This is a genomic window from Intestinimonas massiliensis (ex Afouda et al. 2020), assembly GCF_900626285.1.
GTDB classification, from domain to species: Bacteria; Bacillota; Clostridia; order Oscillospirales; family Oscillospiraceae; genus Flavonifractor; species Flavonifractor massiliensis_A.
Genome location: NZ_LR131147.1, coordinates 2,867,898 through 2,925,301 on the forward strand (window position 1 = coordinate 2,867,898; position 57,404 = coordinate 2,925,301).

The window sequence follows — 57,404 nt, forward strand, 5'->3', positions numbered from 1 at the left end:
CTCAACCAGCGCCACCGACACCAGCGTACGATGTGCATAAGACACAGACACCGCCCACCACGCCGACTGCCACGCAGACGCCGACACCTACTCCGGCGGCCACACCTACGCCGTCGGGGTGGGGGTAGCCGCCGGCGTAGGTGTGGCCGCCGGAGTAGGTGTCGGCGTCGGCGTGACAGTCGGCGTGGTGGTCGGTGTCGGCGAGGGCGTGGTGGTCACCGGCGTCTCGGTCATCAGGCCGGTGGAGGTATTGATGCCCAGCCGGGCGGCGTCCGCCGGGTTGTAGTAGTACACCGCGTCGGAGGATTTATAGGTGTTGCGGTACAGGAAGATGGTGTCCACGGTCTTGCCGTTCTTGTCCACCAGCTTCTGGTACACATCCACCGTCACGCCGTTGTAGCGGGGGAAGTTGGTGTCCCGCTGGGGGGCGCTGCCCACGGGGATGCTGTCCTTGGGCTGGTAGGTGTTCTTGTAGGGCACGGTGGACACGGTGACGCTGTACGGCTCTCCGTGGATGCCGGTGGTGTCGGTGCCGTAGATGGTCACATGGAGGTAGTGGCTCTTGTCCTGATAGGTCTCGATCTTGATGGGGTAATCGGTATTGTTCTTGAACCGGAAGTCCAGCTGATCGCTCCACACGGTGGCGTCGGTGCCGATGACCGGCATGTAGCCGCCGTTGAAGGCGTGCTTGTTCCGCTCCACGATCTCCAGATTGGCCTTCAGGGTCACCCAGTAGATGGTGGAGGACAGCTGGCAGATGCCGCCGGCGGTGGCGTCGATGCTCTGGCCGTTCTGGTAGGTGCCCGCCTTCTTGTAGCCGCTGGACACGGTGTAGGGCCCGCAGTGGTCGTTGTAGGAGAACACCTCGCCGGGCATGAGGATGGTGCCGTTGACCCGGCTGGCGGCCAGGTCGATGTTGTACCACCGCTCGGAGGGGCTGGAGCACTTGGTGGAGCCGGTGCCCAGCACGTCCTTGAACAGGTTGGCCTTCAGGTCCTCGGTGGTGATCTTGGGCTGGGTCAGGGTGACGGGCACGGTGACGTCGGTCCCCTCCTCAGCGGCGTCCACCAGGGTCTTGGCCTCTTCCTCGTCAAAGTCCACCCCGGTGACCGAGGGGACGATCTCGTAGGTGTCGGCGTCCAGGTAGGCGTCGGCCGCCGGCACGCAGATCTCGCTCTTGATGGCGGCGAAGTCCGGGTCCACCGGCGGAGCGGTGGTGACCTGGGCCTCTATCGTGGCCTCCTCCCCGGAGGCGGTGCCGGACAGCTCCTGGCTCATCCGCTCCTCCAGGGCGGCGGACAGGGTCTCCACGTCGATGGTGCGGCCGGTGATCCCCTTGTGGAACACCAGCTCATTGTTCTCAAAGGTCCAGGTGGTCTGGGCCTCCGCGTCGGCGCAGTCCCGGATGGCCTCCTCCACCGCCTTGGGGGTGCCGCTCAGGGCCACGGACAGGTCGTACTGCTGACCGCCCGTCAGGCCGGACAGGTAGCGGACCCCCCGCAGGAGGAAGCCGGAGCTCTGGGCCTCAGCCGCCGAGCCCACCGCGTCCTCGGTATAGGCGGTGAACGCGCCGCCCGGAACTGTGTACTCCCTGCCCTCGCAGGTGAAGCTCACCGACAGCTGGGGCAGCTTTTCCGCCACCCCCCGCTCCAGGGTGTCCGCCGCCTGCTCTCTGGTCTGGCCGCCCACGTCGATGCCGGCGATGGTGGTATTGGGCAGGAAGGTGTTCCCGCCCACCCAGGCGCACAGTCCTACGTAGCCCGCCAGCAGCGCCAGCACCACTACGATGACCGCAATCAAAACGATCTTGCCCTTACCCGGCCTGCCGCCGGAGGGCTGTACCCGTTTTCCTTCAACAGATCCCATTGTTCTCACTCCAGAGATCCCGCCGTTCCGGCGGGATTCAATCTATTCTCAGGGGAAAAAGGTCCCCCAATGTCCACCATTATAGTAACTCTGTCCCGGAAATGCAATTACAGAACGGTTACACCGCCCCCTGAAACCGCTTTACAGCCCGGTCATTTCGCGGTATCATAAAATCACGTACATCTTTTATCTTTTTTAAAGAAGTTATCCAGCAAATCTTTAACACTTCTGTGATACAATAGCAATCGCAAATCCAACCGAGAACGAGAGGGGCATGGCCCATGGCAAGCTATCAGAACCGGAATGCACCGGATTCCCAGGATCTGGTGTATTGGATCGTCACAATCGTCCTGCTCATCAGCGTCTGGCCCATCGGCCTGTTTCTGCTGCTGCGCAAGCTGCTGGGCGGCTCCCGGCGGCGGCAGGCGGGTACCTACCAGCCGCCCCGGCAGGCGGCGCCCGGCACCCAGGGCATGAACCGGGGCAGGCAGGGCAAGCCCATCGACCTGAACCGGGGCAAGGGCATGATGGTGGCGGGCATCGTCATCGCCATTATCTTCGGCATCGCCCTGGTCAGCGGCTTTCCCATCCTGGCGGTGGGCTCCGGCTTTCTGAACGCCCTGGCCGTCATGTCCCCCATCACCGGCTTCTTCCTGGGCGGTCTGGCCCTGACCTGGGCGGGAGTGCGGCGGAACAAGCAGGTCAAGCGGTTCCGCAAGTACCTGGCCCTCATCGGCCGGCGGGAGAGCGTGTCCATCACCACCCTGGCCCAGGCCATGCCGGTGTCCTTCCGGAAGGCCTGCAGCGATCTCCAGGACATGCTGGACGACGGCATTCTGGAGACGGGCTACCTGGACATGTCCACCGGCCGGCTGATCCTCAGCGACGAGGGGCTCCAGGACCCGCCGGAGGAAAAGGAAGAGGAGGCCCCGCCGGAGGACGCCCCCCTGGACATGAACGACGACAACGCGGTGCTCAATGAGATCCGGCGGCTGAACGATGACATCGACGACGAGGTGATGAGCCGGAAGATCGACCGCATCGGGGAGATCACCGGCAAGATCTTCGCCTTCCAGAAGCAGCACCCCAACCGTGCGGGCCAGCTGCGCAGCTTCCTGAACTACTACCTGCCCACCACCCTGAAGATCCTGAAGGCCTACGCCCGGATGGAGGAGCAGGGCATCGAGGGGGAGAACATCCGCTCGGCCAAGGAGCGCATCGAGGGCATGATGGACAAGGTGGTGGACGGCTTCGAGAAGCAGCTGGATAAGCTGTTCCAGGATGACGCCATGGACATTGCCACCGACGTGCAGGTGCTGGAGCAGATGCTGGAAAAGGACGGCCTGTCCGGGGACGGCATGACCCTGGGCGGATAACAAAAAAGCAGACACCAATTGGTGTCTGCTTTTTTGTTAAAACTCGATCTCCTTGCGGGCCATGACCCCTCTGTCGTAGGGGTGCTTCTCCTTCACCACGTGGGAGATGTAGTCCGCCCGGTCGGCCAGCTCCTGGGGGATGCTGTGGCCGGTGATGACCACCTCCAGCCCCTCCGGCCGGCTGTCCAGCCAGGCGCACAGCTCGTCCATGGGCAGGAAGCCGTAGGTGGCGTCAATCGCCTCGTCCAGCACCAGCAGCCGGGCCTGCTGCTCCGCCGCCAGGGCGGTGGCCTGCCGGAACAGCTCCTGACAGTTGACGGCGGTGGCCGCCTTCTCCTCGTCGTTCATCTGGAAGGTGAATTTGTGGATGTCCTTGGTGCGCAGCACCGTCAGCTCCGGAAAGCGCTCGGCCGCCTTCACCTCGCCGCCGGCCCCGCTCTTCAGGAATTGGGCGATGACCACGTTCCGGCCCCAGCCCGCGCAGCGGAAGGCCAGGCCGAAGGCCGCCGTGGTCTTTCCCTTTCCGTCGCCGTAGTAGATCTGTACCAGTCCCTGCTGATCCGCCATGGTGTCACCTCATTTTGAATTGATGGCACCAGTATACCAGAAGGGACCGCCTTATGCAACACAGGAACGCGCCCCGGTTCACAATTCGTTTACATAACTTTCAAAGTTTGTCCACCTGCCGCCGGGAAAAAGGTGGTATCTTATAGTCACAGCCAAGCTGAACGAAATAAAGGCGGGCGCCGGGAACGTGCGGAAGGTCATATGCCGCCGCGGCGCGTTCGGAACACCGGCCAGCCTTTGTGACTGCCCCCCGGCTGTGGGGGCAGACCAGAAACAACACGCCGTCACGCGTGATGAGATAGAGATAAAAATATCCCGGGACTTTCCGCAAGCCCCGGGATATTTTGCTTTTTTTAGCCCTTGACGATGGCGGCGGTATCCATGGCGATCATGAGCTCCTCGTCGGTGGGGATGAGGAGGACCTTCACCTTGGAGTCGGGCGCGGAGATGACGGTCTCCTTGCCCCGGGCCTTGTTGGCCTCGGCGTCCATCTTGACGCCCATGAACTCCAGACCGGAGGCGGCGGCCATCCGGGTGTTGGCGTCGTTCTCGCCCACGCCGGCGGTGAACACGATGGCGTCCACCCCGCCCATGGCGGCGGCATAGGCGCCGATGAGCTTCTTCACGTTGTACTGGAAGGCCTCCAGAGCCAGAGCAGCCTGCTTGTTGCCCTCCTTGGCGGCATTCTCGATGTCACGGAAGTCGGAGGACACGCCGGAGATGCCCAGCACGCCGGACTTCTTGTTGAGGATGTTCATCATTTCCTTCATGTCGTACCCGTACTTGTTCATCAGGTACTCCAGGATGCCGGCGTCCAGATCGCCGGAGCGGGTGCCCATGGGCAGACCGGCCAGGGGGGTGAAGCCCATGGAGGTGTCCACGCTCTTGCCGCAGTCCACGGCGGCGACGGAGGAGCCGTTGCCCAGGTGGCAGGTGATGATCTTCAGCTCCTCGATGGGCTTGCCCAGCATGGCGGCGGCCCGGGCGGACACGTAGCGGTGAGAGGTGCCGTGGAAGCCGTAGCGGCGGACCTTGTCCTTCTCATAGTACTCGTAGGGCAGAGCGTAGATGTAGCTCTTGGCGGGCATGGTCTGATGGAAGGCGGTGTCGAACACGCCCACCATGGGCACGCCGGGCATGACCTTCTGGCAGGCCTTGATGCCGGTGATGTTGGCGGGGTTGTGGAGGGGAGCCAGGGGGATGCACTCCTCGATGGCGGCCATGACCTCGTCGGTGATGAGCACGGAGGAGGCGAACTTCTCGCCGCCGTGCACCACCCGGTGACCCACAGCGTCGATCTCGGAGGCGCTCTTGATCACGCCGTGCTCGCTGTCCAGCAGGGCGTCCAGCACGGACTGGATGGCCTCGGCATGGGTGGGCATGGGGATCTCAAACTCGTACTTGGCGTCCTTGGCGGGGATCTTGTGGGTCAGACGGCCGTCGATGCCGATGCGCTCGCACAGACCCTTGGCCAGCACTTCCCGGGTCTCGGGGTCCATCAGCTGATACTTCAGGGAAGAGCTGCCGGCGTTGATAACCAGAACTTTCATGGGTTCCATCTCTCCTTACTTGTGAACTATGGCTTGTGAGCCAACCGGTTGTGTAGTAAAATAAACTCGCACGTATTATTTTATCCCTTTTTTCCAAAAAGGACAACCCGCATTTTATCAGAAAGCAGGATTTTTTTCCTCTTTCCGTTTGGAGGAACGGCTATGACGGTCGCCGGTATCGTGGCGGAGTACAATCCATTCCATCTGGGCCATGCCTGGCATCTGGCTCAGACCCGAAAAGCCCTGGGGCCCCACGGGGCGGTGGTGTGCGCCATGAGCGGCCACTGGGTCCAGCGGGGGGACTGCGCCGTGGCGGACAAGTGGACCCGCGCCGCCCTTGCTCTGGCCGGTGGGGCCGACCTGGTGCTGGAGCTGCCTACCCCCTGGGCCATGGCCTCGGCGGAGGCCTTCGCCCGGGGGGCGGTGGGCCTGCTGGCCGCCGCCGGGGTGGTGGACGTGCTGTCCTTCGGCAGCGAGGACGGGGACCTGTCCCCCCTCCGCTCCGCCGCCGCCGCCCTGGACGGGCCCGGCTACCCCCAGAAGCTGAAAGCCGCCCTGGACCGGGGCCTCTCCTTCCCCGCCGCCCGGCAGGAGGCGGCGGGCTGTGATTGTCTGTCCACCCCCAACAACAACCTGGGGGTGGAATACCTGCGCGCCCTCCACGCCCTGAACAGCGCCATCACCCCCATGACGGTGGCCCGCCGGGGTGCGGGCCACGACAGCGCGGGACATCTGGACGGCTTCGCCTCCGCCTCCCACATCCGGTCCCTGCTGCGGGAAGGCCGGACGGACGAGGCCGCCCCCCTCCTGCCCGGCGGCTCTTTGGAGGCTCTGGGTCAGCCCGCCGCCCTCACCTGGGCGGAGCGGGCGGTGCTGGCCAGGCTGCGCACCACGGGGGAGGCCGACTGGGCTGCTCTCCCGGACAGCGGAGCGGCGGAGGGGCTCCCCGCCCGGCTGGTGCGGGCGGCCCGGGAGGCCCGCTCGCTGGAGGAATTCTACACCCTGGCCAAGACCAAGCGGTACACCCACGCCCGGCTGCGGCGGCTGGCGGTGGGCGCTTTCCTGGGCCTGAAACAAGAGGACCGCCCATCGGTGGTCCCCTATGTGCGGGTGCTGGGGCTCAACGAGCGGGGCCAGGCCCTTCTGAAGCGGATGAAGGGGAGCTGTTCCCTGCCTGTCCTCACCAAGCCCGCCCAGGCCAAAGCCCTGGACGGCCCGGCCCGGCGGCTCTTTGAGGCGGAGGCCCGGTACACCGACCTGTACGGCCTGTGCTTCCCCACTCCAAAGCCCTGCGGCCTGGAGTACACCACCAGCCCGGTGGTGCGCACCCAATGACAAAACCGGCGGGCGGCCATCTGGCCGCCCGCCGGTGCTGTTTTACTGGATGTGCACGTGGTTGTGGATGTGCTCCGAGCAGTAGCAGTAGTAGCCGTTGCACTTGGAGCAGTAGCGGAACTCCTCGTCGGGGTAGTCGGTGTCGGTCTTGCCGCAGACGGCGCACTTGTGAATGTAGCCCTTCTGCTGCTGGGCCTGTTTGGTGGCCTTCTTGAAGTTGATGGTCTGTTTGGAGTTCTGGTGGCGGGTTGTGCCCACGATCCGCCGGAAGAAGGCGGAGATGTCCGACCAGAAGAACAGGGCGTAGTTGATCCAGGAGGCCAGCAGGGCGGGCAGCAGGATGGGCAGCATCAGAGGCAGGAAGGCCCGGTTCATACTGACGATATCCCACAGCTCCACGAACACATAGAACACCGCCAGCCACTTGGCCTTTACCGGCAGAATGAAGTAGACCCGGATCTGGGCCTCGGGGAACAGGGTGGCGAAGGCCAGGAACAGGGTGGAGTGGACGGCGGACAGGTTGATCATATAGCTGAACAGCCCGCCGCTCCAGAAGTAGGTGACGATGCTGGCCAGGAAGGTGAGCACCGCGCCGCACAGGTAAAAGAGGCTGAACTTGGCGGTGCCCCACTGCTGCTCCATGGTATTGCCCAGAAAGTAGTAGAAGAACAGGGACACCACGAACCAGATGGGCTTGCTGGCGTCGGGCACGAAGATGAAGGTGACCAGCCGCCACAGCTGCAGGTTCAGGATGGCGTCAAAGCTCAGGCCCAGCAGGGCGGTGGCGTAGCCGTTGGAGAACAGGTCCAGCAGGTAGATCACCACGTTGCCCACCAGGATATAGTTGATGAGATGGGGGATGCCGAAGCGGGGATGGCTGTACGCGAACCGGTCCAGCCAGGTATCGACGGATCTTCTCAAAGGATGTTACCTCCCAATTACACGGTAACTGGTATCATACCAGTTCCGCGGCAGGAATTTCCGAATAAATTGTAAACTTTTATTTCAGGATCTTCCGCAGCCTGTCCTTCATGCCCGGGGTGAGCACCTTTGCCGCCGCCCGGTAGTGGAGGGGCGGCAGGGACAGGAACTTTTTTTCCACCTCCGGGAAGGGCAGTGTGGAAAACGCGGCGAAGAAGGCCCCCCGCTTGGGGTTGGCCTTCAGGGGACTTGCCAGACGGGGGTTGCCCGCCACCACCTCGGCCAGGGGCCGGTCGGTCTGGCCGAATTGCCCGGCCAGGGAATCGTACACCACCTGGCCCCTGGCGCTGTTCACCAGCACCATGGACACGCCCTTGTCCCGCTCCACCGGCAGCTCCAGCTTGGGGTCCAGCCCCCAGTAGTCGGCCAGGGTGAAGTCGGCGGGGCGGCTGGTGGAGGTGTACTTGCACACCGCGCAGGCCGGGCGGAGGAAAAGCTGCATGCCGAAGCCCCGTCCGTAGGGGGTGCGGTTGAAGTCCTGGGTGTACACGTCCCCATTGGCAAAGGTCACCGTCAGCCAGGGGTGGGACCAGCCGTGGGACTTGTCCTTGAAGCGCACCCCGGTGACCTTGGCGCCGTGGGCGGCCTCCAGGCCGTCCAGCCAGGCGCGGAACACCGCCGGGGAGGGCACCCCGTGGCACACCAGGTCGCAGGTCAGCAGGTTCTCATAGTTTTTGCCCAGATAGTGCTTCAGGCCGTCCACCTGGCAGGGCACCCCGGAGAAGAGCACCGGCGTACCGGCCTCCAGCAGCTCCTTCACCTGATGGAAGCTGTCCCCCAGGTCGCTCTGGACGTACTTGGAGCCCCGCATGGGGGCCAGCTCCTCCTCGGTCCGGGCGCACACGTGGCGGGCGGTCATGTCCTCGTCCAGCACGGTGCCGAACACCGCCCCGCCCTGGGAGAGCACGCGGCGGGCCAGCAGGGAGAAGAAGCCGCCGGAGGAGCTTTTCACCCGCTCGGCCTCGTCGGAGTTCCAGACGGCGTGGGCCTTTTCCGGTCCGGGGCCGGGCACCGGGGGGTGGAGCATGGGGCAGGTGGCCTCGCACTTGCGGCAGAGGATGCAGCTCTCCCCCACCACCGGCCGGAGGAAGCCCTCGTGGTCGGCCTTCATCTCGATGGCGTGTACCGGGCAGATAGCGGCGCAGGCGGTGCAGCCGGTGCAGTCCTCCGCTTTACACAGCACCGGCCTGGCAGGGGCGGCGGGCTCCGGCTCCTCCGCCGGCAGCCCGGTGCCCTCCAGGGCCCCCTTCAGGTAGGCCAGGGAATCGGCCCGGGCCTCCTCCAGCCGCTCATACACCTGGTCATAGTCCATTTCGGCCTCCAGGGGGGCGGTGGTGTCCAGGCCGATGATCCGGTCCGCGCACCCCAGCCGGGACAGCAGGCTGTAGATCCGGGAGAAGGTGGGCTCGGCCCGCTCCTTGGGGGACATGGAGGTGAAGAAGTTCTTTTTGAACTGCAGGGAGAAGGCGGCGCCGTGGAAGGAGTTGGTCACCACGGCGGCGGCGTCCCGGAACAGGGCCAGGAACTCCCTGGGGCCAGCGTCAAAGACCAGCTCAGAGGCCCCGTCGATCTTCCGCCGGGCTCCCGCCAGCTGGACGATGGGCCAGCCGGTCTTTTCCGACAGGGCCAGGGCGTAGGGGGCGGCCTCCCCGGGGTCGGAGACGAAGTAGCACAGGATATAGGGTCCCTGCCGCCGGTCCGGGTTGGCCAGCCTGCCCCAGTCGTCGCCGTTCAGCAGCAGGGTGGGATCCAGCACCACCCGGGCGTCCCGGCCCGCCGCCTCCTTCAGCACCACCTGCCCCCGCTTCTCCCGGACGGAGAGGGCGGAATAGGGCTCCAGATACCGTTTCAGCTCCGCCGCCTTGTCCTCCGGCAGACGGGGCACCCCCAGACTGGGGGCGTAGGCGATCCGCCGCCCCTCCGTCACGAAGTCCAGCAGGAAGGCGGGGTCGAACTGCTTATTCGCAAAGATATAGGGGTTCCAGATCTGATCGCTGCCCGCCACGTACACGTCGTACTCCGGCGGATGGTCCCGCAGCTGGTCCTCGCTGGTGTACCGCCGGGGGGAGAGGGCCATCTCCTCCGCCACAAAGGCCTCGAACCGGTTGAAGCGGCGCTGGAAGGCGGCGTAGTGGAGGGCGGTATGGGCGTCGGAGGCCATGGCCCGCACCGAGGCGCTCTTTTTGAACAGCTGGTTGGTGCGGGTGGTGTGGGGCAGGCGGTAGTCGATGATCTCGCAGTCGTGGCCCAGGCCCTGAATGGCCTTCATGGTGGCCAGAGCCTGGAGCTGGGCCCCGTAATGATGGGCAAAATGGAAGGTGATAAGTCCGGCGCGCATACAATTCACTCCCAGAAAGTACAGATCGGTCCAAGTTAGTATATCCCGCCCCGCTCTGTCTTGTCAATGGCGGGGCACGTTAGACATTCTTTCCCTTTTGTCGGAAATCTGAACAGCCAATGTATTTTGTCTATGGCGTTGCGGGCTTGTCCCAAGTATGATACAATTATCCTAATATTGTGAGATCAAGTTTCTCCGGGAAAGGAGCGCACATGCCTATGAGCATACCGGCCCGCCTGCGGGCGTTCGGGATCGCCAAGGCGCTGGACTGTCTGGAACGGGACCCGGACAGCAACCTGCCCCGGCTCATGGAGTGGGTGGATAAATACGCGGGGGAGAAGCTTCCCCTTCCCTACCGGGACCTGTTCCATCGGGCCATGACCGACCCAAACAACAACTGGAACCAGCTGATCCGCAGTCTGTACACGGACATTGACAGCCGGGTCCTGAAAAAGATCTTTGAGAATTTCGTCATCTACGGCGGGCTGCTGGACTGGCCCGCCCGCAACGCGGCGGGCCGCATCAACCAGGACGAGGCCCCCTGGTCGGTGGTCATTGACCCCGACTTCCCCTGCAACATGGACTGCGCCGGCTGCGGCGCCTCCATCTTCGGGGTGCGGCCCTCCATGGAGTTTGACAGCCTGGACGAGGAGATCGACGCCCGGAAGGCCAAGGGGTGTCACCTGTTTATCTTCAGCGTGGGGGACCCCCTGTCCCATGAGGAGGAGAGCATCGCCCTGTGCAACAAGCACACCGACTGCGTCTTTGCCGCCTTCACGCCCCCCGCCGCCATTACGGAGACCCTGTGCGGCGACCTGCTGCGGGTGGGCAACCTGTTCCCCGCCATCCAGGTGGACGCCGACCCCGCCAACGCGGTGCGGGCGGCGTCCCTGCTGAAGGCCCACAAGCTGCCCTTCGGCGTGGCCTGCCGTTGCACGGCGGACAACTGGCAGCGGGTGGCCACCGAGGAGTACTACGACCGGGTGATCGACGCCGGGGCCAAGTTCTGCTGGTTCTTCACCTGTCCGGCCTACGGCGGGCCTCCCTCTCCCACCCGGGAGCAGCTGCTGGACCTGCACCGGCGGATCCAGGCCTTCCGCAAGACCAAGCCCCTGCTTACTTTGGATTTCTGGGACGGGCCCAGTCTGTCTGAGGCCGCACCCCAAGGAGGAACGGTATGAGTATTGTAAAGGATATGTCCCTGGCCCCCTCCGGCCGGCGGAAGATCAGCTGGGTGCGGGACTTCATGCCCGCCCTGGGCGGCATCGAGGCCCGCTTTGAGAAGGAGAAGCCCTTTTCCGGGCTGCGGGTGGCGGTGTCCGTCCACCTGGAGGCCAAGACCGCCAATCTGGGCTATGTGCTGAGCAAGGGGGGCGCCCAGGTGCGGCTCACCGGCTCCAACCCCCTGTCCACTCAGGACGACGTGGCCGCCGGCCTGGCCGACCTGGGTGTGGAGACCTTCGGCATCCACGGCGCCACCGGCGAGGAGTATGAGAAGCTGCTCATCGAGACCCTGAAGTTCAAGCCCCACCTGGTGGTGGACGACGGCGGCGATTTGATCGACCTGCTGGGCGGCAAGTGCGCCGATCTGGGTGAGAACCTGATCGGCGGGTGCGAGGAGACCACCACCGGCATCCTGCGGCTGAAGGCCCGGGAGCGGGAGGGCATCCTGCCCTGCGCCATGATGGCGGTGAACGACGCCAAAGCCAAGCACTACTATGACAACAAGTACGGCACCGGCCAGAGCGTGTGGGACGCCATCATGCACACCTCCAACCTGGTGGTGGCAGGCAAGACCGTGGTGGTGGCCGGCTACGGCTGGTGCGGCAAGGGCGTGGCCATGCGGGCCGCCGGCATGGGGGCCAACGTGATCGTCACCGAGGTGGACCCCTTCAAGGCCCTGGACGCCACCATGAACGGCTTCCGGGTGATGCCCATGGACGAGGCCGCCAGGTACGGCGACGTCTTTGTCACCGTCACCGGCTGCAAGGACGTGATCGTCCCCCGGCACTTTGAGGTGATGAAGAATAACGCCATCCTCACCAACGCCGGCCACTTCGACTGCGAGGTGGACGTGAAGAGCCTGGCGGAGATGGCCGTGAAGCGGGAGGTCCGCCGGGAGAATATCGAGGGCTTCACCCTGCCCGACGGCCGGGTGCTCAACATCATCGGCGAGGGGCGGCTGGTCAACCTGGCCGCCGGCAACGGCCACCCCGCCGAGATCATGGACATGTCCTTCTCCGTCCAGGCCCTGGCTCTGGAGTGGCTGGTACGCCACCAGGACAGCCTGGAGAAGAAGCTCTACCAGGTGCCCGCCGAGATCGACGACGAGATCGGCCGGGTGAAGCTGGCTGCCATGGGCCTGTCCATCGACAAGCTCACCGACGAGCAGGTGGACTACCTGAACGGCTGGAAGGCGTAAGGGAACTATACAATTTGGTCTATTTGTCTATTGAAAAAGTGGGAAAAAGCCATTAAAATAGGCCACAGTCAATTGAATAGCCTTATCGAGAGCGGTGGAGGGAACGGCCCGATGAAACCCGGCAACCTGCGTGGCAAGGTGCCAAATCCGGCGAGAAAGTCGAAAGATGAGGATGGATGAGCTCAGCGCGCTCCGCCGTCCGGCGGGGCGCGTTTTTGCTCCAGCTTAGAAAGGAAGGTACAACTATGGCACACCGTCTGTTTACCTCGGAGTCCGTCACCGAGGGGCATCCCGACAAAGTATGCGACCAGATCTCCGACGCCGTCCTGGACGACATCCTGGCCGCCGACCCCACGGCCCACGTGGCCTGCGAGACCTTCACCACCACCGGCATCGTGACGGTGATGGGCGAGATCACCACCAAGCACTACACCGACATCCCCTCCATCGTCCGCCGCACCGTGGAGCGCATCGGCTACACCGATCCCGCCTACGGCTTCGACTACCGCTCCTGCGCGGTGATGACCGCCATTGACGAGCAGTCTCCCGACATCGCCATGGGTGTCAACGAGTCCTACGAGCTCCAGGAGGGCGGCAAGGACGAGGCCGACCGCATCGGCGCCGGCGACCAGGGCATGATGTTCGGCTACGCCTGCGACGAGACCCCTGAGCTGATGCCCGCCCCCATCTCCATGGCCCACAAGCTGTCCCGCCAGCTCTCCGACGTGCGCAAGGCCGGCAAGCTGAAGTGGCTGCGCCCCGACGGCAAGAGCCAGGTCACCGTGGAGTACGGCGACGACGGCAAGGTGCTCTCCTGCCCCGCCATCGTGGTGTCCACCCAGCACGACCCCGACATCGCCCTGAAGGACCTGCGGGAGGCCGTGGTGGAGGAGATCATCAAGCCCATCATCCCCGCCCAGTACATCACCAAGGACACCAAGTTCTTCGTCAACCCCACCGGCCGCTTCGTGGTGGGCGGCCCTGTGGGCGACACCGGCCTGACCGGCCGTAAGATTATCGTGGACACCTACGGCGGTTCCGCCGCTCACGGCGGCGGCTGCTTCTCCGGCAAGGACCCCACCAAGGTGGACCGCTCCGCCGCCTACATGGCCCGGTACATCGCCAAGAACCTGGTGGCCGCCGGCCTGTGCCGCAAGTGCCAGATCGAGCTGGCCTACGCCATCGGCGTGGCCCATCCCGTGTCCGTGCTGGTGGACACCTACGGCACCGGCGTGCTGGACGAGGACAAGCTGTCCGAGATCGTCAACAAGCACTTCGACATGCGTCCCGCCAAGATCATCGAGAAGCTGGACCTGCGCCGTCCCATCTACGAGCAGACCGCCGCTTACGGCCACTTCGGCCGCACCGACATCGACCTGCCCTGGGAGCACACCGACATGGTGGACACCCTGAAGAGCTACCTGTAATCGGAAAACGGCAAACCGCCCCGTTCCGCATGGAACGGGGCGGTTTTTCTTATTATGCCAGCAGGTCGGGGCCGGGCAGGTCCATCTGCCGCTTCCGGGCGGCGGAGAAGGCCAGCTTCCTGGCCAGGGCCTGCCGGTCGCCGGAGGCCAGCACGTCCCGGTAGGACTGGAGATTGCCCATCAGCCGGTCCAGCACGGCAAGCAGGGCGGGCCGGTTCAGGGAGAACAGCTGGGTCCACAGGCCCACGTCCAGGGCGGCCACCCGGGTGCAGCCCCGGAAGGAGGAGCCCTCAAATCCCCGGCAGGCGAACAGGTCCGGGTCGTCGCACACCGCCACGGCGATGATGTGCATGATCTGGCTGGTGTAGGCGATGAGGGCGTCGTGGTCCTCCCCGGTGGTGCGGCATACGTCCTTGCAGCCGATGTAAGCCGCCAGCCGCTCCAGCAGGGCGATGTGCTCCGGCTTGCTGCTCTCCCGGGGCACCATCAGGAAGTGGGAGTTCTGAAACATCTCCCCAAAGGCGTGCTCCACGCCGGAGAACTCGGTGCCCGCCATGGGGTGGCAGCCGATGAAGTCCACCGTGTCGGTCAGCACCTTTGCCCCCTCCAGGATGGCGGACTTGACGCCGCACACGTCCCATACCAGAGCCCCGGGCTTGAACCGGTCCCGGTAGGCCGCCAGAAAGTCCAGAATCCCCTGGGGGTGGAGGGCCAGGGCCACCACGTCGGCCTGGGGGATCACCTCCCCGGCGTCCTCGGTGACCCGGTCGCCCACCCCATGCTCGGCGGCGTAGCGCAGGGTGGGCTGGGACACGTCCACCCCCACGATCTCAAAATCCTCAAAGCCCTTCAGGGCGATGGCCAACGAGCCGCCGATCAAACCCAGGCCGATGATGGCAAGCGTCTTTTTCATTCCTTACAGCTCCTTTCCCACGCAGGGGGCCAGCACCCGCAGTTTGTCCATGAGGGCAGCAAACTGGTCGGGGGTGATGGACTGGGCCCCGTCGCACAGGGCGTGGGGCGGGTCGTTGTGGACCTCGATGATGAGGCCGTCAGCCCCGGCGGCCAGGGCGGCCATGCTCATCCGCTCCACCATCCAGGCCTTGCCGCAGGCGTGGGAGGGATCCACCACCACCGGCAGGTGGGACAGCTGCTTCACCGCCAGCACCGCCGACAGGTCCAGGGTGTTGCGGGTGAAGGTCTCGAAGGTGCGGATGCCCCGCTCGCACAGGATCACCTTCTCGTTGCCCCCGGCCATGATGTACTCGGCGCTCATGAGCCACTCCTCGATGGTGGAGGAAAGGCCCCGCTTGAGCAGGATGGGCTTGGTGGTCTTGCCCAGCTGCTTCAGCAGGTCGAAGTTCTGCATGTTCCGGGCCCCCACCTGGATCACGTCCACGCACATCTCGAACATCTCCACATTGTCGGTGGACATGATCTCGGTGACGATGGGCAGGCCGGTGACCGCCTTGGCCTCCTGGAGCAGGCGGATGCCGTCGTTGCCCATGCCCTGGAAGGAGTAGGGGGAGGTGCGGGGCTTGAAGGCCCCTCCCCGGAGAGCGACGGCCCCCGCCGCCTTCACCGCCTGGGCCACCTCCACGATCTGCTCCTCGCTCTCCACCGAGCAGGGCCCGGCGATGACCGCCAGCTTCTTGCCCCCCACCAGGGTGCCGTTGCCCAGGTCGATGAGGCTGTCGTCCGGGTGGTACTTCCGGTTGGCCTTCTTGTAGGGCTCGGTGACCCGCATGACCCGCTCCACGCCGGGCAGCAGGGACAGCTTTTCCTGATTGATGCCGGCGGCGTTGCCCTCGGCGCCCAGGATGGTGGTCTCGGTGCCCTTGGACACCATCACCTTCACGCCGCCCTCCTCCATGGTGCGGATGGCCTGCTGCAATTGCTCCGGGGTAAAGCCCGGCTTCATAATCACTACCATAGGAATGCTCCTTTCTGCAAAAAACAAGGGACCGCAGCCGCCCCAAGGCGGCCGCGGTCCCTTCAACCCCTCTCTCGGAAGGTGGTCCAGTCACTGGCCGGTCATGGGCAGGCAGAATCGCCGCTGACAAAATAGCAGCGGTAATAGCCATACGCATAACCGGCGACGTACTTCACAGGGACACACCCTCCTTTCCTTGGAAGATACTTTAGCACTTTTTGGTGCGAAAGTCAAGAGGAAATTTTTCTTGAATTCCTACCGACAATGTGGTATTATATTGGGCAACAAACTAAGGTAGGGATGCACATGAAGATTTCCACAAAAGGGCGCTATGCCCTGCGGCTGATGCTGGACGTGGCGCTGAACAGCAACGGCGCGGCGGTCCCCCTCCGGGACGTGGCCCAGCGGCAGGAGATTTCTGATAAATATCTGGAGCAGATCGTGACCCAGCTGTCGAGAGCGGGCCTGGTGCGCTCAGTGCGGGGGGCCGGCGGCGGCTTCCTGCTGACCCGTCCGCCGGAGGAGTACACCGTGGGGGAGATCCTCCGCACCCTGGAGGGCAATCTGGCCCCGGTGAGCTGCGCCGACGCCGACGACGTGTGCCGGTGCAGCCGGGCGGACCAGTGCGTGACGGTGGAGGTGTGGCGGGATATCCAGGCCGCCGTGTCCAGCGTGGTGGACCATCTGACCCTGGCGGACCTGGTGAAGCGCTACCACGAAAAATGCCCGGAGGACGGAAAAAACGCCGGCTGAGCCGGATGTAAAAGGATCTTTGCGTGACAAATGTGCCGGTCCGGCCTATCCTGGAGACGAGGTGATACGGATATGCGGGATATCGGCAAGAACATCAAAGCCCTGCGGGAGAAGAAGGGCATGACCCAGGAGGCGCTGGCGGAGGCCCTGTTCGTCACCCGGCAGACGGTGTCCAACTACGAGAACGGCCGCAGCCGCCCCGACCTGGACATGCTGGTGAACATCGCCCGGGTGCTGGATGCCGACGTGAACCAGGTGCTCTACGGCCTGCCGGCGGACCTGGACCGGCGGCGGATGGTCAAGCGGCTGGGGATCGGCTGCCTGATCCTGCTGGCCATCCACCTGTTCTTCGTGTTCGCCTCGCCCACCATGAACCAGATGATCAAGCGCCTCGCCGCGCTCCTTCCCATGGTCCTCTCTGCCCTGCTGCTGCCCGCCCGGTGGGCGGTGTTGGGGTGGTGCGTCCTCCAGGCGGCGAGCCTGACCCGGGCGGTGAAGCCGCTGGCGGATGGGACCCGGGTGACCCGGCTCCGGCGGGGGCTGCTGATCCTGCTGGGGCTGGAATTGGTTCTGTTACTCCCCGTTCTGACAGCAGGGCTTATCCAGCTGCCCCAACTCCTCTCCGGCAAGCGGGATAGTCTGTCTTTTCCCGCCATCCCGGTGCATAGCACTCTGACCAGCTATCTGATGATCTTCAATACCCGCCATCCCCAGCTATACATCATCCTCGGCGGAGCCCTGTGGTTCCTCCGATTCCCCAAGCCATAAGAAAAGGGACGCTGCTTTGCAGCGTCCCTTCTGTTTTAGCTGTAAATGCCGGTGGACAGGTAGCGCTCTCCCGTGTCGGGGAGGACGGCCACGATGGTCTTGTCCCGGAAGGCGGGGTCCTTGGCCAGCTCCAGGGCGGCCCAGTAGGCCGCGCCGGAGGAGATGCCCACCAGCACGCCCTTGCCCCGGGCCAGCTCCCGGGCGGTGTCCATGGCCGCCTGGCCGGGGACGGGCAGCACCTTGTCCACCACCCCCAGGTCCAGGGTGCCGGGGACGAAGCCGGCTCCGATGCCCTGGATCTTGTGGGGCCCCGGCTTGCCGCCGGACAGGACGGCGGATTCCGCGGGCTCCACCGCCACCACGGTGACGTTGGGGTTGCGCTCCTTCAGGTAGCGGCCGGCGCCGGTGACGGTGCCGCCGGAGCCCACCCCGGCCACCAGCACATCCACCTTGCCGTCGGTGTCCCGCCAGATCTCCGGGCCGGTGGTCTCATAGTGGGCGCGGGCGTTGGCCGGGTTGTTGAACTGGTCGGGCATCCAGGACCCGGACACGGTATCCAGCAGCTCCTTCGCCTTGGCAATGGCGCCGCTCATGCCCTTGGCCCCCTCGGTGAGCACCAGCTCCGCCCCCAGAGCGGCCAGCAGGCTCCGCCGCTCCTGGCTCATGGTCTCGGGCATGGTGAGCACCACCTTGTACCCCCGCTGGCGGCCGATGTAGGCCAGAGCCACGCCGGTGTTGCCGCTGGTGGGCTCCACGATGGTGGCCCCGGGCTTTAAGAGCCCCTTCTCCTCGGCGTCCAGGATCATATACAGCCCCGCCCGGTCCTTGGCGGAGGACAGGGGATTGAAGCTCTCCAGCTTGCCCAGCACCACTCCGCTGCCGTTGTCGGCCAGCTTGAGCAGGGGGGTATTGCCAATGAGCTGATAGATGGAATCCGCGATCTTCATGGAACAGACCTCCCGTTGTTTTTGTCAAGGATACCACACAATCCCCACAAAATCAATAGGAATTTATGAATCTCCCAGGGGGAGGTCTATGTCCAGGGCATCGGTGCTGGTGAAGCTGAGGGTAAAGACCGCGCTGTCCCAGAGGTAGTCCTCCAGAATATACTCGAATTCGTAATGGCCCGGGGCCTCCCGGTCGCCCCGCATGCTGTAGCCCCCGGTGGTGTGGGTACCTCCCTCCGGGTCCCGGAACTCCAGCTCAAAGGGGGACCGGCTCACGGTACAGCTCACCTTGACCACCCAGTGCTGCTCCCCGCTCCGGCTGATCCGCCGCTCCGCCGTCAGGCCGGTCACCTCCTCCGGCAGAGTGCCGGTCCAGGTGTTTGCGGCCAGGTCCACTGTCACCGGCTGAGCCTCCTTGTCCAGCCACGCCGCCCCGTCCAGGTGGAGGGTCAGGTCGGTCGGGTTTTTTACAAAGTACAGGCTCTGGAAGTAGTAGGTGTACCGTCCGGAGGCGGAGACGGTGCCGTCGATGGCGTCATAAACCGTGCCGTCCCTGTCGGTGAAGTGGAACTCCAGGTCCTCCAGCCAGGCGGTGTTGTCCGGGTCGCCGGCAAGATGGAGGGCGGTGCGGGTGGGGTTGAGCTCCAGCCGGTCCACCAGCAGCCGCTGGCCGTCCGCCTCCACCCACCGCCCCACCGGCACCTCCACCGCCGGGGCTGTCTTATGGGGATCCAGGGTGATGGTGAAGGGGAACACGTGGTCCAGGGGGTGGTCCTCCCCCGCCTGGTCGCTGCCCAGCAGCTCCACCTCCAGGGTCAGGGTTTGGGGGATCTCCTCCAGCTCCTTGAAGTGGATCTCCAGCTTTTTCAGCTCCTCCGCGCTGGTGGTGCTGCCCACGGAGTAGCCGGACAGGGGCGTGCCGCTGCCGTCCTTCAGGTCGCAGGAGGCGGTGTAGCAGGGGTATTCCCCTCCGTCCACCCGGTAGAACACCACCATCTGCTGCTGGTCGGCGATGACGTATTCCAGGGTGAGGGTGGTGCCGTCAAAGCTCTGGCTCTGGCCGATATACTGCACGTAGTCGTGCTCCACCGCGGCGGACAGGCTGGGGGAGAAGGCCACCGCCGCCGCCAGCTCCCGCAGCACGGGGACGTTGGCGCAGGCCAGGGCGAAGGTGGGCAGGGTATTGACCGCCAGGACAAAGGCGGCGCACACCCCGGCGGCGCTCCCCAGGGAGATGCCCCACCGCTTCCCCATCCGGCGGCGGCGTGCCCGGGCCTTGGCCCGCCGGGCGGTGCCGTCCAGGGCTTCCGGCGTCTGATCCAGCTGACGGATCAGGTCCCAGTATTCCTGCTGTCGGTTCATGACGCTCCCTCCTTCTCGGTCAGATCCAGCTTCAACAGGGCCAGGGCCTTCCGCTGGCGGGTGGACACGGTGCCCCGGGGCAGGTCCAGGGCGGCGGCGGTCTCCTCCAGGGTCAGGCCGGTGAAGTACCGCAGGACGATCACGTCCCGCAGCTGGGCGGGCAGGCGGCGGACGGCCTCCTTCAGGGGGAGGGCGTCGAACTGCTCCCCGGCGGTGTCGGGCAGCTCCTCCACCGCCAGCTCCCGCCTCCGCCGCCGCAGCTCGTCCCGGCACACGTTGATAAGGATGCGCACCAGCCAGGTCTCCAGGTAGTTTGGCTCCCGCAGCTTCCGCCAGCCCAGGTAGCCCTTGTACACCGCCTCGTCCACCGCGTCCACCGCGGCGCTCTCGCTGCCCAAAGTGAGCAGGGCCGCCCGGTACAGCTTGCCCCGGGCTCCCTCCGCCCGCTCCAGGTATTCCAGCTCGGTCAAGGTCCTCCCTCCTTTCTCGTTCCGCCCATTAGACGGAGTGAGGCGGCATTCTGATTGCGGGATTTGAAAAAAGCAAGGCCCGCCGTCCGGCGGGCCTTGCTTGGTTGGAAGTTCTTTTTAGAAAACAGCCACAACGGCGCCGTTGTAGGTCTCGTCGATGAAGGTCTTCACCTCATCGCTGCACAGGGCGGCGGCCAGAGCCTGGATGGCGGGATCGTTCTCCCGGCCCTCCTTGACGGCCAGCACGTTGACGTAGGCCTGGGCGGCCTCGCCGTCGGCGGACTCCACGGCCAGGGCGTCGTCCATGGACAGGCCGGCGTCAATGGCGTAGTTGCCGTTGATGACAGCCATATCCAGGTCGGCCAGGCGCAGGGGCAGCTGAGCGGCCTCCATCTCGGAGAACTGCAGGTTCTTGGGATTCTCCACGATGTCGTTGATGGTGGCGGTGATGCCGGCGTCGTCAGCCAGGGTGATCAGGCCCTCCTGCTGGAGCACCAGCAGGGCGCGGCCCTCGTTGGTGGCGTCGTTGGGCAGGCCGATGAGGGCGCCGTCAGCCAGCGCGTCCAGGCTGGTGGTCTTGCCGGCGTACAGGCCCATGGGCTCGTAGTGGACCTCGGCGGCGCTCACCAGGTGGGTGCCGTACTCCTCATTGAAGTCGTTCATGTAGGTGATGTGCTGGAAGTAGTTGGCGTCCAGGGAGCCGTCCTCCACGGCGTTGTTGGGCTGGACGTAGTCGTTGTACTGCATGATCTCCAGGGTGATGCCCTGCTCGGCCAGGATGTCCTTCACCACTTCCAGGATCTCAGCGTGGGGCGCGGGGGTGGCGCCCACCTTCAGGACGGTGCCCTCCAGGCTGGTGTTGGTCTCGGCGGCGGGAGTCTGGGAATTGGCGGCGTCAGGGGTCTCGGCATTGCCGGTGGTGGAGCCGCAGCCGGCCAGCAGGCCGACGGTCAGCACGCCGGTGAGGAGCAGAGAGGCAAGCTTCTTCATGGTTCATTTCTCCTTTTCATCTTGTGGTTTCTTCCCAAATGCGAGCACAAAAAAACGCCCTTGAAGAAATTTCAAGGACGAGAGCTTTCGCTTCGTGGTACCACCTTGCTTCACCCATGCCTCACGGCAGGGGCCTTATGGAGTACAGCCATACTCCTGCGCGCTCACGGGCGCTCCCGTCGCAGCCTATGCGCATTCACGCAGTCGGTGCGCCGCTCCGAGACCATCTTCACCGAAACCTTCCGCACCCGTTCCCACCAATCCGGGCTCTCTGTGCCGTATCTTAACGGTTACTCTTCTCTTCCTCGCGTTTGAGGGGCGTTATTCAGTTCCCTTTGGGTTGCACTTAGTTTACAACCGTCTGTCCCTCCTGTCAACCGGCGATTGTACCTAAAAAAGGGACAGGCAAACCGTCTGGTTTGCCTGTCTCCACAATTTTACATGGCGCCGGGGGTCCGCTTGTCCCGGTTCACCTGCCGGTTGGCGTCCCGGCGGCCCTTCCTGCGGCCGCCCTTGCTGAGGCGCCGGTCCACCCCCACTGCGGTGTGGGTGCCAATGGACTGGATGATCTGCACCAGGATGACCAGCACGATCACCGCGCCGTAGAGGATGATCTGCTGCTTGCGGTAGTAGCCGTAGTTGATGGCGGTGGCGCCCAGGCCGTTGCCGCCGATGATGCCCGCCATGGCGCCGTAGCCCAGGATGGTGATGGTGACGGTGGTGGCGCTGGTGAGCAGGGAGGGCATAGCCTCGGGCAGCAGCACCTTGCGGACGATCTGGAAGGGGGAGGCGCCCATGGACTCGGCGGCCTCCAGCACCCCGTGGTCCACCTCCCGCAGGGAGGACTCCACCATGCGGGCCACGAAGGGGAAGGCGGCGATGACCAGGGGCGGGATCATGGCGTTGGTACCCACGCTGGTGCCCAGGATCACCCGGGACAGGGGGATGGCCATGATCATCAGGATCAGGAAGGGCACCGAGCGCAGAATGTTGATGATGAAGTTGATGACGCTCATCAGGGGCCGGGGCAGGGGCCGCACGCCGTCCTGCTCGCCGGTGACCAGCAGGATGCCCAGGGGCAGGCCGATGATGTAGGAGAAGATGGTGGCCAGGACGGTGGAGTACAGGGTGGCCCAGATGTCGCTGGCCATGTTGCTCATCAGCACGGACAGCTGGTCCTGCACGTCGGGGTTGTTGAAGAAATCAAGCATGGTAATCGGGCACCTCCTCCACGGTAACGTCCTTCTGGGCCTTCAGGTAATTCATGGCCTTGGCGGCGTCGTTCCTGTCCTGGGGCAGGCCCAGCAGCATGGAGCCGAAGGCCTTGCCGTTCACGTTGCGGGTGTCGGCCCCCAGGATATTCACCTTCACGCCGCAGTCGATGGCCAGGGAGGCGATGAGGGGCTCGTAGGAGGAGCCGCCGTTGAACACCACCCGCACCACGCCGGCCACCGGGAACTGGTCGATGTTGGCCCCCTCGGGGAACACCAGCTTCCGCCCGGCCTCGCTCTTGGGGTTGGAGAAGACCTCCTCCACGGTGCCGGTCTCCACCATGTTGCCGTGCTCCAGGATGGCCACATGGGTGCAGATGGCCTCCACCACCGCCATCTCATGGGTGATGATGACGGCGGTGATGCCCATGCGCTTGTTGATGTCCTGGATCAGCTTCAGGATGGACCGGGTGGTGGTGGGGTCCAGGGCGGAGGTGGCCTCGTCGCACAGCAGCACCTTGGGGTTGGAGGCCAGGGCCCGGGCGATGGCGATACGCTGCTTCTGGCCGCCGGAGAGCTGGGCGGGATAGGCGTTGGCCTTGTCGGGCAGACCCACGATGTCCAGATACTCCAGAGCCCGCTTCTTGGCCTCCGCCGCCGGCACCCCGGCGATCTCCATGGGGAAGCAGATGTTTTTCAGGCAGGTGCGCTGCATGAGCAGGTTGAACTGCTGAAAGATCATGGCAATGGAGCGGCGGGCCTGCCGCAGCCGGGCGGGGGAAAAGGTCATCAGATCCTCCCCGTCCATCAGCACCTGGCCGGAGGTGGGCCGCTCCAGCAGGTTGATGCAGCGGACCAGGGTGGACTTGCCCGCGCCGCTCATACCCACGATGCCGAAGATGTCGCCGTCCTGAATGGTCAGGCTGACGTTGTTCAGGGCCTGGAAGTCCCCGTCGGCAGTGGGAAAGGTTTTCGATACCTGTCTTAATTCGATCACAGAACCGTACCCCTCTAACTGTAAAAATGGTAAGGAAACCGCCCGGATGAGACAAAAAGGGCGGATTTTCACGCATACGATATTCTATGCCAACCCCGTCCAACTGTCAAGGAAAAAAGCCCCCGGCGGGGCGATAACCCGCCGGGGGCTCCCTGATCAATGTCCGCAGGAGCAGCAGCCGCCGTGCTCCTCGTCTTCGCAGGGCAGCTTCAGGTTGTCGGGCACCTCTTTCCCCTGCCGCTTGTAGTAGTCGGCCAGGGCGGCCTTGATGGCCTCCTCCGCCAGCACGGAGCAGTGCATCTTATATCCGGGCAGCCCGTCCAGGGCCTCGGCCACCGCCGCGTTGGTCAGCCCCATGGCCTCCCCGATGGTCTTGCCCTTGATCATCTCGGTGGCCATGGAGGAGGTGGCGATGGCAGAGCCGCAGCCGAAGGTCTTGAACTTCACGTCGGTGATCACGTCCCCGTCGATCTTCAGGTACATCTTCATAATATCCCCGCACTTGGGGTTGCCCACCTGGCCCACCCCGTCGGCGTTTTCAATCTCCCCCACGTTCCGGGGATGCTCAAAATGGTCCATGACCTTTTCAGAATACAGCATGTGATATTCTCCTTTCTGATTACAATACCCAGGTAGGCTTCTGGGCGTCCTTGTCCCAAACCGGGGACATCTCCCGCAGGTATTCCACCACGGCGGGCACTTCCTTCAGAATATAATCCACATCCTCCTGGGTGTTGTCGGGGCCCAGGGAGAGCCGCAGGGACCCGTGGGCGATGGCGTGGGGCAGGCCGATGGCCAGCAGCACGTGGGAGGGGTCCAGGGAGGCGGAGGAGCAGGCGGAGCCGGAGGAGGCGCAGATGCCCTTGGCGTCCAGGTGGAGCAGCAGGGCCTCCCCCTCCACTCCCTCGAACACGAAGGAGGCAGTGCCGGGCAGACGATCGGTCAGGCTGCCGGTGACCTTGGCGTAGGGCAGCCTGGTGAGGCCCCGGATCAGCTGATCCCGCAGGCCGGCCAGCCGGCGGGATTCCACCGGCAGGTTGTCCACCGCCTCCTGGAGGGCCGTGGCCAGGCCCACAGCCCCGGGCACGTTCTCGGTGCCGGAGCGGCGGCCCTTCTCCTGGCCGCCGCCCTGGATGAGGGCGGGCAGCCGCAGGGGCTTTCTCATATACAGCACCCCCACCCCTTTGGGTCCGCCGAACTTGTGGCCGGACAGGGAGAGCAGGTCCACGTTCCACTTTTCCACATCCACCGGGATGTGGCCCACCGCCTGGACGGCGTCGGTGTGGAAGAGCACCTTGTGGGCCTTTGCAATAGCGCCGATCTCGGCGATGGGCTCAATGGTGCCGATCTCGTTGTTGGCGGCCATGACGGAGATCAGGATGGTGTCGGGGCGGATGGCCGCCTCCACGGCGGCGGGGTCCACCCGGCCCTCCCCGTCTACCGGCAGGTAGGTCACCTCATACCCCTGCTTCTCCAGCCACTGGGCGGTGTGGAGAATGGCGTGGTGCTCAATGGCGGTTGTGATGATGTGGCCGGTCTTTTTTCCCCGCAGGGCCATCAGCTCGGCCACCCCCCGGAGGGCCCAGTTGTCCGCCTCGGTGCCGCCGGAGGTGAAGTAGATCTCCTCGGGCCTGGCGTTGAGGCACCGGGCCACCTGGATGCGGGCGGCCTCCAGGTCGCTCTTGGCCTGCTGGCCGAAGGCGTACAGGCTGGAGGGATTGCCGTAGCCGCTGGTGAAGTAGGGGAGCATGGCCTCCAGGGCCTTGGGGGAGACGGCGGTGGTGCCGGCGTGGTCGGCGTAGATCATTTTATGTGTCATGGAGAAAACTCCTTTCGATTTTGCTAAATTCCTATCTGTTTACTATGATTATAGCCAGGCAAACTGAGTTTGTCAAGAAAAACTTTCCGGGGCGGATTTCCCGTTGACGGAAAAAGGCGGGGATGTTATAGTGGGCATAAGCTTTATTACGGACACAAAATAGGAGCTGTTCTATGGATAAACGCCTGTTTAAAAGTATTCTGCTCATCATCACCTACGCGGTGTTGCTGGTGATGGTGCTGGTCCGGCTGGATGTGGTCACAGGCACGATCGGCTATGTGCTGGGCCTGTTCCGGCCCCTCATCATCGGCTTCGCCCTGGCCTTTGTGCTCAACCGGCCCTGCCACTTCTTCTTCCGGCTGTACAGCCGGGGCCTGGGCAGGACCAGGGCGGCAGGAGCCGCCCGGCCCCTGGCGGTGGTCACCTCCTACCTGGCCCTCATCGTGGTGGTGACGGCGGTGATCTCCTTCGTGGTGCCCAAGCTGGCGGAGAGCATCCAGACCTTTATTCTCAACCTCAGCGGCTATATCACCAACATCCAGGACTGGCTCAACCGGCTGGCGGAATACCTCCATCTGGATATGAAGAGCCTGGACCTGTCCAGCCTGAACCAGACCCTGGAGAACCTGTTCAAACAGGCGCTGGGCTTCCTGTCCGACCTGGGGCCCCGGCTGCTGGAGTTCACCACCGGCATCGTCTCCCTGGTGGTCACCGGGGTGCTGGCCCTGGTGTTTTCCATCTATATGCTCTCCGGCAAGGAGAAGCTGCTGGGCCAGTGCCGCCGGGTGCTGCGGGCCTATGTGCCCAAAAAATTCGCCGACCCCATCACCGACGTGATCCACCTGACCAGCGACACCTTCACCCGGTTCGTCACCGGCCAGCTCATCGAGGCCTGCATCCTGGGGGGCCTGTGCACGGTGGGGATGCTGTTCATCCAGCCGGATTACGCCCCCCTCATCGGGGTGACCATCGGGGCCTCGGCCATCATCCCGGTGGCGGGCGCCTATATCGGGGCCATCGTGTCGGCGGTGCTGCTGCTGATGGTGTCCCCCCTGAAGGCCCTGATCTTCCTGGTGTTTCTGGTGATCCTCCAGCAGATCGAGGGCAACGTGATCTACCCCAAGGTGGTGGGCTCCTCCATCGGCCTGCCCGGCCTCTGGGTGCTGGCCGCCGTCACGGTGGGCGGCGGGCTGCTGGGGCTGGAGGGGGTCCTGCTCAGCGTGCCGGTAGCCTCGGTGCTGTACACCCTGCTGAAGCGGGACGTGCGCAGGCGTCTGGACAGCCAGGAAAACGGGTAAAAAAAGTGTGCCGCAGTGCGGCACACTTTTTCTTTTTTCTTTTACAGGGTGGTGACCTGATAGCCCAGGGTGCGGCTCTCGCCGGGGGCCAGGGTGATGCAGAAGGCCTTGTCGGCCAGCTCCGGGCCCTCCCCCGCGATGGCGGAGGCGCCGTGCCAGGGCTCGATGCACAGGTAGGGGGCCTGCTTGTGGGGCATGGTCCAGAAGGCCAGGATGGGATAGCCGGGGAAGTCCACCTGCACCCCATGTCCGCTCTTCCGGCTCACCAGCCGCACCGACTGGGACTTGAGGCCGTGGAAGATCAGGGTGTCCAGGTCGTCGAACCAGTGGTACTCCAGGGGCAGGGTGTCGGTGTCCTCCAGGCAGGGCAGGGTGCGGTTCCAGTCCATCCCCTCCCCGTCGGGCACCAGGGTCTTGCAGGTCTCCTTCTGAGGGAAGCGGATCTCGTAGTCGGTAAAGGCCTCCCCCTCGTCCAGGGGGCAGCGGAAGCCGGTGTGGGCCCCCACGCAGTAGGGCAGGGGCTCCTTGCCGGTGTTGGTCACGGTGACGCTGGTGGCAAAGCCCCCGTCGGTGAGCTGCTGGCGCACCGTCAGCTTAAAGTCCCAGGGGTAGAGGGCCAGGGTGGCCTCGTCCTGCTCCAGGGTCAGCTCCGCCCAGTCCTCCCCCTGTCCGGTCACGGTAAACTCCCGCCGCCGGGCAAAGCCGTGGCGCTCCATGGACACCTCTTTGCCCTTGACGCGGATCTTGCCGTCCTTCAATCCCCCCACGATGGGGAACAGCAGGGGATTGCGGCCGGGCCAGTAGGCCGGATCGCCGCTCCAGATGTACTCCCGGCCGGTCTCGTCCCGGTAGGACACCAGCTCGGCCCCCAGGGTGGTGATCCGGGCGGTCCGCCCGCCCCGCTTCAGTTCCAGTTCCATAACTGCACGCCTCCTTCTTTTCTTACCTGCATTATAGCCGTCTCCCGTCTCCATTGCAAGGGCGGAAGCGTTTGACATCCTTCCCGTTCCGGGATAAAATAGAACCATTCTGAGATAGAAAGGAGCAGCCATTATGCTGTTTGCACCATATGAGCGCCTCCAGTACGCCCGCTCCCCCCTGGTGGAGGTCATCTGCCAGCTCCGCTTCCCCACCATCCTGTCCATCGGCGCCAACGAGCCCGCCGCCTTCCAGGAGGCGGTCCGCCGGGACTTCCCCCGGTACATGGCCCGGCAGGAGCAGCTTCCCCCCAAGGTGGTGAAGAAGGGCAATTCCACCGCCCTGGAGCCCCAGAAGCCTATCACCAACTACCACTTCATCTCGGAGGACGGCCGGTGGAAGCTGAACCTGACCCAGAACTTCATCGCCCTGTCCACCCTGAGCTACCAGCGGTGGGAGGACTTCGCCGCCCGGCTGGACCAGCCTCTGGCCCAGTTCATCCAGATCTATCAGCCCGCCTTCTTTGAGCGCATCGGCCTGCGGTACGTCAACGCCGTCTCCCGCAAGCGGCTGGGTCTGGAGGACCAGCTGTGGGACGACCTGATCCGGGACCAGTACCTGGGCATCCTGGGCCAGCCCGACGTGGAGGAGACCGAGATCACCAAGTGCTCCCTGGATGTGGAGACCCCCCTGGTGGGCGGCTACAAGATGAAGGTCCACGCCGGCCCCGGCCTGGTGGGGGGCAACCAGGGCGACAAAGAGGTCAAGTTCATCCTGGACGGGGACTTCTCCGCCGCTGGCCAGCTGTCCGCCGATTCGGTGCCCGCCAAGCTGGAGGACATGCACCGCTTCGCCCTGTGCTTCTTCCGGGGGGCCATCACCGACGAGCTTCATCAGGCCATGGGCCCCACCCCTCTGGCGGAATAAGATGGAGGAGCTTGTGATCCGTCCCGCCCGGCCGGAGGAGCTGGATACCATCTGGGCCCTGGTGGTCCGGGCGGTGGCCGACATGAACGCCCGGGGCAATCCCCAGTGGGGGGCGGACTACCCCACCCGGGACTTTTACGCCGGGGACATCGGCCGGGGGGAGCTGTACGCCGCCCTGGCGGACGGGCAGCTGGCGGGGGTGGCCTGCGTCAACACCAGCGAATCCCCCGAGTACGACCCCCTGCCCTGGACCACCAGCCGCCCGGCCATGGTCATCCACCGGATGGCGGTGGACCCGGCCTGCCAGCGGAGCGGCGTGGGGTCCGCCTTCTTCCGCTTTGCCGAGGAGGAGGCCCGGCGGCGGGGCCTGGGGGCCATGCGCATCGACACCTACTCCCTCAACGACCGGATGCAGGCCCTGATCCGCAAGATGGGCTTCACCCAGGTGGGGACCATCCACCTCCACGGCCGGCCCCTCACCTACCCCTGCTTTGAGAAAAACCTTGCAATCCCAGAGAGAAAAGACTAGAATAGACAGGTGTCTTGACAGAAAGGGCGGTACCTGCCGATGAAGAAGCTGCTGCTGGTGGTGGACTACCAGAAGGATTTTGTGGACGGAGCTCTGGGCTTTCCCGGCGCGGAGGCGCTGGACGGGCCCATCGCGGCAAAGATCGAGGCCTATCACGCCGCCGGGGACGACGTGGCCTTCACCCTGGACACCCACCAGGAAAACTACCTGGACACCCAGGAGGGGAAGAAGCTGCCGGTGCCCCACTGCGTCATGAACACGGAGGGCTGGCAGCTCTACGGGAAAACCGGACAGGCCATGGACAAAAGCCGGGACATGGTGGTGTGCAAGCCCACCTTCCCCTCCCTGTGGCTGGGGGGCTGGCTGAAGGAGCGGGGCTATGACCGGGTCGAGCTGGTGGGGCTGGTGTCCTATATGTGCGTGCTGTCCAACGCCATCGTGGCCAAGGCCGCTCTGCCGGAGGCGGAGCTGGTGGTGGACGCATCCTGTACCGCCGGACCCGACCCCAGACTGCACGCAAACGCCCTGGAGCTGATGGAGACGCTCCAGATCACCGTTGTCAACCGGGAGGTTTGAACACCATGAAGGAACACATGAATTACACCCTGCTCTGCGATTTCTATGAGCTGACCATGGGCAACGGCTACTTCCAGACCGAGGGGTACGCCGACCAGATCTGCTACTTTGACATCTTCTTCCGCAACGTCCCCGACGGGGGCGGCTTTGCCATCGCCGCCGGCCTGGAGCAGGTCATTGACTATATCGAGCACCTGGAGTTCACCCAGGAGGATATCGACTACCTCCGGGGGAAGGGCTGCTTCTGCGAGGGCTTTCTGGAGTACCTGAAGGGCTTCAGGTTCACCGGCGACATGTGGGCGGTGCCCGAGGGCACGCCCATCTTCCCCCGGGAGCCCATCCTCACCGTCCGGGCCCCCGCCATTGAGGCCCAGTTTATCGAGACCTTCCTGCTGCTCACTTTGAACCACCAGTCCCTCATCGCCACCAAGACCAACCGCATCGTGCGGGCGGCGGACGGCCGGCCGGTGAGCGAGTTCGGCTCCCGCCGGGCCCAGGGCCCCGACGCGGCTCTGCTGGGCGCCCGGGCCTCCTATATCGCCGGGTGCGCCGGCACCGCCTGCACCCTGGCCGATGAGATCTACGGCTCACCCGCCGGCGGCACCATGGCCCACTCCTGGGTGCAGATGTTCCCCGACGAGTATACCGCCTTCAAGACCTACTGCCAGCTCTATCCCCACTCCGCCACCCTGCTGGTGGACACCTACAACGTGCTCAAGTCCGGCGTGCCCAACGCCATCCGGGCCTTCAAGGAGGTGCTGCTCCCCCAGGGCATCACCAACTGCGCCATCCGGCTGGATTCCGGCGATCTGACCTACCTGTCCCGGAAGGCCCGGAAGATGCTGGACGCGGCGGGCCTCACCGAGTGCAAGATCGTGGCCTCCAACTCCCTGGACGAGTATATCATCCGGGACCTGCTGCTCCAGGGGGCCAAGATCGATTCCTTCGGCGTGGGCGAGCGGCTCATCACCTCCAAGAGCGAGCCGGTGTTCGGCGGGGTGTACAAACTGGCGGCGGTGGAGGACAAGGAGGGGAACATCATCCCCAAGATCAAGATCAGCGCCAACGCCGACAAGATCACCAACCCCCATTTCAAGAAGGTGTACCGGCTGTTCGACAACGAGACGGGCAAGGCCTTCGCCGATCTCATCACCCTCCACGATGAGACGGTGGACGACACCCGGCCCCTGGAGCTCTTCGACCCGGACGCCACCTGGAAGCGGAGCGTGTTCACCAACTTCACCGCCCGTGAGCTGCTGGTGCCCATCTTCCAGGGCGGCAAGCGGGTGTACCAGTCGCCCCCCATCGCCGAAATGCGGGCCTGGTGCGCCGGGCAGATCGACCTTTTGTGGGACGAGGTCAAGCGGTTCGAGAACCCCCACAACTACTACGTGGACCTGTCCCAGCGCCTGTGGGACATCAAGCAGGACCTGCTCCGCCGGGAGGGCAAATAAGCACAGAGTAAAAGAGGCCCCCATGATGCATCATGGGGGCCTCTTCTGTCTGTTGGGATCAGGCGGCGGCGGGCACCTTCTGGGCGGCCAGGAAGCCGTCAAAGTTCATCAGCAGCTGGGCGAACTCGGCCCGGCTCAGCTGGCTGGCGGGCATCAGCTGGTGGTTCTGGTTGCCGGTCATCAGTCCGGCGTAGTAGCAGAAGGTCATGCCCTCCAGGTCCTCAGCGGGGATCTGGTCGTAGTCGGGCACCTTGTCCTTCATGGAACCGTCGTCGGCGGGGGCCTTCACGCCCTTCCAGACGGAGTAGTCGGCGAAGATGGAGGCCACCTGGGCCCGGGTGGCGGCGCTGTCGCCGGCGAACGCGGTCCCGGCGTCATACAGGCCCTGAGCGGCGGCCCAGTTGATGCAGTCGGCGTACCACTGGCCCTCGGTACCGGCAACGGTGACCTTCTCCACGGCGGGCTTGCCCTCCATGTTGTAGAGCATCTGGTACACGCTGGCCACGGTGACGTTGGCAGCGGGGCTGAAGCTGGAGCCGTTGGTGGTGCTCATCAGGCCCTCGCTGGTGACGTAGCGGACGGCCTCGGCATACCAGGCGGTGAAGTCGGTGTCGGCATACAGCACCTTGATGCGGCCGGCCCCTCTGGGATTGGCGTACTGCTCGCCTACGACGCCGCCCAGCTCGTCCTTGATGTAGTTGATCAGGACCTCGTTGTCCACCATGACCTCGTCCTTCAGGATCTTGACGTTGGCCGCGCCGAACATGGCATAGCCGTCGCCGCCGTCCTTCAGCATATAGTTGTGGGAGGCCAGGGTGTAGGTGGCCTTGGGGTCAATGGCGGTGTAGGCGCCGGTCTCGCTGTCCAGGATCTGCACGTCCTTGACCCGGCGGTCGCCGGCCACCTTCACGAAGTTGCCGGCATCATCCAGCTCCACGGTGGAGGGGATGGAGGTGTCGATGGTGTACTTCAGGCCGGAGACCTGGAGGAAGCCGCCGCTCTCAGACACGCCGGCCTGCATGGAGCCCAGCTCCAGGGCGTCCAGGATCTGCTGGCCGCTGACCTCCACCAGGCAGGCCAGGTTGCCGAAGGGGTGCACGGCAATGATGTCGCCGTAGGTGATGTCGCCGGCGGCGATGTTGTCACGGACGCCGCCGCCGTTGACGAAGGCCACGTCGGCCTCCAGCAGGGTGCGGTAGGCGTCGGCGCACAGGTCGCCCAGGTTGGTCTCGGCGGAGCGGACGGCCCGCTGGCCGGTGACGGGGTCATTGATGGTCAGGTCCACGGCGGAGGTGGCTACCACCTCGTCGGCCTTGGCCTTGTACTCGTTCTGGATCCCCTCGATAAAGGTCTTGGCGTCGGTGTAGGCCTGAGAGGTGGTGTCCACATCGGCCAGAGCCACCAGCTCGGTGGTCATGGTGCCGTCGGGGGCAATGACCAGCTTGCCCACGGACTCGGCCTTGGTGCCGGTCTGGCTCAGCAGCACGTCCTTGCCGTCGGCGTTCTTCACGGTCTTGGAGGACTCCACAGTGTGGGAGTGGCCGTCCAGCATCACGTCGATGCCGGTGGTGTTGGCGATGACCTCAGTGGACATCCAGGGGGAGCTCTGGGCGTCCTCACCCAGGTGAGCCATGGCCACCACGTAATCGGCGCCGGCCTTGCGGGCGGCATCCACGGTGGCCTGCACCTGCTTGTACAGGTCCTTGCCGTTGTTGCCCTGGCAGAAGCCGTAGATGTACTCGCCCTTCTCATTCTGGAAGTAGGCGGGGGCGGACTTGGTCAGGGTCTCGGGGGTAGAGATGCCCACATAGGCCACGTCCACATCCCCGTAGGTGATCATCTTGTAGGCGTCCAGCACGGGGTTGCCCTGGGCATCCACGAAGTTGCAGCTCAGATAGGTGTACTGGGCCTGGTTCTTGACGATGTCCAGGAAGGTATCCATCTTGAAGTCAAACTCGTGGTTGCCGGGAATGGCCAGGTCGTAGCCCACCTGGTTCATGATGTCCACGATCCAGCTGCCGTTGGACATGGAGCCCAGCACGCCGCCCTGAATGGCGTCGCCGTTGTCCACCAGGGTCACGTTGTCGGCGCCGTAGGTCTGCTCCATCTGGGCCTTGTAGCCGGCAATGGAGGCGTAGGACATGCCGTCGTCGCTGGTGCAGTGGATATCGTTGGTGTACAGCACCACGATGCCCTCATCGGTCTCCTCCGCCGCGGAGGCGGGCAGCGCCAGCGCGCACAGCATGGCTGCCGCCAGCACCAGGGACAGGAGCCTGCCTGTCTTCTTTTTCATCATACGTACCGCCTTTCCTTTCATCTTTTTGGGAATCCAATGGGCGCAAGTTTATGGTAACAAAATGTAACCAAAATTACAAGCTCATTTGACAAAAATACTGTGAAATTTTACGTTATTTTTGTCGCTAACTTACAGAAAGAGCCGGGACATACCGTCCCGGCTCTTTCCCGTTTCCATATTTTATTTTTCTGCCCAGTTTCCGGTAGCCTCCGCCTTCAGGTAGGCGTTGATGAAGCCGTCCAGGTCGCCGTCCATGACGGCGTTGACGTTGCTGGTCTCGTAGCCGGTGCGGTTGTCCTTCACCAGCTGGTAGGGCATGAATACGTAGGAGCGGATCTGGCTGCCCCACTCGATCTTCAGCTGGACGCCCTTGATATCGGAGATCTTCTCGGCGTGCTGCTGCATCTTCAGCTCCACCAGCTTGGCCCGCAGCATCCGCAGGCAGGTGTCCTTGTTCTGGAACTGGCTGCGCTCGGTCTGGCAGGACACCACGATGCCGGTGGCGTGGTGGATCAGGCGGACGGCGGAGGAGGTCTTGTTGATGTGCTGGCCGCCGGCGCCGGAGGAGCGGAACACCTGCATCTCGTAGTCCTCGGGCCGGATCTCCACGTCGGCGTCCTCGGGCAGGTCAGGCATGACCTCCACAGCGGCAAAGGAGGTCTGCCGCCGGGCGTTGGCGTCAAAGGGGGACACCCGCACCAGCCGGTGCACGCCGTGCTCACTGCGCAGGTGGCCGTAGGCGTTCTCCCCCTCGATGAGGATGGTGGCGCTCTTCAGGCCCGCCTCATCCCCGTCCAGATAGTCCAGGGTCTTGCAGGTGAAGCCGTGGCGCTCCGCCCAGCGGGTGTACATGCGGAAGAGCATCTGGGCCCAGTCCTGGGCCTCGGTGCCGCCGGCGCCGGCGTGGAAGGTGAGGATGGCGTTGGAGCTGTCGTACTCCCCGGTGAACAGGGTGGACAGCTTGGCCTCCTCAATGCCGGACTCCAGCTTGGCGAAGCCCTCCTCCACCTCTGGCACCAGGCTCTCGTCCTCCATCTCGTTGCCCAGCTCGCACAGGGTCATCAGATCCTCCCACTGGGTCTTGCGCTTCTCCTGGCCGTCGATCTTGTCCCGCAGGTTCTTCACCCGCTGCTGGATCTTCTGGGCCTTCTCCAGGTTGTCCCAGAAGCCGTCGGAGGCGCTCTCCGACTCCAGCATCTCGGCCTCCTGTTTGGCGGCATCCAGACCCAGGGCCTGGTCCAGATCGTCCAGCTCCGGCCGCAGGTTGTTGAGCTTCACCTTATATTCGTCGAACTGCAACATGTATTTCCACACTCATTTCCATAAAATAGCCCTATTATTATATCCAACGGCGGCGATAATGTAAAGTGTGGGCATCAAAAAACCGCCGGCTGGCGGCGGTTTTTTATCGGCTGCTGGCTGACCAGCCCTGGTCGGCGCAGAAGATCAGGTCGTCGATGTCCCCCTTGGGGTCGGTGCGCTGTATCGTCTCGTCGGAATGGTGCGCTCTCATGGAATCTCCTCCTTCTCGCGTGATGTACGTATCAGTATATGCTTCCTCCCGTGTGAAATGTGCGCGATTCCCGTCGCGGAAAAAACAGAAATTTTATCTTGACAATCACCTCCCAGTGTGGTATTCTAGTTGAGCACTTACGAGACGAGACTGGAAGCCCTCCACGCCGGAGTGGCGGAATTGGCAGACGCCCGGGACTTAAAATCCCGTGGGAGTGATCCCGTGCCGGTTCGATCCCGGTCTCCGGCACCATATCGCGGGGTAGAGCAGCTTGGTAGCTCGTCGGGCTCATAACCCGGAGGTCGAAGGTTCAAATCCTTCCCCCGCAACCACATTGTGCGACCAAAAAAGATATCGCACCGGAAAACCCCGAAGCCGCAACGGTTTCGGGGTTTTTTCGCGTCCATTTTTGACTGCACGAAAAAAAGATATCTTCCCACCTCTTCCACGTGCGGTGAGGACTTGAACTAAAACTGAGGGCTTTTGCGCCCAATTTTGAGTGAGCAACACGGAAAAATTTCTGTTTCTTCGAAAATTATTTTGTTAAATTTTTGTGAACAAAGTGGTTTGTGCTAAAATGTAGTACAAACCACTTTTCTATTCCACACATCTTGGCCGTCACTTTTTTAAGGTGACGGCCTTTTTTTTCAGATAAAATCAAAATGAGAGCCCAAAGGGCATTACGCACAGGAGGAAATTAACTTGGATCGAAAACAGTATTTTGAAGAACTACATATTGCGCTCACGCGGGAGGGTTTCACCTCCCAGCCTGAGCAGGACGAATTGCTTCCTGTGGAGTGGGATGGTCTCCCCCTCTGCCGGATTACAGCGGACGGAGGCGTTCGCTACTGGCAGGAGGATGTAGCGACGCCGGAACGGGAACGAGCCTGTGAGCGAGCCACCGATCTGGCCTATACCGTGCGTGAGTACATGACGCTGCTGGAACAGGCTCCGCCCCTGCAAGCCCAAAGCCTGACCGGTGACTACCGCCTGCTGGCTGACTTCAACGGAGCCGTGCTGGCTGCCCATCCCACCCGGCTTGGCGTCCAATTCGTCACATGGAACTGGAGCTTCGACCGCACAGGTCTCAATCAGGGCAACTACTTTCAGGAAAACTATGTAGGTGCCAAGCAGGACTTCGCCATCCGCGCCGGCCTCATTTCCAAACAGCAAATCTTCAATCAGGAGCAGCTTATCGAAATCTACCGGTGCTGCTCTGACACCTTAGACGCTGGCTTTGACTTGACTGCCAAGCAGGAAAAGTGCATCCGGGGCGTTCAGGAGCAGATTGCCACTGCAGCTCCCGATGCTCTGGATCGCATAAGAGAACAGGAGCAGCCCCCCATGGAACCCTACAGTCAGGAACCGATCATGTAATATTCAGGTGTCGGAGTTTTAGAAATAAGACTCCGGCGCTTTTTTATTGCCTTAAACCAGACAGGAGGATTGAAGATTGGATCAAAACAACGAACAAAAAGCGCCACTGCGCATCAAAAATCTGGCTGAGTTGAAGCGCTATATCCGCCCTGGGACAGAGTTGGTGGCAACCAGCCATAGCAAGCACCCTGCCCTAGTCGGGCTTGTACGGGTGGTGACTGAGGTTCAGACCAACGCTTACTATTCCGTGGTCAAGGATCAGCCGACTCATCAGTATTCGACCTGTAATTACGGGAAGGGATTCCGCTCTGATTTCGAAAAGGCATCCAACTATTTATTTGAGGGCACGACCATCAAAGTCCTTGACCGCAGAAGCGGTGATGGCAGCGTGCTGTACGAAATGGAACTTTATCCGGGCGAATGCCTTATTCCCGGCCAGAAAAGCGATATGGAGGAGAATGAGGAAATCAGAGAAGACGGTTGCGAAATCAAGCAGGAAGGGATGAGTATGACCTTATGACACGCTACTTCATGCGGGATACACCGCTGTGCCAGATGGAACAGCAGATGATGACCCCACCCTATTTCAAGCCCAGGGGGCATGGCCGATACTATCCCGGTTTCCAATATAGCAGAGATGACATGGAGTGCCCATACTGCGTGAACTTCAGACGCAATCATCCCTGCCCTTTGGAGCAGTGCGTCTGTCTGGATGAACGTATCGTGGCCGGTGCGATTGACCTCAACGAGTTTGTCAGGGATTGCTTCTTCCCTGAAGCGGGAGTGCAGCTTCAGGCCCGCTTAGAGAGGAGTTTCAATGGCTGCTCCATTGGATTTTTCCTGAGCGATAGTCATCGGGAGCGTTGGCAGCACTGGCGTGCGCGCTGGTATCGAATGTCAGGCCGTAATCTGGCCGCGCTGTTTCTCCTCACGGCGTATGAGGATATCTGGCGCAGGATGATCTGGAAGTTTGATGCCAGCGGATTTGACTTCCAGTCCATCCAGCTTTCCGGCATCCAGCCGGAACTGTACAGTGTTTATCAGGCGGCCAAAGCCATCTCGACCGGCAGCCGCAATATCACTCTTGCCGATCTCGCATCCCCCGAATTGGTCACAGATGAGGCGTTCCACCTGATTGTCTGCGCTCTGCTTCTGGCCAAGTACGGAGATGCGATTTTGAATTTTGAAGGAAAGTAAGGTGATGCAATGTGATGATGGAAGCAGTTCTGAGCAACGCCGACCACCCGGAATACGGTGTTGCGACAATCCCTCTTCCCATTCCCAGAAATCAATACGACCACTGCGTTGCGCTGTTGGAGGCACTGGAGATCGGCAATGTCTCTGAAGCCGACTGCCGCTTGGACTCGCTCGACAGTGCCTGGCCTGTGCTGAATCGGCTGGTATGCACCAAGGTCAACCTTGATGAGTTGGACTATCTGGCAAAGCGGCTGGACAGCTTTGATGTGGGCGAGTTTTCGCAATTTCAGGCGATGGCTGAAAAACTGAATCTCACCAGCATGAAGGATCTCATCAACCTGACCTTTTGTTGTCAGCAGGCAACGGTGATTACAGACTTCACAAATTTAAAGGAAATTGGCCGTGACCACTACATGAACATCCACGGCGGCTGTGCAAGCATGGAAGAATTGGAGCAGTTGGACGGAGAGGAAACCGCCATTCTGTTGATTGAGGACAATGAGGGAACCATAACCCGCTATGGCGTGGTCTATGACAACGGTATGCAGCTTTCACAGCTCTATGATGGGAAGCACCTGCCCTGCTATCACTATGAGGCCGATATGACTGCCGTCGGAATATCCTCTTGGCAGGAACCGGAGAATAGCAAGAATGTCACCTGGGTCTACCTCCCCGCGTCCAAAGGACAAATTGAGCGTGCCATGCAGCGTTCCGGCATTACCGATCCAAAGGATATGTGTCTCTGGATAGCCGACAGCGCATTTCCGGAGGAAGTGGATGTGGCACTGGACTTCCGGTGTGATAACATCCACGAACTCAATGAGCTGGCGCTGGCTGTGGAGAAGTTTTCGATTCTTGACCGCAAGAAACTGGGGGCGGCAGTAAGCATGGCCAAGCCGGAAAAAGCCAGCCAGATCCGCCGTCTGGCGGAAAACATGGATCTGTTTGAATTCGCCCCTGGTGCGCACACCCCTGCGGAATACGGAAAATACATGATCCAGAAATCCGGCCATTTTGAGTATGACCCCACTCTGGACGAGTTTTATGACTACGAGCGGTATGGTCTGCAGCACATGGATCATCAGTCTGGCGTGTTTACCGACTACGGCTATATCGCCTATGTCGGCACAGTAAATCTGGAGGAACTGATGGCGGAAGATCCGATAGGACAGCACCAGCGTGAACAGGGGATTCAGATGGGAGGTATGGCATGATCCAACTCTTCATGAAGCGAAGTGGGAGTCCTGTTATTATCCCGCTCAATTTTCCCGCATCTCATGGCGCTATGACAGAAGCGTACAGCCAACTTGAACAAGCTAACAGAACAGGAAAAACAGAGATCGTTGAGATCAAAAGTGTGATTGCCAATCTGCCGTCATATCTCGGCGGACTCGACCCTGATTCCAGAACGCAGCTTGCACAGCTGAATCTGCTTTCGAGCATCATTGCCAAAATGGACTCTCGTGAACGAAACATCTATGCCGGCGCCTTGGATTGCAGCAGTATCAATGATCTGAATGATGTGATTCGTGTGGCAGAACAGGTGTCGGACTACATCCTCATTCCCAATGTCAATTCAGATGTGGCACTTGGCCGTTATGTCGCTGTTGCCGGTCAGATTCAGGGTGATCCCAGATTCCCCGAAGCGGCTTGGCCCTACCTGGACTTTGCAAAAATCGGCGCAGAATACTATGCCGAGCATGGTGGTGCATACACCTATGCCGGTTATGTGCTTCTCAAGCGGGATGCTGAATTCGTCAGAGAGAAAACGGTGAAGATCCGGCTTGACCTCTCCTCCTCCCAAGCGCAAGCGAGTGTATCTCTTCCAGCATTGAAGGAGGAACTGGAGCGAGTAAAAAAATTGCTGGGGATTGATTGTTTTGCAGAGGCCGAAATTACCAAGGTTTCATTTGCTGTTCCCAATTTGAACGAGTATATTCCCACCACGGGTGTATGCCTGGAAGACGCAAACGAATTGGCTTGGGCTATCGAGGGGATGCAGCTTGAAGACGGTGAGCTGATGAAATACCTGTCGGTTCTTTCTGTGGAACAGCCGGAAACTATGCAGGATGCTCTTCGATACGCCATGAATCTGGACGACTATGAGCGCATTCCCGAGGACACTTATGAATATGGCCGAACCGTCTTACGGCGCATTGGCGCTGATGATGAGCTAATCGATACCATCGACGGGTATATGGATTTTGAGAAGCTGGGTGAGGATACCATGATGGAGGACGGCGTCCGGCGAACTGAGTTCGGACTGATCCGCCGATGCAGCAGCCCCTTTTCTGAGGAAACGCAGGCGATGGAGATGGGAGGTCTTTCCTAATGACCCGCAAAACCGATCTGCTCCGCGTAAAGCTGGTGGCGCATACCCTCCTCGATGTACAGATCCAGAAGACATCTTTCTCTCCGGTGATCGTCAGCCACCCCTTCACGAACTCCGGAATCTCCGCGCTTCGGAATGAGGATGGGAGCCTCTCCATGGTCGACCTAATCAATAATTCGGATGACTGCACAAGGTGGCGCAGAAAGGTTGGGGAGCAGATCGACAGCGCCGAAAATGTTCATCAGATTTTCGCACTGCTCAACCCACCCTATTATCTGACTTTTATCAAGTTTGCCGCCTCTGCTCTCTCGGAGCAGGATCTGGGGCAGCTCTTATCTACCGCCTGGACCCAGGAGGAATGCCCCAATCAGGACTGCAATGTGAGCAAACAAGAACTGGTAGCCTTGTTCAGATCCGTCTCTCCGGAGTCCCTGATGGATGAGGAGGAGTGCACCGCACATCAGGCACTGGAGGATACGGTAACGGTTTATCGGGGTGTTACCTGTTACAACGCCAAAAATATCAGGGCGTTGTCCTGGACACTGGATCGGAAAACGGCGGACTGGTTCGCCCACCGCTTCGGTGAGGAGGGAACGGTGTATGAGGCGCAGATTCGGAAGGAACACATCCTGGCCCTGTTTACCGGCAGGAACGAAAGCGAGGTCATCGTAGACCCGCGGCACCTGGAACAGATCATGGAGTCCCCGGAGCCGGGGTTTGATATGCAGATGACCTGAACAACATTATCTGATGATCGGGAGGAATGTAAATGAAGAAGAAAATCATGATTACGGTGGCATCCCTGGCAGCATTGGGAGCCACCATCGCCGGTTATCTCCACTTCTCCGGCAGGACGACTTTTGGCCATGGCTATTTCCCCCACGGTGTGGTATGTTGTGTACTTACCAGAGGAAGGAGGTGAAACCCATGAACCAACACGCAGCGAGAACAAGTGAAAACGGAGTCCTGTTGAGGCCCGCTTCCCTTGAGGAAGCGGGCCTTTTCTATTCGGAACCGGATGAGGAGCAGGACAAGTCGCTTGGGACAGTAGGCCATATCCGTATGGATTTCGGCCACAACGGGAAGGAGTTCTGGCATACCTGGTGGCCCCACAACGAGGATCAGCTCAACACCCCGGAGTTTAAGGATGAACTGCAAACCATCGTGGATACCCTTCGGACGGATGGGCCGCTGAAAGATCTGACGGCGATGCGCAGCTTCTGTGCCCAGAACGGCGGAGCCATCACCAGAGATGGGCGCAGCTTCGGCTACGTGGTGGAGACAGGCCGCTACCGCTACTGTCTGCGCTGCACCCCCAGTCCCGGCGATTACCAGGGATGCCTGTACTGCTATGATAAGCAGCAGCAGGAACTGGCCCATCAGGAAAAGCTGGTAGGCCGGGTGACCTTTGCAGATGGCACCAAGCAGGAGTTTACAGACCCACAGCAGTATCTCCGAACCATCAGAGAGGAACTGCCGTACCGCAATACGACAGGATTCCGGTATGAAACCCTTACCGAGAGCCCGCAGGTCAAAAAGGCTGTGGATGATATCATCCTGGGTTTTGCCGGCGAGGAAAATCCCAAGCGAGTATGCGATTATGGCCTGACGGAGAAGGGGGCGCAGATGCTTCGGGATGCAGCAGACCCCTCCCTCCCCCACACCTACGCCTGGTTTGTGCTGACAGACTACAACACCGCCCAGGAGCAGCTTTTCTGTGAGCTGACATTGGAGGAGGCGATCCAGATCTACCAGAACAGTGACACCCTGGAGAAACGCCTCGGCGTCACCAAGGATTCCATCGCAACTGTGGATATCGTCCACATGGCAGGTGGGGATCAGAGATTCTTTACAGACTATCAGAAGCTGGAAAGCTTCAAGACGGATCCGGTCATTTACGAGGCGGTAGGTCAGCTGCATCAGGAGCTGGTACAGAGCAGCTCCGCACAAAATATGAATATGGGGGGTACGTGAAGTGACTGTGGAAAAGGAATGGCTGGACTTCCTGCGGGATCAATATCCCAAGGGGAGCCGTATCCGGCTTATCGAGATGAAAGGCGATCCCTACCCGATTGCCCCTGGCAGTATGGGCACACTGGAAGACATCGATGATGCCGGACAGTTCCACGTCAAGTGGGATAACGGCAGCGGGCTTGCCTTAATCTTCGGCGAGGACCGCTTCAGGGTTCTGCCCCCGGAACCTCAGACGCTGAAGTTCTATATGCCACTCACAGCAACATTCCGCAGCTATGATAGTTGGGGTGACCCGAGCGATCAAGGTGAGGAGTTGGATGGGCGGGATCTCCGCAGGTATAAGGACAGCATCCGGAAAGCCCTGTTGGAGAACCGGATGCCGCAGGAGGCTACCCGGGGCCTGATGCACTGGTATGATAAGCAGGATGGTGTAGAGGCAAAAGTCCAGTCAGCGGTATTTGAGGTAGAAGACCGCGATGGGCAGCTCTGGGGCGTGGCAGAGTGTAAGGTAATTGAGGAACTTCTGCCGGAGGAAAAGGAAACCCTGGCCGAATACATTTCGGGCCAAGCCGCAGATGGTTGGGGCGAGGGCTTCGAGCAGTGCCCCATCGAACTGGACGAAGGAGAGCTCTATGTCAGCCTCTGGAATGTGGGCGACTGGAGTATTCAGACAGAGGTGGAGAGATTCTCGCCAGACGCACAGACACGCCTACCAGACCTGTGCTGGTCGGTGCTGCCCAGCGACGGAACTCTGATCTGCATCAAACGTGGCGAGAGCGGATACTACGTGAGTGACTGGAATACGGACAGCCCAGAGCAAAATCGCTGTCTGGCCGATTACAACAACGAAAGGCGTGGCATTACACCCGCCCAGGAGCAGGCCATGCTTACCGGAAGTATATGTGGATGGAATGTGCCGGGAGCAGACCCCAAATGTTACGAATCACAGCAGCATGGTGGAATGACCATCAGCTAAAAGGAGATGGAACCGATATGACACTTGAAATTACCGATATCTTTGGCAACCGTGTGGAACTGCAGCCAAGAGTGGAACTCTACTCCGTCCGCGACTTTATGGGCCAGGAAATGCCTGGCCTGGCCATTGCTCTGGATGAGATTGTGGACGAGCCCTATGGTATGGAACCCTATGCAACCCTTACAGTCTCCTTCGGGGAATTCATCGGGCTGAAAAACAGCGCCTACATCGACACCAACAACTGCCGCTTCGCGCAGCAGCTTCTGAACCAGGGAATCGCGGTGGATACCGGGCTGCGGAAATACAGCGGCTTCTGCGAATACCCGCTCTGGGGCTTCAAGCAGGAATTTCTGGAGGAGATCGGCGGTGAAAACTACGCCGAGTATTCCCGGTGTTATGACGCATACATGAAGGCGGTCGAGGAGCGGCTCAGCGCCGAGGAGAACTTTGACCCCACGGAACACACCCAGGGCGGAATGACCATGCAGTGATCATCCCGCCCCATTATTTTGCCCGAGCGAGGAGTGATTGCTTTGAAGAAAACCTTTTCTGTATATGTAAGCCCGCTGGAAATGGACAGCCCGCTGGGCAGGCTGACGGATCTGCCCATGGAACAGGAAAAGCTGAACGGCCTCCTGCTGGAGCTGAATACCGGTCAGCCGCTCTATGTGGAGATCTCGGACTACTGCGGCCGGGACTACCTGGCAGGGCATCTGCCGGAGGATATGAAGCTGACGGAGCTGAATCTGCTGGCCTGTAAGCTGGCAGACCTGACACCCTGGCAAAACGCCTCCTTTGAGGGCCTTGTCCGCATGGATCTGGACAAGGGGATGGAGGAGCTGCCCCTGAACCGTCTGATCGACCTGGCCAACAGTGTGGATTGCTGCCATGTGGTTGCAGAGGCCGGGAATGATGAACAGCTGGGCCATTTCTATGTGGACAACGACTTCCCAGTCCTGCCGGCCGGACTGCCGGAGGAGGTATACGAACTGCTGGATTATGGGGCCATCGGCCGCAAGGCCAGGATGGAAGAGGGCGGCGTCTTTACCTCCAGGGGATACGTGGTGCAGCACAGTGATCTGGATGTGAGCTATTCCCAGAGCCAGGGCGGTCCGAGCATGGAGGTGGGACTATGAGGGCCAGCCTCTTCGATGCCCTGGACGGTATGGAGATGGGCAAGTCTGAGCACGACTGGCTGGAGCAGCGGTTCGGAAGCATGACAGCGAAAGAGAGGCTGTTATTTCAGGGCGCTATGCAGCTGGAGCATCCGCAGACCGTTGAGGAGACCCTCCGGGTTCTGATCGGACTGGATCAATACCGACTCCTCTATGGTGCGGATGATGATGTAGCCCTGGGGCGATTCGTTATGGAGCATATTCACATCCCTACTCGCCCAGCACGAGGTTATCTTGACCCGGAGATTGTGGGGACTGCCTATCGGGAAAGCGGAGACGGATGTTTTCTGGAGGGCCACTATGTGGAACGCATCAGCCCCGGCCACTCGCTCCCCGAATTGGAACCAGATGCCGTACTGCCCGCGACTGGCGACTATGCCATCCGGATTAAGTTGGCCAGCCGGAGCAACCTGGAAGGTGTCTGGGTGGGCTTCCCTGACACGGGAGAATACATGGACACCGCTCACCCGGATGAACTGCTCCTGGGGCTGGACGCCCTGGATGCGGAGACCCTGGAGCAGTGCATTGCGGTGGATGTGGACTGTGCCCTACCCCAGCTCACAAATATCCTCTCCCAGTATGACTCCGCCGGAGAACTGGTGCGGCACGCCATTGACTTCGGCTATGTCTGGGCGGAACAGGGCCAGGGGGAAGCCCACTGGTTGGAGAAATGGCAGGCAGTGCTGGAACTGGAGGACTGCCACCGGCTGGACCGGGCTCTGGACCTCTCCCAGAATCTCCACTGCTATGAATTCATCCCCCGCGGCGTGGACCTTGCCCAATACGGTGCGGAATTGGCGCGAAAGGAGGGCATACTCGGGCAGGACCCGTTGCTCAACCAGTGCTTTGACACCGTAGCCTACGCCCAGCATCATATGGCGAAGTTTGGCCTGTCTGCCACAGACCACGGCTATGTTGCCTGGAATGGGCAGGAACTCAACTATGAGTACAGCAAGCCGGAGCATGGACCGGCAATGACCATGTAACCAATCTCATATCACATACAGGGGCCGTTTTTCCGATAGGGACAAGCGGCCCCGTTTTTTTGTGCCCTTTTTCGGGAAAACAGGCCCGGGAAAGGAGGAAAACCATGAATCGGGAAGCGAGAGTGCTGTCCTACCTGAAAGGGGTCTGCCTTGGACGGGACCGCTGTATGGGAGGAAAAGAACTGGGGCGGACTCTGAATCTCAACGGCACAGAACTGAGGAAAGCAGTCAATCGCCTGCGGCAGGAGTGCAAGCCCATTGCCAGTGACCGGAACGGTTACTTCTATGCCCAGACCGCAGGGGAAGTCTATGCCACCATCCGAAATCTGAAGAAAATGCGAGCCGGGCTGGATGCGGCGATTCAGGGCTTGGAGCAAGCCCTGGACGATTTTCCGACGGGGAGGTGAGAGCGTATCGCCAGGTCCTTTATTCCCTGGGTGGGAGGAAAGGGCAAGCTCCTCTGGCTGATCCGAAAGCTGGCGCCGCCCTGGTATCCCCGCTTCATCGACGTGTTTGGCGGGAGCGGGACAGTAACCCTTGACCGGCCTATCCGCAAGGGCTGTCTGGAGGTCTACAACGACTACAACAGCAACCTGACCAATCTGTTCTGCTGTGTCAAGAACCGGACGATGGCCCTGCTGAAGGAACTGGGTTTTCTCCCCCTCAACTCCAGGGACGATTTCGAGGTGCTTCATAAATTTTTCTCCAAGGATGAGTTCACCGATGATTACCTGGAGGAGGAGCTGGAGCTGACCCAGGTATATCTGAAACCTCCGGAACGGGAGATGATCCGGAAGCTGCTGCTGGAGCGTTCCCCGCGGAGGGACGTCCGGCGGGCGGCGGACTACTTCAAGCTGATCCGCTACAGCTTCAGCGGAGGAGGAAATGCCTTCGCCGGAAAGCCATGTGACATCCGCCGCTTCTTCCATCTGATCTGGGAGTGCTCCCGCAGACTGGCCAATGTGGTGGTTGAGAACAAGGACTTTGAGAGCCTGATCCGGCAGTATGACCGGGAGAATGCGTTTTTCTACTGTGACCCGCCCTATTACCAGGCGGAAGACTGCTACCAGGTGGAATTTCCGGTGGAAGATCATCAGCGGCTCCACGATGTACTGATGAAGTGCAAAGGGCGCGTGATGGTGTCCTACAACTTCTGCCCGTTCATTCTGAATCTCTACAAGGAGTTCTACATCTTCTACACCACCCGTCCCAACAGTATGTCCCAGACGGCAGACAGTGTGTATGAGGAACTGATCATCACCAACTATGACCCGCGCAAATGGAAGCGTGATGGTCAGCAATTTACTCTGTTCCCCTTTGGGGAGGCAGAGGGAGATGAGCGGAATTATAAGCTGATCCACGAACCTGATGCGGCATAGACGATTTTAAGACAGGAGGTATTTGACCATGAAATTTATTCTTTACCGGGATCCAAGCAGTAAAATTCAGAAAATTCCCTATGCAGCCATGCAGGCGGCGGAACTGGCCGACGCGGAAAAACTGTTGCTCTATGCCGGGACCGGATGTGTCCTGCTGTGCAAAACGGAGGTATCGGCCCACGTTGCACTCAAAACCATCGCACAGCTCAATGAGATGGCGGACTTTCTGGTGCTCCAGCTGGTGGATGCCAGCAATGAAATTGTAAGCACCGCTGACGTTTCGGATCCGCTGGACCATGTGGATGAGGATGTTCTGAATGACCTTCTGAACTGCGGCGCCAACCCGGACGGCCTGCGCATGCTGTTAGCACAGGAGGATGAAGAAATTGAAGAATGACACCTATCTCTACACCCACAGCCTGGATACCGCCCGCCGGGAAGGCGATATCGCCCTCTGGCGGGCCAGCTATCAGGCCAACATTGCCTGCAAAAAGGCCATTGAGGAGAGTATCCGGGAGGGCTTTGACGGAATGCACCTCAAAGCTGACTGTGCCAAGGAAGTGGTGGAGGAGTTCGGCTTCAAGCGGGTAAACTGGGTGCTGGCCAACACCATCCAGGAAAAGAACTGGGACGGCCGTTTCGGAACGGACAACAAAAGGTGGGCGCAGCGTACCTTTATCCCAGACGATGTGGGCCACAGGGTAGGTTTTATTGTGGAGTCCCACCCTGCTGTACTGGATGGCTTTGTGACCCAGTTCCGCAGGGCCTATCAGGAGCTGAACCTCTTTGGCCCGGAGCACTGTCTGGCCAATTCCCGGTCTGAGCTGGACTATCAGGGAAAGGTGCTGGTACTGAGTCCTGATACTTTGCGGGAGACCTGCTGGTCTCAGGAAAACCAGCTTTGGTATGCTCATGACGGGTTTGGCTGCAGCCCTCATGCCATCGGACGCTCTATCCGCTGTACCTGCCTGGGCGATGGTGAGACGACCCGCTGGAACCGTGCCGAGTTTGTGGGGGTGCTGGATGAGAAATTCCTGCCGGAGTGGGCCAGTGCGAAGCTGGAGCAGCTCTTGGCACACCAATCGCAGCAACATATCGCAGCAACATACATCCGGCATGAATGGGATGAATATGGAGGGATAATGTGAAGGTTTTTTATTACACCATCGACGATATGTCCCTGCGGCGGAAAGGGCTGTTCCGCAAGGGGTGGACCATTCAGCATTTTGACACCCTGGAGGAGGCAATCCGCTCTTATCGAGAGATTCCCCTCTCGAAGGACAAGCGCCTTGGGCTGACAGACAGCATGCATATCCTGGAGCTCGTCCGGTGTGTACCGCTCTTTCCCTTCGATACAGCGGGCGAAGATATCCTGGCCTCCGACTACCAGCAGTACCCTCTCTGGGTGAACCTGCCGGAAGCGAAGTCTGCCACCCAAGCGTGTATCAAACGGTTCAACCTGCGATATCAGTTCTGCTCCGACGCCATCATGCCGCTCCCGCGTTCAAACCGGCTTCCCAAGCACCTACGGGACAAGTATTTGTGGCTGAGCATCAACCACGACCCGGGTTCCGCCATTCGCTGGGTCTACATTGCCGGTACGGGCTGGGTCTCCTTAGAGGAATGGAAACGCCGCGCCTCCAGCCATCCCCTGGTACTCAAATTCCGGGCAGATGGGCTGACAGAGCGCGGCGATTATTGTTATCTGGAGATCGAGCCCTGGGAGTACGATCTGTTGGTTCGCCGCACCCTGGAGCGGCTTGACCAAAATACATCAACGACAGGAGGAAGAAAGAAATGAGTGCCAACAACGCAGCAACCCCCATGGAGCTGGATGTGAGGATCTACCCCTATCGCGGGGAAGGCCCCACCGTGGCCACCGCATCTGTGACCCTGAACAACTGCTTTGCCATCCGGGATGTGCGGATCATGGAGAGCAAAAACGGGCTCTTCGTCTCCATGCCCAGCAGAAAGGTGCAGGGAGAATACCGGGATGTCTGCTTTCCCTGCACCAAGGAATTCAAGCAGCAGTTTGACCGGCAGGTGCTGGATGCCTACACCCAGACCCAAGCTCAGAACATGCAGAAGACGCAGGAAAACAATGGCCCTGCCATGACGATGTAAGGAGGAACACAAGATGAAACGAGCTCTATCCCTTTCCATTCTGGCTCTTACGTTGGCAACGATGCTGTGCCCCGCGGCCCTGGCAGCGGAACCGGTGTGTGCCGGCGCCTCTGCCCAGGTGTGCTATCCCACCTCCATCACCCGCAGCGAGGACGGCACGGAGCTGAAAAAGATCTACGACCTAGGGCCGGAGGATGACCCGGCGGGCATCCCCCGCTCTGACTTTGAGCAGGATGGCTTTCACTATACCCTGACCGACCTGCTGAAGCAGGAGCTCCCGGAAAACGAAAGCCGCCAGCATACGGAGACCGTCTCCCTGCCCAGCAAGAACAAGGATATGGAATCCGTGCTGGCGCTGCTGCCCACAGAGAAGGAATTTATTACCGACGACGGCCTGTCCGGCACCCTCAGCCTGGACCTGTCTACCGTCCGGGTAGAGGTGGCCGGTTACGGCAGCTCCACCAAAGAGGTCTCTGCCACCAGAACCTACCCCAACCTGGCCAACCAGGACACCCAGTACATCCCCAAGAGCATCCAAGAGGACGGGCGCACCCTGACCCTCCAGACCATCAACTGGCAGACGGACAACACGGCCAGTATGGACGGCTACGCTCTGGGGGATCGATTTACCGCTGTGGCCACCTACACCGGTAGCGCCACCAGCAGCTATGTGAAGGGCTATACGGTGACGGCAGACTACACTGGCACGGTCAGCCGGATCGCCCTGAACAAAGTGCGCTATGTGGCCATCTTTGAGGGAACGCCACTGGAACCCATCCTGCCGGCAGAAACGGAGGACTCCGCGCCTGCCCAGTTCAACTGGCTGCCCATTGCGGTGCCCTTTGGCGTCGTGGCCCTGGCCGGCGTAGGGATCGGGGCAGCTCTGTTTATGAGACGCCGCCAGGAGACGACAGAGGAGGATGACCAATGAAAAAGCTGATAACCACCTGCCTGACCATCTGCCTGTCCGCGGCCCTGGCCCTGCCCGCCAGTGCCTTGGATTACAGTATTGATGCCCCCGGAGACCCGGACTATGGTTCTCCCACCTCTATCGAAGTGATCTACACGGCGGACGGTGGAGCGATGAAGAATGAGGATGTGAGCAAAAACGCGGCGCTGATCCCGCCCACCTTCGGCAGTCTCAGTGCGGACACCCTTGGGACGGGCACCTATCTGACCCCCGATCTGGCCCCCGGCGGCATGGCTGTTGGGACGATCACCGGCGGCAATATGCCCGTTATCTTCCCGCCTGCCTCAGATGCAGCAAGCGGCAGTTCCGGGGAAGCCAGCACCACCGTTGGGTATACCTATGTAACCGATGACCTCTACTATTCCGGCGGCTATCTGGCCACGCTGAAGATCCCCTCCATCGGGGTGAATGTGAAGGTATACGAGGGTACCGGCACCACACCTCTGGCCAAGGGCGCCGGGCATTTTACGGATACCAGCATCTGGGATGGCAACGTGTGTATTGCGGCCCACAACCGCGGCGCACACGCACAGTTTGGGAAGATCCACACGCTCTCCGCTGGTGACAGAGTGACTCTGACCACTAAGCTGGGCACCCGCACCTACGAAGTGACCAGTGTCAGCAAGATCCTGGAGACGGATACCAGCGGCTTGACCGCTACCACAGGGAACCAGATCACCCTGTACACCTGTGTCGCAAACCAGCCCGCCTACCGCTGGATGGTGCGGGCAGTAGAAATCTAGGAGGGATGGAAATGAAACGACTGCTTTCTATGCTTTTGGCCCTGGTGCTTGCCCTGGGCCTGCTGCCGGCCGGCGCCTTTGCCGCCTCATCGGAGGAAGAAGCTTTGGGTGAGATCAACATCTTCAACGGCGGCTACCGCATGAACTATCTGGCGATGAATGGCCAGGTACAGTCTCAGAATTATGTCTATTACCTGTTTGACACCGGCAGCGGCACCAAGGAAATCCCGGCATACTGTGTGACGCCCAATCAGCCTGGTGTCCAGAAGGTGGTGGAAGAAGGTGAAAGTATCCGCTACCTGGCAGAGGAAAAAAGCAGCGATCCCAAGGTGGTTGGCATTGTGGCCAGCGGCTACCCCACTCGCCCCTTGTCCGAACTGGGCCTGGAAAACAAATACCAGGGCTTTTACGCCACCAAAATGGCGCTGTGGAGCTATCTCATCAGCGACTGGGATATCAACAAGCTCACGGTAAATCCCAACCTGTCCGGGGACGAGGCAGAACGGGCAAAGAAGATCCTGGCGGCAGCCAAGGACATCTATGCCCAGGGCACCGCCTGGAACGACATGAAAAGCCCGGAGGTAACCTGCACGCCGGATCGTGACACCGCCTACGAGGTCACCATTGACGGCAAGCAGTACAAGCAGCAGGAGTTCACTGTTTGGTCCAAGACCTGGGTGAACAACTATGCCATCAACATCGCCTTCACTGACCCCGCAAGTGTCCCCGCCGGCACCCGCATTGTAGACGAAAATAACCAGGACATCACGTCTATCAAGGCGGAGTGGATGAACAATGGCCACGGCGGGACCTTCAAGGTACTGTATCCGGTGGAGAGCATCCAGGGCCAGGCAGGCAGCGTCCAGCTCTCCCTGAACTGCGAGGTGTATGCATACGCTGTGTTCTTTGCCAGCTGCCTGGAGAAAGACGAGTACGGCAACCTGCAGAACTATGTGGTGGATACCGACCCCACCACAACGCTGAACTTCAATGCCATCAGCAGCTATGCGGATACGCCGGAGAAAGATCCTCCGGATACGGGCTTGCGGATCCTGAAGTACGAGACCGGGACGGAGATCCCACTCAGCGGCGCCCGTTTTGAGGTCATTGGCCCGGATGGCGATTCCCTTGGCGTATTTATTACCCAGGATGACGGACGCATTGAAATCCCCCTGACCATTTGCGGCAATTACACCGTCATTGAACGGGATGCGCCGGCAAACCATATCATCAGTGAACAGCCTGCCCAGAATGTCACCGTGGTCTACAATGAAGTAGCCGAGGTGGCATTTTTTAATGATCCGTATGGCTCCCTCCGCATTGAGAAGCGATCTGACACCGGAGAGTATCTGCCCGGCGCGGTCATTACCATTGAGCACATTGAGTCTGGCCTGACCTTCACTCAGGAGACTGGCCCCGCCGGTGTAGCAGTGTTTGGAGAGATCCCCTTGGGCGCATACCGAATCCAGGAGCAGACCGCCCCCGAAGGGTGGCTGAAGGATGACACCATCTACACTGCCACCGTGGTGGCCGGGGAGACAACTACCCTTCCCATTATCAACAAGGAGCTCCCGGGCCTGCGCATCGTAAAGTATGACCGCAAAAACTATATGGTCATGGCCGATGTCTATTTCGCCATCTACCGGGACGGCGACTACCTGGGCAACTTCAAGACCAATGAATTCGGGGAAATCCTACTTACCGATCTGGAGCCCGGCACCTACCGAGCCTTCGAGGTGGACACTGGAAACGAAGGCTATATCCTGGATACCACGCCCCAGGAGGTGGAGCTAAAGGCGGGTGACGGCATCAAAGAGCTGGTCTTTTTCAATGACATGAAACCGGGGATGCGGTTGATCAAGGTGGACTCCGCCGACCCCTCCAAGGTGATTTCCAACGCAGTCTTTGAAATTGAGGCAGTAGATGGGAGCTTTGGGCCGGAGGAATTTACCACCAATGAAAGCGGAGAAATCGACCTGTCTCATTTGCCTGCCGGGGTTTTCCGGGTAACCGAAAAGGTGTGTGAGGGGTACATCATCGACGATGCCCAGCGCATCATCAATCTGAAGCCCAATGAGGATGCGCAGTTTATTTTCACCAATACGGTCAGGCCCTCCCTTCAGCTGATCAAGCTCAGCGCAGACGGTTCTCGGCTGGCGGGTGTTACCTTCCGCATCGCAAAGATTGAAGATGGCAGCCATTACCTTGACCGCACCACCAATGATCGGGGGGAGATCCTGATCTCGGATCTGGAGCCTGGGGTATACTCCGTAAAAGAGCAGTCCACTTTGGAAAACCACATTTTGGATCCCAAGGAGTATCATGTGGAACTGTTCCCCGGGCGGACCAGCACGATCACCCTGACCAATGAAAAACGCCCCAATTTGATCATCCATAAGCGGGACGCGGACAGCGGACAGCCGGTCCCCCATACAGTTTTCCTCGTGAAGGGTGCGGACGGCCATTCCATTGCCGAGGTGGAAACCGATGAAAACGGCATCGCAGTGGTGGAAAATCTGCTGCCCGGCGTGGTAGAGGTCGTCGAAAAGTCGGTACCGGAGCCCTATCTGCTGGCGGAGGAATCCCAGCTGGTTACGCTCTATCCCAACAGAGATCGGGACGTATACTTTGAGAATCATAAGCGGCCCACCATCGAGATCATCAAGGAAAACGAGATCACCCATGATCCGCTCTCCAATGTCCCCGTGCAGGTCTGGTACGCCAGCAACAACACATCCACCGGAGAGTACAACGACCTGGGCGTGTTCTACACGGATGAAGAGGGACGCATCGTTCTCAGTGATCCGGACATTTCCCTCCGGGATGGCTGGTTCCGAATCGAGGAACTGGAAGCGCCGAATGGGTTCAGCCTGACGGAATCCAGCAAGCAGGAGGTATTCATCGCGGCCGGCGAGGGACACACCTTCCGCATCTATAACCGTCCCAACTCCGCTATCGTCGTGTGGAAGTATGACAGCGTCCACCCGGAGCAGGCCATTGAGGGCGCGGTGTTCCAGGTGCGGTATCTCTCGGGTAACACCAGCGGCACCGGCGGCACGGTCATCGGCACTTACCACACCTCGGCCAACGGCTCCTTCACCGTCACGGGCTGTAAACCGGGCACTTATATCATCGAGGAGCTCTCCAGCGATGGCTCCCACGTCATCGACACCCCGCCCCAGACAGTCTATCTGTCCGGCGAGGAGCAGGAGGTCGTACAGGTTTATTTCGGCAATAGCCCCAAGGGCTCCTTGCTCATCAAAAAGGTTTCCAGTGCGGACAATAGCCCCATTTCCGATGTGCAGTTCTTCGTGACCGAGAGTGATGGCACTGTGGTCGGCAACAGTAATGGCTACTTCACCACCGATTCGGCAGGCACCATCCTCATTGATAACATCGATCCCGGCACCACACTGGTAGCAAAAGAGGTCAAAGCAAAAGAGGGCTTCCTCCTGGATGACACCCCCCAGACCGCCCAGATCAAGGCCGGCCAGACCACGACATTGGAATTTCGGAACAAACCGATGGGCAATCTGGTAATTGAAAAGTGGGGACGGAACGGCTCTACAGAAGTCCCCCTGGAGGGCGTCAAATTTGAGATTAAGTACGCCAATGGGCAGTATGTGGACGCCGCAGGAGGCACGTTGTCCAGCAATGGTATCTATTATTCTGACTCCACAGGAAAGGTCATCCTGTCCGGGATCTCTGGAACAGTAGTAGTGACTGAACTTGAGAGTGTGCCTGGGTACACCGTCGACCCGGATAGCCAGAGCCAGACCGTCACTATTAACCCCAATGACACCCAGACGATCCGATTTTATAACAATGCTGTGGGCGGCGTGGAGATCATCAAGGTGGATGAGGCGGACAAGACCCAGCGGCTGGCTAACGCAACCTTTGAGATCCGCAAAATGGATGATGCCTTGGTGGATACCGTGACTGTCGATCAGAATGGCCGAGCGTTCCTTCCCCTGGAGGATGGCGCTTATTATGCGCTGGAGGTCACAGCTCCGGAGGGCTATAAGCTGGATGATACCCCTCACTACTTCGAGGTGAAGGACGGTAAGACCAGCAAACTGACAATCACCAACCGGGCACTTTCAGGTATCCTCATCCATAAGACAGACGAAAGCACAGGAGAAGGCATCTACGGGGTGAGTTTCCTGCTCTACGACAGCAGCAACACCCCCATAGGCCAGTACACCTCGGACGATCGGGGCTATGTCTATATCGAGGATCTGGAGGCGGGCCGCTATTATTTGCGGGAGCTGGAGAACGAGGGCTATGTCCCGGATACCCAGAAGAAAACCGTCTATGTCAAGTCCGGGGAAACCACCGAGGTGGAATGGGAAAACACGCCCATTACCGGACAGATTCAGATCACCAAGACTTCTGCGGATTACAACAGCATGAATGGCTGGCCCGCAGGGACGCCCATTCCCAACACCGTTTTTGAGATCTACAATGACCGGACCGGGAAGCTGGTAGATACCATCAAAACGGACCGGAACGGTGTGGCGGTCTCCAAGCCCCTGCCCCTGGGCCGGTACAAAATCGTGGAAGCCCAGGCAGCGGAGTTTTATGGACTGGACAAGACCCCTATCCAGGTGGAGCTGGAGTTTGCCGGTCAGATCGTCAAGACTGCCATGACCAACAAGAGCCTCTATACCAATGTCAGCATCAAGAAGACAGGGTACGTGGAGGTTATGCCCGGCCAATCTATCCGCTATGACTTCAGCGGGATTGCCAACAACTCCACCACCAGCCTGACCTCCTTCTATTGGCGGGAGCGCGCTTTGTTCCTTGACAATCTGCGTAGAAATACGCAATAAAACAAGGCAGATTTTACAAGAAATCTGAACTCTATGCTTGATTCGGCAGGGGCAGAACCTGCCTGACCCGGTGTGACGGGTAACCAAAACTCTGATACTCCGACGTGCATCCATAGTGTCATGTGGAATGTACGAAGCTCGGTAAAGAGCGGAGGCATGGTTTGAGACAGCCATGCGCCGCGGGAGGCTATAAATCGGTCATGTCTAGTATGTCTTGTTGCAACCGACATAGTCCTGAGAGTACGGCTCGTAAAGTAGAGGGTGATTATACAGCCACCCGCCCCATGAGGGGAACTGTCGCCGCTGAAGTTTTCGCGCGCGGAAAGCGGCAGAAAGCCATTGAGGCCGAATGTCCTTGGCAGAATATCACACAAGCCAAGGATGGCAGTCGGGCCAGAGGGACGGACTAAAACCGACATGTAAAGCTAAAGCATAGGGAACAAAGGAACCACGGACGGCACTTCAATCTGTTGAAGTAAGTGAAGTGACACCTTTGCCGCGCAGGTAGGAAATGACCTGCTAATCCGTGGGACAGCAGCCCGTAGTAGCGATGATGTCCGCAATAATAAGGCGGACGGAGTGAAGGGGCATAGTCAGTGCAGATTGTATGTGAACAGGAAGTCGAGGAAGCCGTAGGCATACCTGACTAACACCAGAAACACCAATTCCAGAGAGGAGGCGGTGCGTATGGCACAACAATTCGACAGCCCACAAACCGAAACCCAACTACGCGAAATCCAGGACAAGCTGTATCAGCACAGCAAGGAGGTCTATGACGCGGGCGGCCGCCCAGCGATCAAAGGACTTCTGGAAATCATGTCAGCAGAAGCAACCATTGTAACCGCAATCCATAACATCAAACGCAATCGTGGCAGTGAACCTCCCGGCGTGGATTCCAAAACTATGCGTAAAGATTATCTGCAACGTTCCCATTCGTGGGTTATTCGGGATATTCAGAGCGCATTTAAGCATTATGAACTGCAGCAAATACGCCGGAAGTACATCGACAAACTAGGAAAGGCCGAAAAGCGTCCTCTAGGAATCCCTACCATACGGGACAGAATCGTGCAGGAATGTATGAGGATTGTGCTGGAACCCATTTTAGAAGCACAATTCTTTGCCCACTCCTATGGATTTCGCCCCATGCGGGACACAGCTATGGCGTTGGAGCGCATTAAAAGACTATCGCATACCACAGGCCACTATTGGATTGTTGAGGGCGACATCAGCAAATGCTTTGACAACATCGACCACAGTGTCCTTCTGAGACGTCTATACCATATAGGCATCAAGGATAGGCGCGTTCTGCAAATCGTCAAGGCCATGCTGAAAGCTGGGATTATGGATGAATGTACCATAAATGAGTATGGAACCCCACAGGGCGGTATCATCAGTCCACTGTTGGCGAATGCCTACTTGGACATTATGGATGAGTGGATTACCAAGCAGTGGGAAAATAAGAAAACCAGACATATATACGCCAGTCCGGGAAACAGGCGAGGCGCCCTGTATAAAACATCGTTAATTCCGGGATGTCTGGTACGGTACGCAGACGATTTTGTCATCATCACAGATACCCGTGACCATGCCGAACAATGGAAAGCTAAACTGCAAGTATTTCTACAAAACAGGCTAAAGCTGGCACTATCCACAGAGAAAACTCTGATAACAGATGTCCGAAGAAAACACATCAAATTCCTTGGCTATGAGTTCAAAATGATACCGGGGAACAGCAAAAAAGGCTATATCACAAAGACGATTCCAGATAGAGACAGACTACAGCGAAAGGTTGACAGTATCGCGGAAAACATCAAGAAAATCCCCCAGAATTACAGCCGGGAGCAATTTATTGGTGAAATAAACCGCATCAACAGCCAAGTGAGAGGAATCATTCAGTACTACCAATGCTGTACGTGGGCAAATCTCGCCATGCACAAGTACTCCCGTAGATTGCAGTTGATTGCTAAAAGCAGACTAAAGCAATACCGGGGAGAATGGATACCGGCAAATCAAACGCAAAATCTTCCACATATCCACCAACAGCGCAAGCAAAAGATTCCCTCTATAAAGTACCGCAATATTTACGTTGGCTTTACCGCTCTTGCATTTTGCAAGTGGGAAAACGTCTTACCGAAAAACCAGTCTGAAACGCCCTACTCGGAAGAAGGCAGACAGCTATACTTCAAGCGCACGAAGAAAAAGCGAATGAACGCTCGGCTGGATGAAATGTACTCAGAAAACACCAGCAGGGCTGTCTGCTACAGCAAATGGGGCAATCTCAATAATTTTGAGTTTACGATGAACAGAGCCTATGCGCTCAACCGTGACGGACTGAAATGCAGGGTATGCGGAGGGTGGCTGATTTCCAGTACGCTATGCACACACCGCATCAATCCCTGTCTCCCGCTGAACCAAGTCAATCGTGTCAACAATCTGGTTTCGTTGCACAAGAAATGCTTTGATGCTGTTAATAATCCCAACCAAGATATAAGTGAATTTGATAGCCAAACACAGCAGAAAATTAAAGGTTTACGGGATAAACTGATAACTTCACATACATGCAACAATTAATCTGCATTGATGGAGCGCCGTGTGCGATGAAAGTCGCATGCACGGTGCGAAGCGGGGGAAAATCCGCTCTGACTGCTGAATCCTTAACAGATTCAGTAAAAGCGGCGGATTACCTATCGCTATTACCCTGCCCACTCAGGCGGTA

Annotated in this window: 52 protein-coding genes, 2 tRNA genes, 1 pseudogene and 1 riboswitch (1 of these 56 only partly in view); of the genes and pseudogenes, 37 read left to right on the forward strand and 18 right to left on the reverse strand. The window is 60.5% G+C overall.

The features are described 5' to 3' along the window. Positions 1–105: 105 nt before the first annotated feature. On the reverse strand, positions 106–1,866 hold the full coding sequence (locus E0E41_RS18750) for a VanW family protein (protein ID WP_207303223.1): 1,761 nt from the start codon (positions 1,864–1,866) through the stop codon (positions 106–108). Positions 1,867–2,147: 281 nt separating this feature from the next. Between E0E41_RS18750 and E0E41_RS14135 the strand changes: the two genes are divergently transcribed. Next, positions 2,148–3,242: a 5-bromo-4-chloroindolyl phosphate hydrolysis family protein gene (locus E0E41_RS14135; RefSeq protein WP_130870443.1), complete on the forward strand. Its 1,095-nt coding sequence runs from the start codon at positions 2,148–2,150 to the stop codon at positions 3,240–3,242. A gap of 36 nt (positions 3,243–3,278) precedes the next feature. Here the strand turns inward: E0E41_RS14135 and E0E41_RS14140 are convergent, their stop codons facing one another. Further along, complete coding sequence (locus tag E0E41_RS14140) at positions 3,279–3,809, reverse strand: cob(I)yrinic acid a,c-diamide adenosyltransferase (protein ID WP_130870444.1); 531 nt, start codon at positions 3,807–3,809, stop codon at positions 3,279–3,281. A gap of 353 nt (positions 3,810–4,162) precedes the next feature. Then, positions 4,163–5,359, reverse strand: coding sequence for an acetate/propionate family kinase (locus E0E41_RS14145; protein ID WP_130870445.1), 1,197 nt, complete (start codon positions 5,357–5,359; stop codon positions 4,163–4,165). A gap of 162 nt (positions 5,360–5,521) precedes the next feature. On the opposite strand from E0E41_RS14145, the gene E0E41_RS14150 reads away from it, so the two are divergent. Next, positions 5,522–6,694: a tRNA(Met) cytidine acetate ligase gene (locus E0E41_RS14150; protein ID WP_130870446.1), complete on the forward strand. Its 1,173-nt coding sequence runs from the start codon at positions 5,522–5,524 to the stop codon at positions 6,692–6,694. Between the two features lie 42 nt (positions 6,695–6,736). Here E0E41_RS14150 and E0E41_RS14155 read toward each other — a convergent pair whose 3' ends face one another. Beyond that, entirely contained in the window at positions 6,737–7,615 is an 879-nt protein-coding gene (locus E0E41_RS14155) for a rhomboid family intramembrane serine protease (RefSeq protein WP_242623792.1), read from the reverse strand. 79 nt (positions 7,616–7,694) lie between these two features. After that, complete coding sequence (locus E0E41_RS14160) at positions 7,695–10,013, reverse strand: polysaccharide pyruvyl transferase family protein (RefSeq protein ID WP_130870447.1); 2,319 nt, start codon at positions 10,011–10,013, stop codon at positions 7,695–7,697. A gap of 218 nt (positions 10,014–10,231) precedes the next feature. Here E0E41_RS14160 and E0E41_RS14165 point away from each other — a divergent pair, with 218 nt between their 5' ends. From E0E41_RS14165 to metK, 3 genes are all read left to right on the forward strand, one after another. Beyond that, positions 10,232–11,194, forward strand: a complete 963-nt coding sequence (locus E0E41_RS14165) for a radical SAM protein (RefSeq protein ID WP_130870448.1) — start codon at positions 10,232–10,234, stop codon at positions 11,192–11,194. Next, positions 11,191–12,435: an adenosylhomocysteinase gene (locus E0E41_RS14170; RefSeq protein ID WP_130870449.1), complete on the forward strand. Its 1,245-nt coding sequence runs from the start codon at positions 11,191–11,193 to the stop codon at positions 12,433–12,435. The genes E0E41_RS14165 and E0E41_RS14170 overlap by 4 nt, the downstream gene beginning before the upstream one ends. 79 nt (positions 12,436–12,514) lie before the next feature. Next, a riboswitch (SAM riboswitch) is annotated at positions 12,515–12,608 on the forward strand. A 72-nt stretch (positions 12,609–12,680) separates the two neighbouring features. Beyond that, a complete protein-coding gene (gene metK, locus E0E41_RS14175; protein ID WP_130870450.1) occupies positions 12,681–13,862 on the forward strand; it encodes a methionine adenosyltransferase in 1,182 nt (393 codons plus the stop codon). A 52-nt stretch (positions 13,863–13,914) separates the two neighbouring features. Here the strand turns inward: metK and E0E41_RS14180 are convergent, their stop codons facing one another. Together E0E41_RS14180 and aroF are read right to left on the reverse strand one after the other, a co-directional pair. Then, a complete protein-coding gene (locus E0E41_RS14180; protein ID WP_130870451.1) occupies positions 13,915–14,775 on the reverse strand; it encodes a prephenate dehydrogenase in 861 nt (286 codons plus the stop codon). Positions 14,776–14,778: 3 nt separating this feature from the next. Next, positions 14,779–15,795, reverse strand: a complete 1,017-nt coding sequence (aroF, locus tag E0E41_RS14185; protein WP_130870452.1) for a 3-deoxy-7-phosphoheptulonate synthase — start codon at positions 15,793–15,795, stop codon at positions 14,779–14,781. 306 nt (positions 15,796–16,101) lie between these two features. On the opposite strand from aroF, the gene E0E41_RS14190 reads away from it, so the two are divergent. Next, positions 16,102–16,548 carry an RrF2 family transcriptional regulator gene (locus E0E41_RS14190; protein ID WP_130870453.1) on the forward strand — a complete coding sequence of 149 codons (447 nt, stop codon included), beginning with the start codon at positions 16,102–16,104 and terminating at the stop codon, positions 16,546–16,548. 72 nt (positions 16,549–16,620) lie between these two features. Then, positions 16,621–17,316, forward strand: a complete 696-nt coding sequence (locus tag E0E41_RS14195) for a helix-turn-helix domain-containing protein (protein ID WP_165450558.1) — start codon at positions 16,621–16,623, stop codon at positions 17,314–17,316. Positions 17,317–17,351: 35 nt separating this feature from the next. On the opposite strand, the gene cysK is transcribed toward E0E41_RS14195, so the two are convergent. From cysK to nifS, 8 genes are all read right to left on the reverse strand, one after another. Then, positions 17,352–18,263, reverse strand: coding sequence for a cysteine synthase A (cysK, locus tag E0E41_RS14200; protein ID WP_130870455.1), 912 nt, complete (start codon positions 18,261–18,263; stop codon positions 17,352–17,354). Positions 18,264–18,326: 63 nt separating this feature from the next. After that, positions 18,327–19,625 carry a DUF4179 domain-containing protein gene (locus E0E41_RS14205; protein WP_130870456.1) on the reverse strand — a complete coding sequence of 433 codons (1,299 nt, stop codon included), beginning with the start codon at positions 19,623–19,625 and terminating at the stop codon, positions 18,327–18,329. Next, the gene (locus tag E0E41_RS14210) at positions 19,622–20,095 is read right to left on the reverse strand and encodes a sigma-70 family RNA polymerase sigma factor (protein WP_130870457.1); all 474 of its coding nucleotides are present in this window, start codon (positions 20,093–20,095) and stop codon (positions 19,622–19,624) included. The genes E0E41_RS14205 and E0E41_RS14210 overlap by 4 nt, the downstream gene beginning before the upstream one ends. A 117-nt stretch (positions 20,096–20,212) precedes the next feature. Further along, on the reverse strand, positions 20,213–21,085 hold the full coding sequence (locus E0E41_RS14215) for a MetQ/NlpA family ABC transporter substrate-binding protein (RefSeq protein ID WP_130870458.1): 873 nt from the start codon (positions 21,083–21,085) through the stop codon (positions 20,213–20,215). 437 nt (positions 21,086–21,522) lie between these two features. Then, a complete protein-coding gene (locus tag E0E41_RS14220; RefSeq protein ID WP_130870459.1) occupies positions 21,523–22,296 on the reverse strand; it encodes a methionine ABC transporter permease in 774 nt (257 codons plus the stop codon). Then, on the reverse strand, positions 22,289–23,293 hold the full coding sequence (locus E0E41_RS14225; protein WP_130870460.1) for a methionine ABC transporter ATP-binding protein: 1,005 nt from the start codon (positions 23,291–23,293) through the stop codon (positions 22,289–22,291). The genes E0E41_RS14220 and E0E41_RS14225 overlap by 8 nt, the downstream gene beginning before the upstream one ends. Before the next feature lie 156 nt (positions 23,294–23,449). Beyond that, entirely contained in the window at positions 23,450–23,893 is a 444-nt protein-coding gene (gene nifU / locus E0E41_RS14230) for a Fe-S cluster assembly scaffold protein NifU (protein WP_130870461.1), read from the reverse strand. Between the two features lie 19 nt (positions 23,894–23,912). After that, a complete protein-coding gene (gene nifS / locus E0E41_RS14235; protein WP_130870462.1) occupies positions 23,913–25,112 on the reverse strand; it encodes a cysteine desulfurase NifS in 1,200 nt (399 codons plus the stop codon). Positions 25,113–25,285: 173 nt separating this feature from the next. Here nifS and E0E41_RS14240 point away from each other — a divergent pair, with 173 nt between their 5' ends. Beyond that, positions 25,286–26,410, forward strand: coding sequence for an AI-2E family transporter (locus E0E41_RS14240; RefSeq protein WP_130870463.1), 1,125 nt, complete (start codon positions 25,286–25,288; stop codon positions 26,408–26,410). A 41-nt stretch (positions 26,411–26,451) separates the two neighbouring features. Here the strand turns inward: E0E41_RS14240 and E0E41_RS14245 are convergent, their stop codons facing one another. After that, positions 26,452–27,330, reverse strand: a complete 879-nt coding sequence (locus E0E41_RS14245) for an aldose 1-epimerase family protein (RefSeq protein WP_130870464.1) — start codon at positions 27,328–27,330, stop codon at positions 26,452–26,454. A gap of 133 nt (positions 27,331–27,463) precedes the next feature. Here E0E41_RS14245 and E0E41_RS14250 point away from each other — a divergent pair, with 133 nt between their 5' ends. Genes E0E41_RS14250 through E0E41_RS14265 form a run of 4 tightly spaced genes read left to right on the forward strand, consistent with a single transcriptional unit; the run spans position 27,464 to position 30,814 of the window. Further along, positions 27,464–28,255 (forward strand): TIGR04255 family protein, encoded by a 792-nt coding sequence (locus E0E41_RS14250; RefSeq protein WP_130870465.1) that lies wholly within the window; start codon positions 27,464–27,466, stop codon positions 28,253–28,255. Between the two features lies 1 nt (position 28,256). Beyond that, entirely contained in the window at positions 28,257–28,784 is a 528-nt protein-coding gene (locus E0E41_RS14255; protein WP_130870466.1) for a GNAT family N-acetyltransferase, read from the forward strand. A gap of 39 nt (positions 28,785–28,823) precedes the next feature. Next, positions 28,824–29,360 (forward strand): cysteine hydrolase family protein, encoded by a 537-nt coding sequence (locus tag E0E41_RS14260; RefSeq protein WP_130870467.1) that lies wholly within the window; start codon positions 28,824–28,826, stop codon positions 29,358–29,360. Between the two features lie 5 nt (positions 29,361–29,365). After that, positions 29,366–30,814, forward strand: a complete 1,449-nt coding sequence (locus E0E41_RS14265) for a nicotinate phosphoribosyltransferase (protein WP_207303224.1) — start codon at positions 29,366–29,368, stop codon at positions 30,812–30,814. Between the two features lie 58 nt (positions 30,815–30,872). On the opposite strand, the gene E0E41_RS14270 is transcribed toward E0E41_RS14265, so the two are convergent. Together E0E41_RS14270 and prfB are read right to left on the reverse strand one after the other, a co-directional pair. Continuing rightward, positions 30,873–33,107, reverse strand: a complete 2,235-nt coding sequence (locus E0E41_RS14270) for a 5'-nucleotidase C-terminal domain-containing protein (RefSeq protein WP_130870468.1) — start codon at positions 33,105–33,107, stop codon at positions 30,873–30,875. A gap of 183 nt (positions 33,108–33,290) precedes the next feature. Further along, positions 33,291–34,412 carry a peptide chain release factor 2 gene (gene prfB / locus E0E41_RS14275; protein ID WP_130870469.1) on the reverse strand — a complete coding sequence of 374 codons (1,122 nt, stop codon included), beginning with the start codon at positions 34,410–34,412 and terminating at the stop codon, positions 33,291–33,293. Between the two features lie 376 nt (positions 34,413–34,788). On the opposite strand from prfB, the gene E0E41_RS14280 reads away from it, so the two are divergent. The 25 genes and pseudogenes from E0E41_RS14280 to E0E41_RS14395 all read left to right on the forward strand — a co-directional run. Then, positions 34,789–34,875 (forward strand) — tRNA-Leu (locus tag E0E41_RS14280). Between the two features lie 3 nt (positions 34,876–34,878). Beyond that, positions 34,879–34,955, forward strand: a tRNA-Met gene (locus tag E0E41_RS14285). Positions 34,956–35,325: 370 nt separating this feature from the next. Then, on the forward strand, positions 35,326–36,000 hold the full coding sequence (locus E0E41_RS14290; protein ID WP_207303225.1) for a hypothetical protein: 675 nt from the start codon (positions 35,326–35,328) through the stop codon (positions 35,998–36,000). A 76-nt stretch (positions 36,001–36,076) separates the two neighbouring features. Next, entirely contained in the window at positions 36,077–36,520 is a 444-nt protein-coding gene (locus E0E41_RS14295) for a hypothetical protein (protein ID WP_130870470.1), read from the forward strand. Further along, positions 36,517–37,197, forward strand: a complete 681-nt coding sequence (locus E0E41_RS14300) for a hypothetical protein (RefSeq protein ID WP_130870471.1) — start codon at positions 36,517–36,519, stop codon at positions 37,195–37,197. Before E0E41_RS14295 ends, E0E41_RS14300 begins: the two co-directional genes overlap by 4 nt. A 14-nt stretch (positions 37,198–37,211) precedes the next feature. After that, positions 37,212–38,411 (forward strand): antirestriction protein ArdA, encoded by a 1,200-nt coding sequence (locus E0E41_RS14305; protein ID WP_130870472.1) that lies wholly within the window; start codon positions 37,212–37,214, stop codon positions 38,409–38,411. Then, positions 38,408–39,529: an antirestriction protein ArdA gene (locus tag E0E41_RS14310; RefSeq protein ID WP_130870473.1), complete on the forward strand. Its 1,122-nt coding sequence runs from the start codon at positions 38,408–38,410 to the stop codon at positions 39,527–39,529. The genes E0E41_RS14305 and E0E41_RS14310 overlap by 4 nt, the downstream gene beginning before the upstream one ends. Then, positions 39,529–40,266 carry a hypothetical protein gene (locus E0E41_RS14315; RefSeq protein ID WP_130870474.1) on the forward strand — a complete coding sequence of 246 codons (738 nt, stop codon included), beginning with the start codon at positions 39,529–39,531 and terminating at the stop codon, positions 40,264–40,266. The genes E0E41_RS14310 and E0E41_RS14315 overlap by 1 nt, the downstream gene beginning before the upstream one ends. 32 nt (positions 40,267–40,298) lie before the next feature. After that, the gene (locus E0E41_RS18600; protein ID WP_165450559.1) at positions 40,299–40,451 is read left to right on the forward strand and encodes a hypothetical protein; all 153 of its coding nucleotides are present in this window, start codon (positions 40,299–40,301) and stop codon (positions 40,449–40,451) included. Positions 40,452–40,456: 5 nt separating this feature from the next. Then, positions 40,457–41,503, forward strand: a complete 1,047-nt coding sequence (locus E0E41_RS18755; RefSeq protein ID WP_207303226.1) for a hypothetical protein — start codon at positions 40,457–40,459, stop codon at positions 41,501–41,503. 1 nt (position 41,504) lies between these two features. Then, positions 41,505–42,479, forward strand: a complete 975-nt coding sequence (locus tag E0E41_RS14325; protein WP_130870475.1) for a DUF4314 domain-containing protein — start codon at positions 41,505–41,507, stop codon at positions 42,477–42,479. Positions 42,480–42,496: 17 nt separating this feature from the next. Then, positions 42,497–42,970: a DUF4313 domain-containing protein gene (locus E0E41_RS14330; protein ID WP_130870476.1), complete on the forward strand. Its 474-nt coding sequence runs from the start codon at positions 42,497–42,499 to the stop codon at positions 42,968–42,970. A gap of 42 nt (positions 42,971–43,012) precedes the next feature. Beyond that, positions 43,013–43,615, forward strand: a complete 603-nt coding sequence (locus E0E41_RS14335) for an antirestriction protein ArdA (RefSeq protein ID WP_130869223.1) — start codon at positions 43,013–43,015, stop codon at positions 43,613–43,615. After that, on the forward strand, positions 43,612–44,640 hold the full coding sequence (locus tag E0E41_RS14340; RefSeq protein ID WP_130870477.1) for a hypothetical protein: 1,029 nt from the start codon (positions 43,612–43,614) through the stop codon (positions 44,638–44,640). Before E0E41_RS14335 ends, E0E41_RS14340 begins: the two co-directional genes overlap by 4 nt. Positions 44,641–44,744: 104 nt before the next feature. Continuing rightward, complete coding sequence (locus tag E0E41_RS14345; protein ID WP_130870478.1) at positions 44,745–45,047, forward strand: hypothetical protein; 303 nt, start codon at positions 44,745–44,747, stop codon at positions 45,045–45,047. A gap of 30 nt (positions 45,048–45,077) precedes the next feature. Next, positions 45,078–46,019: a DNA adenine methylase gene (locus E0E41_RS14350; RefSeq protein ID WP_130870479.1), complete on the forward strand. Its 942-nt coding sequence runs from the start codon at positions 45,078–45,080 to the stop codon at positions 46,017–46,019. 28 nt (positions 46,020–46,047) lie between these two features. Continuing rightward, entirely contained in the window at positions 46,048–46,416 is a 369-nt protein-coding gene (locus E0E41_RS14355) for a hypothetical protein (protein WP_130870480.1), read from the forward strand. After that, the gene (locus E0E41_RS14360; RefSeq protein ID WP_242623793.1) at positions 46,397–47,167 is read left to right on the forward strand and encodes a DUF3849 domain-containing protein; all 771 of its coding nucleotides are present in this window, start codon (positions 46,397–46,399) and stop codon (positions 47,165–47,167) included. The genes E0E41_RS14355 and E0E41_RS14360 overlap by 20 nt, the downstream gene beginning before the upstream one ends. After that, positions 47,164–47,820, forward strand: a complete 657-nt coding sequence (locus E0E41_RS14365) for a hypothetical protein (protein ID WP_130870481.1) — start codon at positions 47,164–47,166, stop codon at positions 47,818–47,820. The genes E0E41_RS14360 and E0E41_RS14365 overlap by 4 nt, the downstream gene beginning before the upstream one ends. Further along, on the forward strand, positions 47,817–48,143 hold the full coding sequence (locus tag E0E41_RS14370) for a SpoVG family protein (RefSeq protein ID WP_130870482.1): 327 nt from the start codon (positions 47,817–47,819) through the stop codon (positions 48,141–48,143). The genes E0E41_RS14365 and E0E41_RS14370 overlap by 4 nt, the downstream gene beginning before the upstream one ends. Positions 48,144–48,156: 13 nt before the next feature. Then, a complete protein-coding gene (locus tag E0E41_RS14375) occupies positions 48,157–49,074 on the forward strand; it encodes a cell wall anchor protein (protein WP_130870483.1) in 918 nt (305 codons plus the stop codon). Further along, positions 49,071–49,856 (forward strand): class D sortase, encoded by a 786-nt coding sequence (locus E0E41_RS14380; protein ID WP_130870484.1) that lies wholly within the window; start codon positions 49,071–49,073, stop codon positions 49,854–49,856. The genes E0E41_RS14375 and E0E41_RS14380 overlap by 4 nt, the downstream gene beginning before the upstream one ends. An 11-nt stretch (positions 49,857–49,867) precedes the next feature. Next, positions 49,868–54,688, forward strand: coding sequence for a SpaA isopeptide-forming pilin-related protein (locus E0E41_RS14385; protein WP_165450560.1), 4,821 nt, complete (start codon positions 49,868–49,870; stop codon positions 54,686–54,688). 687 nt (positions 54,689–55,375) lie between these two features. After that, a complete protein-coding gene (locus tag E0E41_RS14390) occupies positions 55,376–57,259 on the forward strand; it encodes a reverse transcriptase domain-containing protein (RefSeq protein ID WP_130870485.1) in 1,884 nt (627 codons plus the stop codon). Positions 57,260–57,383: 124 nt separating this feature from the next. Beyond that, a pseudogene (locus E0E41_RS14395) lies at positions 57,384–57,404 on the forward strand (hypothetical protein); its annotated part runs 399 nt beyond the window's last position; the annotation flags it as partial.

What these genes read in the sequence shown, in the direction of transcription:
- E0E41_RS14330 (WP_130870476.1), top strand. Translation starts at nt 42,497, where the DNA reads ATGACACTTGAAATTACCGATATCTTTGGCAACCGTGTGGAACTGCAG.
- nifU (WP_130870461.1), bottom strand. Translation starts at nt 23,893, where the DNA reads ATGCTGTATTCTGAAAAGGTCATGGACCATTTTGAGCATCCCCGGAAC.
- metK (WP_130870450.1), top strand. Translation starts at nt 12,681, where the DNA reads ATGGCACACCGTCTGTTTACCTCGGAGTCCGTCACCGAGGGGCATCCC.
- E0E41_RS14180 (WP_130870451.1), bottom strand. Translation starts at nt 14,775, where the DNA reads ATGAAAAAGACGCTTGCCATCATCGGCCTGGGTTTGATCGGCGGCTCG.
- E0E41_RS14255 (WP_130870466.1), top strand. Translation starts at nt 28,257, where the DNA reads ATGGAGGAGCTTGTGATCCGTCCCGCCCGGCCGGAGGAGCTGGATACC.
- E0E41_RS14250 (WP_130870465.1), top strand. Translation starts at nt 27,464, where the DNA reads ATGCTGTTTGCACCATATGAGCGCCTCCAGTACGCCCGCTCCCCCCTG.
- cysK (WP_130870455.1), bottom strand. Translation starts at nt 18,263, where the DNA reads ATGAAGATCGCGGATTCCATCTATCAGCTCATTGGCAATACCCCCCTG.
- E0E41_RS14375 (WP_130870483.1), top strand. Translation starts at nt 48,157, where the DNA reads ATGAAACGAGCTCTATCCCTTTCCATTCTGGCTCTTACGTTGGCAACG.
- E0E41_RS18750 (WP_207303223.1), bottom strand. Translation starts at nt 1,866, where the DNA reads ATGGGATCTGTTGAAGGAAAACGGGTACAGCCCTCCGGCGGCAGGCCG.
- E0E41_RS14355 (WP_130870480.1), top strand. Translation starts at nt 46,048, where the DNA reads ATGAAATTTATTCTTTACCGGGATCCAAGCAGTAAAATTCAGAAAATT.
- E0E41_RS14165 (WP_130870448.1), top strand. Translation starts at nt 10,232, where the DNA reads ATGAGCATACCGGCCCGCCTGCGGGCGTTCGGGATCGCCAAGGCGCTG.
- E0E41_RS14135 (WP_130870443.1), top strand. Translation starts at nt 2,148, where the DNA reads ATGGCAAGCTATCAGAACCGGAATGCACCGGATTCCCAGGATCTGGTG.
- E0E41_RS14340 (WP_130870477.1), top strand. Translation starts at nt 43,612, where the DNA reads ATGAGGGCCAGCCTCTTCGATGCCCTGGACGGTATGGAGATGGGCAAG.
- nifS (WP_130870462.1), bottom strand. Translation starts at nt 25,112, where the DNA reads ATGACACATAAAATGATCTACGCCGACCACGCCGGCACCACCGCCGTC.
- E0E41_RS14360 (WP_242623793.1), top strand. Translation starts at nt 46,397, where the DNA reads ATGAAGAAATTGAAGAATGACACCTATCTCTACACCCACAGCCTGGAT.
- E0E41_RS14170 (WP_130870449.1), top strand. Translation starts at nt 11,191, where the DNA reads ATGAGTATTGTAAAGGATATGTCCCTGGCCCCCTCCGGCCGGCGGAAG.
- E0E41_RS14300 (WP_130870471.1), top strand. Translation starts at nt 36,517, where the DNA reads ATGACACGCTACTTCATGCGGGATACACCGCTGTGCCAGATGGAACAG.
- E0E41_RS14205 (WP_130870456.1), bottom strand. Translation starts at nt 19,625, where the DNA reads ATGAACCGACAGCAGGAATACTGGGACCTGATCCGTCAGCTGGATCAG.
- E0E41_RS14370 (WP_130870482.1), top strand. Translation starts at nt 47,817, where the DNA reads ATGAGTGCCAACAACGCAGCAACCCCCATGGAGCTGGATGTGAGGATC.
- E0E41_RS14150 (WP_130870446.1), top strand. Translation starts at nt 5,522, where the DNA reads ATGACGGTCGCCGGTATCGTGGCGGAGTACAATCCATTCCATCTGGGC.
- E0E41_RS14310 (WP_130870473.1), top strand. Translation starts at nt 38,408, where the DNA reads ATGATCCAACTCTTCATGAAGCGAAGTGGGAGTCCTGTTATTATCCCG.
- E0E41_RS14265 (WP_207303224.1), top strand. Translation starts at nt 29,366, where the DNA reads ATGAAGGAACACATGAATTACACCCTGCTCTGCGATTTCTATGAGCTG.
- prfB (WP_130870469.1), bottom strand. Translation starts at nt 34,412, where the DNA reads ATGTTGCAGTTCGACGAATATAAGGTGAAGCTCAACAACCTGCGGCCG.
- E0E41_RS14260 (WP_130870467.1), top strand. Translation starts at nt 28,824, where the DNA reads ATGAAGAAGCTGCTGCTGGTGGTGGACTACCAGAAGGATTTTGTGGAC.
- E0E41_RS14195 (WP_165450558.1), top strand. Translation starts at nt 16,621, where the DNA reads ATGCGGGATATCGGCAAGAACATCAAAGCCCTGCGGGAGAAGAAGGGC.
- E0E41_RS14385 (WP_165450560.1), top strand. Translation starts at nt 49,868, where the DNA reads ATGAAACGACTGCTTTCTATGCTTTTGGCCCTGGTGCTTGCCCTGGGC.
- E0E41_RS14190 (WP_130870453.1), top strand. Translation starts at nt 16,102, where the DNA reads ATGAAGATTTCCACAAAAGGGCGCTATGCCCTGCGGCTGATGCTGGAC.
- E0E41_RS18600 (WP_165450559.1), top strand. Translation starts at nt 40,299, where the DNA reads ATGAAGAAGAAAATCATGATTACGGTGGCATCCCTGGCAGCATTGGGA.
- E0E41_RS14390 (WP_130870485.1), top strand. Translation starts at nt 55,376, where the DNA reads ATGGCACAACAATTCGACAGCCCACAAACCGAAACCCAACTACGCGAA.
- E0E41_RS18755 (WP_207303226.1), top strand. Translation starts at nt 40,457, where the DNA reads ATGAACCAACACGCAGCGAGAACAAGTGAAAACGGAGTCCTGTTGAGG.
- aroF (WP_130870452.1), bottom strand. Translation starts at nt 15,795, where the DNA reads ATGGTAGTGATTATGAAGCCGGGCTTTACCCCGGAGCAATTGCAGCAG.
- E0E41_RS14220 (WP_130870459.1), bottom strand. Translation starts at nt 22,296, where the DNA reads ATGCTTGATTTCTTCAACAACCCCGACGTGCAGGACCAGCTGTCCGTG.
- E0E41_RS14160 (WP_130870447.1), bottom strand. Translation starts at nt 10,013, where the DNA reads ATGCGCGCCGGACTTATCACCTTCCATTTTGCCCATCATTACGGGGCC.
- E0E41_RS14245 (WP_130870464.1), bottom strand. Translation starts at nt 27,330, where the DNA reads ATGGAACTGGAACTGAAGCGGGGCGGGCGGACCGCCCGGATCACCACC.
- E0E41_RS14305 (WP_130870472.1), top strand. Translation starts at nt 37,212, where the DNA reads ATGATGGAAGCAGTTCTGAGCAACGCCGACCACCCGGAATACGGTGTT.
- E0E41_RS14270 (WP_130870468.1), bottom strand. Translation starts at nt 33,107, where the DNA reads ATGAAAAAGAAGACAGGCAGGCTCCTGTCCCTGGTGCTGGCGGCAGCC.
- E0E41_RS14140 (WP_130870444.1), bottom strand. Translation starts at nt 3,809, where the DNA reads ATGGCGGATCAGCAGGGACTGGTACAGATCTACTACGGCGACGGAAAG.
- E0E41_RS14240 (WP_130870463.1), top strand. Translation starts at nt 25,286, where the DNA reads ATGGATAAACGCCTGTTTAAAAGTATTCTGCTCATCATCACCTACGCG.
- E0E41_RS14345 (WP_130870478.1), top strand. Translation starts at nt 44,745, where the DNA reads ATGAATCGGGAAGCGAGAGTGCTGTCCTACCTGAAAGGGGTCTGCCTT.
- E0E41_RS14315 (WP_130870474.1), top strand. Translation starts at nt 39,529, where the DNA reads ATGACCCGCAAAACCGATCTGCTCCGCGTAAAGCTGGTGGCGCATACC.
- E0E41_RS14380 (WP_130870484.1), top strand. Translation starts at nt 49,071, where the DNA reads ATGAAAAAGCTGATAACCACCTGCCTGACCATCTGCCTGTCCGCGGCC.
- E0E41_RS14215 (WP_130870458.1), bottom strand. Translation starts at nt 21,085, where the DNA reads ATGAAGAAGCTTGCCTCTCTGCTCCTCACCGGCGTGCTGACCGTCGGC.
- E0E41_RS14145 (WP_130870445.1), bottom strand. Translation starts at nt 5,359, where the DNA reads ATGAAAGTTCTGGTTATCAACGCCGGCAGCTCTTCCCTGAAGTATCAG.